Source organism: Agrobacterium sp. SORGH_AS_0745 (genome assembly GCF_030818995.1).
Taxonomy (GTDB): Bacteria; Pseudomonadota; Alphaproteobacteria; order Rhizobiales; family Rhizobiaceae; genus Agrobacterium; species Agrobacterium tumefaciens.
Genome location: NZ_JAUTBI010000003.1, coordinates 675,395 through 732,868 on the forward strand (window position 1 = coordinate 675,395; position 57,474 = coordinate 732,868).

Genomic DNA, 57,474 nt, shown 5'->3' on the forward strand with positions numbered 1-57,474 from the left:
TCGTCCGCAAATCCAGATCGCGGCCACGGGCAAGCGGTCCTTTGCCGGCCAGATGGACGAGCAGCAACAGGACCACATCGGCTGCCTTGTCGGCCTCAACAAATCCCGCGCGCAACGCCTTGCTCTCCGGACCTCCGACAAGCAATTGCCAGAAAACTCGATGATCGAGCCGCACCGCCTTCAGACGGATATCGGCCAGCAAATCGCACATGGAAAGACGGCCGCCCCCATCGATGATGACGGACATTTTGGCGGCGAGCTTTTCATGCAGCGCCAGCGCAGCAGCCTCTCTGCGAATCTCATCCGCAATGGCACTGCCATCGGCGATTTCCCGATCGTCCCGACCGGCAAGAGGTGAGGTCTCGACTGCCAGCCCGTCGCGAAGCGGCAAACCGAGCGCCAGAACATCATTCTCCAGGTCGCAGGCGCTTTCCCGCGTCAGGCCGCGAAATTGCAGGCTGCCGCGTGCCGTGATGTCTATCAGACCGTTGCCGTGCTGCTCGGCAAGTTCGCAAAGTGCTATCATATCATGGGGCGCAATATCCGCCTCGAATGCGATGCGCGACAGGTATCCGTCACCGGTCAGCATCGGGGTCGATAAGGCCGGACACGTCCCACGGCGGCCAAACGGCTGGACCGGATCGGAAGGGGCCGTCCTCATGCGCCGACCCTTTCAGAACGGGGCAGGATCAGCATTTCAAGTTCCGCATCCACCGCATTGCGGCGGCTGTGCCACAACCCGCGACGACGGGCGGATAAAAAGCGCGTCGCCATGACCTCCGCCGCCTTCGGATTTTCCCGCAGGATGAAATCGCGCACGTCCTCATTGCCGAAATAGGCGTCGTAAAGCGCCTCGATCAGCGAGGAAGATACCGCATGGGTGGTTTCCGCAAAACCGATCAGCCGGTCAACCGTCTCGGCAAATTCCGCCGCCCCGCGCGGGCCGTGCCGCATCTGGCCGGCAATGAAGCGCGGATTGACGGCGCGGGCCCGAACAACGCGCGTCAGCGCCTGCGAAATGGATCGCGCGCGCGGACGCGCGGGATCGGTCGTATCCAGCGCCACGATATCGGCAACGCCGCCAAGGAGTGCTTTTGCGGCGGAAAACCCACCGATGAAGGCGACATCGGAAGAGCCGTCGAGAAGATCGCGGCCCGGATCGTCACCGGTGTGAACGAGAAGATCGGCACGGCGCACCAGCTCGACAAAACCGGCATCCTCGAAAATCTCAAGCCCATCCGCACCACCAAAGGCATGGCTTGCCGCATCCAGATACGCCTGGCCCAGTTCCTCGCGTTCTTCCCATTTTCCGCTGGCGAGTTTCTCCTCAGTGCCCGCACCATAGGTGCCGGGTGCCGAACCGAAGATGCGTGCGGGTATATGCCCGAGTGCCACCGCCTCTTCCGCCAGCGGATTGTCACCCGGCGCTTCATCCCGCCGCGCGACGGCCTTGGCGGCGGCGTCTAGAAGAGCGATCAACGCCGGAAACATGTCGCGGAACAGGCCGGAAATCCGGAATGTGACGTCGACACGCGGCCGCCCGATACTGGCCGGCGGCAGAACCTCGATGCCTGTGACGCGACCCGTCGCCAGGTCATGGATCGGTCTCGCCCCCATCAGATGCAGCGCCTGCGCCACATCCTCGCCGCCATTGCGCAGGCTGGCGCTGCCCCAGAGATCAAAAACCAGATGTTTCGGCCAGTCGCCATGGGATTGCAGATGGTGCCGAAGCACTTCTTCGCCCGCCATGCGGCCCAGCTCGAAAGCCGTCGGCGTCGGCATGGTGCGCGGATCGGCAGCATAAAGATTGCGGCCCGTCGGCAGGACATCGAGACGCCCGCGCGCGGGTGCGCCGGAAGGACCGGGGACAATATGGCGGCCATCGAGCGCGGCAAGCAGCGCCGTTTTTTCCGCCGCAGCACTTTCAAGCCTCAGAAGATCGGTCTCGCCTTCGGGGCTGCAGCCAAAAACATGCTGGCCATCCTTGATGGCGAAGTCCTTCAGGTCGCAGAGGAAGGCGTCGATGCGCGACAGCGCCGCATCGGCATCGTCCTTTGCACCGACACCGGCATCCGCCGCAAGACCGGTTTCCAGTGCCTTCTCTACGATCAGTTTCGCCAGCCGGTCACGGCGGCGGCGGTCAAGCCCGTCCGCCTGCGCATATTCGTCGACGAGCTGTTCCAGAGCCGATTGTTCCGGCGAAAGCCCGGCATCTACCAGCACAGGCGGAACATGGCCGATCGTGACGGCAGCGATCCGCCGTTTGGCAACCGCCGCTTCGCCCGGATTGGAAACGATGAACGGATAGACCACCGGCAAAGACCCGGTGACGATTTCAGGAAAACAATCGCGGGAAAGCGCAACTGTCTTGCCGGGCAGCCATTCCAGTGTGCCATGCGCACCGACATGCACAATGGCATGCGCCCCTGCGACACGCTGCATCCAGGCGCCGAAAGCGACCAACGCATGACGTGGCGGCAGGGCAGGGTCATGGTAATCCACCCGCCGATCCTCATTTCGCCCACGATCCGGTGCCAGGGCCACGAATATCTGGCCGAAACGGGCGACGCGAAAACGGAATGCGCCGTCGGCTAGTGCGTCGTCCTGTTCGGCCGAACCCCACGTGCTATCCGCGGAGGCGGCAACCCCTTCAGGCAAACCCAAAAGAAAATCACGATAGTCTGAAAGTCCGACAGCCGCTTCCTGCTGCTCGACACAATCCAGCAAAGCCCGCGCCGTTTCGGGAATATCCGAAACCACATATCCTGCCGCGGCCAGATCGCGCAGCATTTCAAGCACGCTTTGCGGCACATCGAGACCAACGGCATAACCCGTGCGCCCCGGCGCAGCACCGGGATAATCCGGCATCAGAATGACGATCCGCCGTTCCTGTGGCGTGGACTGTTTTAATTGCAGAAAGGCAGCGATTCGGTTTGCCACCTGTTCGACGCGATCAGCCTCCGGTACATTGATGAGGCTGATGCCGCCATCAGTCCGCATCTGCTTGAATGAGATTGCGCCAGCAAGAATCCGGCCATCGAGTTCCGGCAGAACCACATGCATGGCAAGATCGGAAGGGTTGAGACCGCGCGCATTTTCCGCCCAGCCGTCCCGTCGCGTCGTCGCCATAACCACCTGAAACACCGGCACGCCGAGGCGGTCAAACAAGGTTTTACCGCTGTCGTCCATCTGACTGGCAAAAGCCGTGGCGGCAACGATGGCGGCGGGCTGGAGTTCGGGCAGTGCGGTTTCGAGAAAGCGGATCGCCTCCCCATCCTTGAGGCCGCTGACGAAAATCGGCAATGGCGCAAAACCGCGCTGAGAGAGCGCGTTAAAAAGCGCATCCACGGGCGCCGCATCGGCCGCAAGAAGCATGGAGCGGTAAAAGAGAATGGGAAGGACAGCTGCACCGGCGGGAAAACCGGCGCAGGCTTCCGCCTGATCCACGACGCCTTTACTCGGTCGGTAAAAGCCGGCTTTCGGCAGCGGTTGAGCCTCGATATCTGGCCATGCGCCACCACTTACAAGGGCAGCAAGACCAATGGCAAGCCGGTCCATATTTTCCCGCCCACCCTCGCGGAAGAAGGCGAGGACGGACGCCAACGTCTGGCGATCAACAGTCGAGGCCGCTTCGAGCTTTTCGTCTCTCTCACTGCATTCACCCGGCAGGAGCATAAGTTTTATGCCACGCCGCCGCGCCATCGTGCTGAGCTGATCGACGCCATAGCGCCAGCGCTCTGCGCCGCCGAGAATCCGGATAAGGATGACACGGGCATGTTCGGCCGTCTTTTCGATCCACAGATCGACCGACATCGGATGCCGAAGCTCGGAGAGGTTGGCGGCAGACAGGGACGGAAGCGCGCCCTCTGCCTGCCGCCATGCCTGTTCCAGCCCGGCAAGATCGCTTGCCGAAAAAGACAGCATCACCACATCTGATCGCGGCTGGTTGAGATCAACCGGCTCGATCAGGTCGTCCAGAGACGAAGATGTGGTGGCGAGAATGTGCATTTCTATCAGGCGGCCAGCATCTGTTCGATCTTTTCGCGGTTGAGGCCCTTTTCGCCTATGACGACGAGGCGGCTGCGGCGCTCTTCACCGGCCGCCCAGGGACGGTCGTAATAATGGTTGACGCGGCTACCGACTGCCTGCACCTGCAGGCGCATCGGCTTGGTGGATACTTCAACGAAACCTTTGATGCGCAAAACATTTTCCGCAGCCGCTGTCTCAGCGATACGAGCCGCCAGCGCTTCCGGATCGGTCACGGCCGGCAGGTCGATGACGAAGCTGTCGAAATCGTCATGTTCGTGGTCGAGTTCACCATCGTGATGGGTGCGGCGGTTTTCGATATCCTCTTCAACCGCAAGACCGAGGCCGATAAGCACGGCCGGATCGATGACGCCATTCGAGGCGACGACGATCTTTGCGGCCCGCGGCAAATGCTCGAGAATATGAGCCTTCGCCTTTTCCAGACCGGCGCTATCGAGCAGATCCGCCTTGGTCAGCACGATAAGATCGGCACAGGCGATCTGGTCCTCAAAAACCTCTTCGACCGGATCGTCGTGATCGAGGGCATCGTCATTTGCGCGCTGGGCGGCAAGGGCTTCCATGTCATGCGCCACCTGACCCTCGGCAAGGGCAGCGCCATCCACCACGGCAACCACAGCGTCAACCGTCACGCGGCTCTTGATGGCCGGCCATTGAAATGCCTGCACCAGCGGCTTGGGCAGGGCAAGGCCGGAGGTCTCGATGAGGATATGCTCCACCTTCGGCTGCCGGCTTAGAATCTGTTCGATGGCCGGCTGGAAATCATCCGCCACCGTGCAGCAGATGCAGCCATTGGCCAGCTCAACGATGTTTTCCTCCGGGCAGCTCTCAATGCCGCATCCCTTGAGGATATCCCCATCGATGCCGATATCACCGAATTCGTTGACGATGATGGCAAGTCGCTTGCCATCAAGCTTTTCGAGGAGACCGCGCAGCAGCGTGGTTTTTCCAGCCCCCAGAAAGCCAGTGACGATGGTGCAGGGAACGCGGTCCAGAAGGGTGCTCATGATCTCTCCTCGGTAAAATCGAATGGGGGAATGCGCGCCACCATGCCGCGCTTCAATGTGTCGGGGCGGCCGCGCCAGGGCATCAGGCCATCTGCGGAGGCGGCCAGCATTTGCGCGCCCGTGAGCAGGTCTTCCGCATCGTTGGGCGTCAGCCCGCCGAATACATAGGACCAGCCATCGGCACCGCGCAGCACGGCACTGAGGCCGCGTTTGCAATTGGCAAGGCAATTGACGGAGCGAACATCGATGCCGGAGTCACGCGCTTTTGCGATGGCAGCTTCCGCAAGGATGGTGCCGGGGCGCGGCTCCGCATTGGGATCGGTGTCGTCGCGACAGCTTCGGCAGACAAAAACGACCACGCCGGAAGCTGTGTTGACTTCCATTGTCCCGTCCGCACAAGAAGATGTTGTGGTAATATCCAAACCGTTTCGCTTTCCGCGCCTTTAAACTCATCGGGGGTGCGGATGTCGAAAACAGCGCACTGAAAAGCGCGGCTGCAATTCAATTCGACCGGCTGACCGGAGCACCCCGCCCGGGAGACGTTTTTTCCTGAAACGGCAGGTCTCCTGGCTTGCGGCTTTAAAGCACCCTGCACCACCTTCCCGGGCCAATTTTATGGTCCAGTGGCTTCATAGTGCGGGCTTACCGCTTACAGTTGCGGGGGCAGCCACGGAATGACCCGATATGGGGTGGAACCGTGTTCCCTCTTAGCTTTTCCCGTTGCCGGGAAAAGACCGTCAGTGCCTTACCCTTAGGCTGAACGGGCGTGACGGTCAATGCTGCCGGCTTGTCGATTGCCGGGTGCGGCAAATTGAGTATAGTCGCCGCTCCGAATGGCCGGGGCATACGGTCCCGCGCCTCTGGACGAGAAGGAAAACGCGATGACACGCGATATCAGCGACAGCGAAGCCGAACGCCACCGGCAGAAAATGGTCAACCGCAAGACGGTTCAGGATGCCGAAGTCGCGGAAAAGACCATCGAAAAAGGTCTGCTGATGATCAATACCGGCCCTGGTAAAGGCAAATCCACGGCCGCTTTCGGCCTTGCCCTGCGCATGCTCGGCACAGGGCGGCGGGTCGGCGTCGTCCAATTCATCAAGGGCGCTTGGTCGACGGGTGAACAGCAGGCCCTGACTTTGTTCGGCGACAGGGTGGAATGGCGCACCATGGGCGAGGGGTTTACCTGGGACACGCAGGACCTCAAGCGCGATGTCGCGGCGGCTACAAAGGCCTGGGAGGAAGCGAAAGCACTGATGGCTGACGAGACGATCGGATTGCTGGTTCTCGACGAACTGAACATTGCGCTCCGCTATGATTACCTGCCGCTGGAAGAGGTCGTCGAAACGCTTTCCAACCGTAGATCCGATCTGCATGTCATCGTTACCGGCCGCAACGCCAAACAACCGTTGATCGACGCTGCCGACATGGTGACGGAAATGACCCTCGTCAAACATCACTTCAAGGCGGGCGTAAAGGCGCAGGCCGGGATAGAATACTGACATGACTGCACGTGTGCTGATGTTTCAGGGAACCGGCTCGGATGTCGGCAAATCGCTGATGGTGGCTGGCCTTGCCCGCGCCTTCGTCAGGCGTGGCCTGTCCGTCATGCCGTTCAAGCCGCAGAACATGTCGAACAATGCGGCGGTCACTGCCGATGGCGGCGAGATCGGTCGCGCGCAGGCGCTGCAGGCGCGGGCAGCAGGCGTTCCGCTGTCGGTTCACATGAACCCGGTGCTTTTAAAGCCGCAGAGCGAAACCGGCGCACAGGTCGTCGTACAGGGTAAAATTGTCGGCAATGCCAAAGCTGCCGATTATCAGCACATGAAAGCCGGGCTGATGCCGCGTGTGCTGGAGAGCTTCGAGCACCTGAAACAACAGGCCGATCTGGTGCTGGTGGAAGGGGCGGGAAGTGCTTCCGAAATCAACCTCCGCGCCAACGACATCGCCAATATGGGTTTTGCCCGCGCCGCAGATGCTCCCGTGATTCTGATCGGCGATATCGACCGGGGCGGGGTCATCGCCAGCCTCGTGGGCACAAAAACCGTTCTCGAACGCGATGATGCCGCGATGATAGAGGGCTTCATCGTGAACCGCTTTCGCGGTGACCCTACGCTGTTTTCAGACGGCATGCGGATGATCGCGGAAAAGACCGGCTGGGCGTCCATCGGGCTATTGCCGCATTTTTCCGATGCTGCGAAATTGCCGGCGGAGGACGCCCTTGGGCTTACCGGCCCGGCGCAACAAAAGCCCGGCGCGAAAATCCGCATTGCGGTGCCGATCCTGCCGCATATCTCCAATTTCGACGATCTGGATCCGCTCGACATGGAGCCGGATGTGGAGCTGATCCGAGTGCGGCAGGGCGAGACCATTCCCGCCGATTGCCGGCTGGTTCTGCTCTGCGGTTCGAAATCCACCATAGCTGATCTCGCCGTGCTGAAAAATGCAGGCCTCGACATCGACATCAAGGCACATGTGCGCCGCGGCGGTTATGTTCTCGGTCTCTGCGGCGGATACCAGATGCTTGGAAAAACCGTTGCCGACCCTGACGGCATCGAAGGACCACCAATGACGGTCGATGGGTTGGGCCTGCTGGATGTGACGACGGTTTTGACCGGTGACAAGAGGCTCGTTTCCGTCCAGGGACAGAGTTTCGACGGAATTCCCTTATCCGGCTATGAAATGCATGTTGGCGAAACAACGGGTGCCGCGGGCAACCTGCCATTTTCGACCATTGACGGACATGCCGATGGCGCAATTTCGCCCGATGGCCGCATCCTAGGCACCTATATCCACGGCCTGTTTGCGGATGACCGCCAACGCGGGGCGTGGCTTGAGCGCCTTGGTGGGCAGGGCACGCAACTGAACTATGATGCGCAGGTAGATGCCGTTCTTGATCGCCTGGCGGCCCATATGGAGAACCACCTCGATCTCGACAGACTGCTTTCTATAGCGCGATAAGGATTGCCAGCAATCCGAACAGCGCGATCAGCAGGAAGTCTGCGATCCTCGCCAGCCTGAGCGCTGTGCGAATATCGCCAGCAACCAGTGTCGCTCTTCCGCCTTCGCCCATGAAACGAGCCTCGATCATCTGCCCGCCATAGGAGCGCGGCCCAGCCAGCGCAAAGCCCAGTGCCCCGGCCAGTGCCGCCTCCGGCCAGCCGGCATTGGGAGAGCGGTGATGCCGCGCATCGCGGCGTATCGCGGCAATTGCCCCTTTCGGTGATGCACCCTTCACGAAAAACGCGGCGACCACGAAAAGACCGCCGCTCAGTCTCGATGCCGGCAAATTGACCAGATCGTCCAGCCGGGCCGACGCCCAACCAAAGGCCTCATGGCGTGGCGAGCGATGACCGATCATGCTGTCGGCCGTGTTGATTGCCTTATAACCCGCACCGCCTGGCAGCCCCAGAATACCAAGCCAGAGGGAAGGGGCGACAATGCCGTCAGAGAAATTTTCAGCCAGGCTTTCAATCGCCGCCCGGCAGATTGCCGCCTCATCCAGCGCCTGCGGATCGCGCCCGACGATCATGGAGACAGCTTTGCGCCCACCGTCAATCCCCTCGCGTTCCAGCGCAATGGCGACGGCCTCCACATGCTGTTCCAGACTTTTTTGGGCCGGAAGTGACGCCCCAAGCACCGCAACAAGCAACAGACCAAGGGGCAATAAAAGCAGAACCGATTGCACTAACCATGCAACAAGCACCGTCAGCGCCAGAAAAACGGAAAGCGCCACGACGCCTGCCGCCTTGCGCTGCGAAAATGAAGCACTCTCCCGGTTCCATTTTTTGTCCAGCAGCGCGATAAGCGAACCGATCCAGGTGACGGGATGACCGATGCGTTTGAACAGCCAGTCCGGATATCCAGTCAGGCGTTCGATCAAGAGCGACAGAAAAGCGAGAGCGAAGAACATGGGCGATAAGGTACCGGAAAAAGCGCAGGCTGCGATCCGTCACGGCGGCAATCTCGGCAAGGCGCGCCTGATGTTTCCTGAAGCGCCGGAACCGTGGATCGACCTGTCGACCGGGATCAATCCGCACTCCTACCCGCATTCTCCCGTTCCCGCCAGCGCATTTGCCCGCCTGCCGGAGCCTGACGCGGCCGAAGAATTGAAAAGGCTGGCTGGCGCCTCTTTCGGCGCACCATCCACGGGGCATGTGGCACTGTCCCCCGGCACCCAGATGCTGATGCCATTGCTGGCTCACCTGGCACTCGAACGCGGAGCGAAAAGCGGAGCCGTGCTCTCCCCCGCTTATGCCGAACATGCCCGAACCGCGCGCATGGCCGGACTGACCGTGACCGAGGTAGACCATATCAGTGATCTGTCAGCGTACGACTATGCGGTGGTGGTCAATCCCAACAACCCCGATGGTCGCATCACGGATCGAGAAGCTTTGTTGTCGCTGGCCGAGGCGATGCGCCGCAAAGGCGGCCTGCTCGTCGTAGACGAGGCCTTTATCGAGACAGGACATACGGAAAGTCTTGCAAATGTCGCAGGGCGCGACGCGCTGGTGGTACTGCGATCCTTCGGCAAGTTCTATGGCATGGCAGGGGTCCGGCTCGGTTTTGCGCTTGCGCATCCCGACATCGCTGCGGAACTGGAGGCAAGGCTTGGCCCCTGGGCAGTATCCGGGCCGGCGCTCAACATCGCGACGCAGGCTTTGGCGGACAGGGAATGGCAATCATCCATGCGCCTCCGGCTTGCGGCAGAAGCACAGCGTATGAGTGAATTGCTGGAAAAAGCGGGCCTGAAGATTGCCGGCTGTACGTCCCTGTTTACCCTGGTGCGGGACCACCGGGCCAAAGAACTGTTCGATCACCTTGGCCTGCACGGCATTCTGGTGCGCATTTTTGATGAAAGGCCGAACGACATGCGTTTCGGCCTTCCCGGCAGCGAAGCGGAGTGGCAGCGCCTCACGGAAGCGCTGTTATCCTTCAATCATCCCTTGAACGTGTAGGTTGCAATAGAATCCGGCTTCATTTCAATGGAAAAACCGGGCAGCTTCGGCGGCATGTACGCGGCATTGCGAATATCGCAGGGTTCGATGAAATGCTCGTGCAGATGGTCGACATATTCGATCACGCGGCCTTCCTTGGTGCCGGAAACCACGAGATAGTCGATCATCGACAGATGCTGCACATATTCGCAAAGGCCGACGCCACCGGCATGCGGCCAGACCGGCAAATTGTATTTGGCAGCAATCAACAAAACCGCCAGCACCTCGTTGAGACCACCCATGCGGCAGCTGTCGATCTGCACGACGTCGATTGCACCTTCGGCGATGAACTGCTTGAACATGATACGGTTCTGGCACATTTCGCCGGTTGCCACCTTCACGGAGCCGATGGCTGCACGGATCTTGCGATGGCCGGCGACATCGTCCGGGCTGGTCGGCTCTTCAATGAAGAAGGGCTTGGCGAAGGCAAGTTGCTTGACCCATTCAATCGCCTGATCCACTTCCCACACCTGGTTGGCGTCGATCATCAGATAACGGTCGGGGCCGATCACCTCGCGGGCGATGGTGAGGCGGCGGATATCGTCTTCGAGATCACGGCCAACCTTCATCTTTACATGGTTGAAACCGGCATCTATCGCTTCCTGGCAAAGACGGCGCAGCTTGGCGTCGTCATAACCGAGCCAGCCGGCTGATGTGGTGTAGCAGGCGTAGCCTTCGTTCTTCAGCGTCTCGATACGTTCCTTTTTGCCGCTTTCGGCTTTTTTGAGGATCGCAAGCGCATCGTCCTTCGTCAGCACGTCAGTTAGATAACGGTAATCGACGATATCGGCGATTTCTTCAGGGCTCATATCGGCAACAAGCTGCCAGACCGGCTTACCCGCCTTTTTGGCCAGCAAATCCCAGACAGCATTGACGACAGCGCCGGTGGCGAGATGCATCGCGCCCTTGTCCGGGCCGATCCAGCGAAGCTGGCTATCACCAGTTAGGTGGCGCCAGTATTTGCCGGGGTTCTCGGTCACCGTCGCCAGATCGGTTCCCACCACCAGATGGCGCATCGCCTTGATGGCCATGCAGCAAATCTCATTGCCGCGGCCAATGGTGAAGGTCAGCCCGTGACCTTTCAGTTCCGGTTCGTCGGTGTCGAGAATGACGTAAGCCGCCGAATAATCCGGGTCGGGGTTCATCGCATCCGAACCATCAAGGCTCTGGGAGGTCGGAAAACGCAGGTCGAAAACTCGCAGATCAGTAATTTTGGTCATGGCCGTTCACTCGCGGTCAGTGTCAAAGGAAATCGTTCAGTCGTGATGGAAGGTTTCTTCCATCATTGCCCACCACTCGCCTTCCTTGCGGCTTTCGAGTGGTTGCTGGCAGGGAATGGTGAAAGACCACCATTCCTGGTTCTTTGGGCTTGCCGCCATCTTCGCCATATCGGCGCTGAAATCGGTGCCGTGATATTCCCAATATCCGAACAGCAGATTTTCCGGTTCGCGCAGGAAGATCGTGTAGTTGCGGATGTTGCAATCGCTGATGAGCGCCAGAATTTCGGGCCAGACGGCGGCGTGCAGTCTTCTATATTCCGCAATCATGTCCGGTTTGACGCCGATGACCATTCCCATGCGCTGCATACAAAACTCCGTTATTGCTTGATGGTGGCGAGCGCCGCACGCAGTTTCCGCTGCGGCACGTTTAACCCCAGACGTTCCGCCGCAGCGATGACCGGGACAAAACGACGGCGTTTTTTTTCATCGTGATTGCCTGAAATGTCCGCGAGCCGGTGGGCGAGAAAGGGGTTCAGGAAACGCTCCCGCACCGCACGGATATAGGCTTGCGCTTCTTCTCCCATGCCTTCTGCGGCAAAGACCGGCAGAACCTCGTCCCGCCAGAGCGTTTCCAGATCTCCCGAAAGCGCATCGTCGGCCATTGCCTGCCGCACCGTCTCGTCTTTCTCACGGGCATCCCGCAACCATCGCTCCGCCAGATAGGAATGGCCAAGATTGAGCAGGAACAGCTTCAGCTTTTCATAGCGGTCGAGATCATCAGTCAGCACCACCGCAGGGTGGGTGCAGGGCAGAACAAGGCCCTCCTGCTTCTCGATTGCCCAAAGCGCATAGGGCTCGGCAACTGCGCCAACCGGATCGATCGGCTCGGAAACGATGCGGTCTACAAGGCTGTTGGCAAAACGGCATTTCTCATTCAGGTAGAAGCCGAAACCCGCCGGCAGCTGCCATTCGTCGGCAAGCTGGCGAACAACCTCTTTCAACCGGTCGCCGTTGCGCGGAACAAGCTCGCAAGGAAAGATCGATACAGGGGCTTCCGGATTTGTCTGAAAACGTTCCAGCAGCAACAGGCAGAGCTTTGCAGGAAAACTCTTTGGTACAAGCGTGAAGTCGTCGGCAAGACCCGGCCCGTCGAACGAATCCAGCTCATAACCGCGGTCACCCGTATTGGACAGAATGACCCCTGCCCCGCAGGCGATGCGCCTCACCTCGGCCCAGTCGGCCGCCGCCGTCAGCGCGCGCGCGACAGCCTTACCTGGAATTTCCTCATCCACCTCTTGCCCGTCGCGAATGCCGCGAATGCGCACCGGATAGGGCGTGCCATCGTTCAATGCTGCCACACGCTTCAGGCTCTCAGCATTGCCGGTCGTCTGGACGATTGCGATGCGCCCGAGAGCCTCGCCTTTTTCCAGCGCCTGCGAAATGAACAAATCCGCATGGGCCAGAAGAAAGCGGCTGGTACCGAATTGCAGGATGGGTGTGTCGGTCGTCATGCGACCTCCACCATGCCCTTGATGACTCCGGCTTTCGGATCAGTCAGCCCGGCGAATTTGGAAGGCACATCGGCAAGTGTCATGCGGTGAGTGATGAGTGCCTCCGGTACCTTGCCTTCCCGCAGCGCCTGCAGCACCCGCTCGAAATCCTCCGGCGTGGCGTTGCGGCTGCCGAGCAGCGTGGTTTCGCGCTTGTGAAACTCCGGATCGTTGAAGGAGATGTCGCTGGCAACGATGGAAACCAGCACATAGGAACCGCCGTGGCCGACGAAGGAAAAGCCACGCTCCATGGCTTTAGGATTACCGGTCGCATCAAAAACGGCATCGAAGAAATCGCCGCCGGTGATATCCGACAGACGATCCTTGTCGCCCTCGCCAAGCGTCACCGTATGGGCAACGCCGAGATGGTCCTTGCAGAAATCCAGCCGGTCGGTGCGCCCGTCAATCATCGTCACCTCACCGCCATCGAGAACGGCGAAAACCGCAACCGCCATGCCGATCGGACCGGCACCGACGATCAGGACCTTCTGACCCTTTTCCACCGACCCACGACGCACGGCATGCGCGCCAATCGCCAGAAATTCGGTCATTGCCGCCTGATCGAGGCTCAATCCCTCCGCCTTCAGCACGAATTGCTGCGGAACGCTCAGATATTCGACCATGCCGCCATCACGATGAACGCCAAGCACACCGATGTTGCGGCAGCAATTGCTCTTTCCTTTGCGGCAGGCGCTGCACTCACCACAGGAAATATAGGGTATGACGGTAACCACATCGCCCGCCGAAAGACGGCTGCCTTCCGGCGCCTCTTCCACCGTGCCGGAAAGCTCGTGGCCCATGATGCGCGGATAAGAAAGATAAGGCTGATTACCGGTGAAAATATGCAGGTCCGTGCCGCAGACACCAATGCGACGAATACGCACCAGCACTTCACCTTCGCCACGGGCGGGCTTTGGTAGTTCCTTGGGGACAAGTTGACCGGGGGTCTCGCAGAAAATCGCCAGCATGCATCACCTGTTGGGAAGGGAATAAAAACGAACGGCGTTGCCGCCAAAGACGGCCGCATGGTCGTGCTCAGGCACGATTTCGCGGCAGAAGTCCAGCCATTCCTGATAGTCGCCAGCCAGCCGCAATACCGGCCAGTCACTGCCGAAGATCACGCGTTCGCCGCCGAACAGTTCCAGAATGGTTTCGGCATAGGGCCTGACGGCTTCCGGTCTCTGCTCGCCACGCTCGGTCAACAGGCCGGACAGCTTGCAATGGAGGTTGGGAAGGGTCGCCAAAGCTGCCATGTCCCTGCGCCAGTCGCCATATTGGCCCGTGGCGATAAGCGGCTTCGCGCCGTGATCGATGACAACAGGCAATTGCGGATAGCGGCGCGCGAAGGCGAGAAGATGCGACAGATGCGGCGGCAGGACCAGCGCATCGAACACCAGTGCATGTTTCACCAGCGCATCCACAGCGGCATCGAGCGCGGGATCGTCGATCCAGGTCACATCTTCCATGCCTTGCAGCATAGGCCGTACGCCCTTGAAGGCCGGATGTTTTGCCCGCCGGGAGATTTCCGCCGCAGCATCCACGGACTTCATGTCCACCCAGCCGACAACGCCCTTGATGAAATCGGTGCTGCCAGCCAGATCGAGCATGAAATCCGTATCGGCCGCACTTTCCATCGTCTGCACCAGCACCGTTCCGGAAACTCCGGCCTTTGCCAGCAGAGGAGACAGATCCTGCGGAAGAAAATCCCGGTAGATGGCAGCCAGAGACGGTGGCGGCCATTGCCCGGCACGATCCTTCATCAGCCAGAAATGCTGGTGGGCATCGATGATCATCGCTTCAGGCCTTTGTGCCGGGCACGGGTGCGCCTTCGGAAATCAGGCCACGCTTTTGCAGCTCCGACCAGAATTCGTCCGGAACAACCTGTTCGAACCATTCGATGTTTGCGGCAAGTTGCTGCGCATTGCGCGCGCCGGATACGACCGTGACCGAAGCCGGATGCCCGAGCGGAAACTGCAGCGCAGCCGCCTGCAACGAAACACCAACGTCGTCACAAACGCCCTGAAGCGCATCCACCCGCGTGATGATGTCGGCAGGCGCATCGGCATAGTTGAATTTGCGGTTGCCTGCCAGAATGCCTGAATTGAAAGCACCGGCGACCACGATCGCAACGCCGGTTTCCGCGCAACGGTTCATGAAGGCAAGGCTCTGCTGCTCCAGAAGCGTATAACGGCCGGCAAGCATGGCAACGTCGATGTCGAAAACATCCATGGCGTCGCCGACGATTTCCCACTCGTTGACGCCGAGGCCGATAGCACCCGTCGACCCTTCCTCGCGCAGCTTGCCGAGTGCCCGGAAGCCGCCGCCAGTGGTCAGCTGCTCCCAGTAGTGCTGGTGCTTTTCGCCATGCGTGAAAGAGCCGATATCGTGCACATAGAGAATATCCGGCTTCAGAACGCCGAGCCGCTGCTGGCTCGCTTCGAAGGAGCGCAGAATACCGTCATAGGAATAATCATAAACCGGGCGGAAAGGCAGCGGCGCAATATAGGCGTCCTCTTCCGGGCCCACAGTTTCATCGGGAACCATGACGCGACCGACCTTGGTGGAGAGGGTGTATTCGCTTCGGTCATGCTCCGTCACCATGGTTCCAAGACGACGCTCCGAACGCGTGTAACCGTAAAAAGGTGCGGTATCGAAATAGCGAATGCCGCTTTCCCATGCCTTGTCGAACGCACCTTTGGATTCCTCGTAGGGCGTAACGCGGTAGAGATTACCCATCTGCGCGCAACCAAGGCCCATGACCGTGACTTCAACGGCACGGCGCGGCAATTTACGTGTATCGGAGACTTTCATCGCAAGGGCTTCCTGATTTTTCGGTAGAGCGGATGTGAAAACCGTATGCGGTATTGACTGAAATCCCGCTTCTGAAATTTGTGATGCGCGCCGCTCAAAGAGCGGCGCGCCGTCATGCGTTAATAAAGAACGTTCTTGGCTTCCGGCTTCTCGATATTGTCCTTGGTGACAACAACAACGCCGGTGTCGACGAATTTTTCGACCTTTTCCTTGCTGATGAGCTTGGAAACGGTCTGGATGCCCTTTTCGCCCATCTGATACGAACCCTGAACGACGATGCCGGCCAGCGTGCCGTCCTTGACGAAGCCCTGAAGGTCCTGGTTACCGTCAAAGCCGATGCCGACAACCTTGCCTGCCTTACCGGCCTGGGCGAGCGCGCGGCCTACGCCGATTGCGGTGGGTTCGTTGGCGCCGAAGATGCCCTTGAGATCGGAATTGGCGGCCAGAACGTCGGTTGTCTGGTTCAGCGCCGTCGCCATCTGCGACTGCGAATAGAACGGACCTACGATCTTAAGGTTGGAATGCATCTGGATATAGTCGGTGAAACCGCCAACGCGTCCGATTTCCGAACCGGCACCGGCGACGTAGGACATCACGGCGATCTTGCCTTCCTTGCCAACCTTGTCGATCAGCGCCTGAGCAGCCAGTTCGCCGGCTTTCTTGTTATCGGTCGCCAGGAAGGACTGATAATATTGCTCGGAACCCTTGGCGAGCTGTGAGTCGATCAGAACCACGGGAATGCGGGCTTCCCAGGCTTTCTTGACAGCCGGAACCAGCGCATCAGGATCGGAAGGAGCAAGAACGATACCCGAAACCTTACGGTTTACAGCGTTTTCAACCATGTTGACCTGATCGGCGATGGCCGATTCAGAAGCCGGACCCTGGAAGGTCATGGTGTTGCCGGCAGAGTCCTTCATCGCCGCATCGGCGCCCTTCTGAACGTTCTGCCAGAAGGTGGAGTTGACGGTCTTGACGATGACGGCGATTTCGCCGGCCTGCACGGTGGAGACGCTCCACAGCGCGATTGCGGATGTCAGAAGGGCGGTCGTAAGCTTGTTCATTTCTTCCTCCGTGATGTCGGCATACCGGGCCTCCCGTGCCGATCTTGTTTGCGGATAGGGTCCGCAGCCCTGTATCAGCGACGGTTGCGCAGCTGGTCGATCCAGACGGTGACCAGAATGACAAGACCGATGATGATCTGTTGCGTGAAGGCGGACACGCCATTCATATTGAGACCGTTGCGCAGGATGCCTATGACGAAGGCACCGATTGCCGTGCCTGAAATCGTACCCACGCCGCCGATGAGCGATGTGCCGCCGATAACGGCGCTGGCAATGGCGTCCAGCTCATACATCACGCCCTCATTCGGCTGGGCTGTGACGAGGCGCGACATCAGCACGCAACCGGTCAACCCGGCGAGCGTACCGGACAGGATGTAGGTGAAATTGGTGACACGTGCGACGTTTACGCCAGGACAGACGCGCAGCATCCGCATTCGAACCGACGGCATAGATGTGACGGCCAAGGATGGAGCGGTTGAGCATGAAGGAAACAGCCAGCGCAATCACCACCATAAGGATGACGGGGTAGGGAATGCCCGGAAACACCACGTTCGGAAAACCGTCATCACCGATATTGACGATGCGGAAGAGGGCGCCGTTGCCGAGTTCACCGAAGGATTCGCCGAGGCCGGAAACCGCTCGCGCGCCGGTGATCTGCAGTGCCACGCCACGGGCGATCAACATCATGCCGAGCGTGGCGATAAACGGTGGCAGCTTGAAACGCGTGACCATGAGGCCATTGATGAGACCGCAAAGCGACCCCGTCAGAATGCCAAGCAGCATGCCGACCGGCACCGGCATACCCAACTCCTTCACCGCAAGCGCGGCAACGACGCCGGCCAGAGCAAGCACCGAACCAACGGAAAGATCGATGCCGCCGGTGATGATGACGCAGGTCGCACCAATGCCGAGAAGGGCGATGGAGGTCACCTGAAGCGCAATGGTCATGGCATTGTTGACGGAGAAGAAGGCGCTGCTGGTGGCGGAAAACACCATAACCAGCACAACGAGACTGCCAAGAGCCGCAAACTTCTGGATGATGTCCTTCTGGCGGTCGCTGAAAGCGAAGCTCTTCTTGGGTTCTGCAATATTAGCCATGTCGTTCCTCACTCCGCGGCCCGGCCGTAACCGGACGCGTACCGCATGATTTCTTCCTGATTGGTCTTGGCGGTCTCAAGCACGCCCGTGATCCGGCCCTGGTGGAAAACGGCGATACGATCCGTCAGTCCCAGAATTTCCGGCAGTTCCGAACTGATGAGAATGACGCCGATGCCCTGTGCAGCCAGCTCGTCCATGATCTTGTAGATCGCGAATTTTGCGCCGACATCGATGCCGCGCGTCGGCTCGTCGAAAAACAGCACGCGCGACTGCCGGAACAGCCATTTGCCAATGATGATTTTCTGCTGATTGCCACCTGAAAGCAGCCGCACCGTCTGTTCGATCGAAGGGGTACGAATGTTCAGGAGATCGACGTAACGTCTGGCGACATCGTCGTGCTTCTTGAAGTCGATCAGCCCGAAGCGGTTGGAGACCTCGCCGATATTGGCAAGCGTCGTATTGGCCGCAACCGACATCTTGATCGCAAGACCATCGCTTTTGCGGTCTTCGGACAGATAGGCGATACCCTCTTCGATGGCATCTCGCGGGGAACTGATGGAAAGCTCCCGCCCGTTGAAAACGACCTTGCCAGCATCCAGAGGATCGGCACCGAAGATAGCCCGTGCGACTTCCGTGCGACCAGCACCCATCAGTCCGGCAAAGCCGAGAATCTCACCGCGCCGCAGCGAGAAACCGACATCGTGGAACACACCCTTGCGCGTCAGCCCTTCCACAGAGAAAATAACATCATCCGTAGGGCGCGACGTGCGTTCCGGGAACTTCTCCTCCAGCGAACGCCCGACCATGCGCGTGACGATATCGTCAACGGTGATCGATGCAAAATCGTCGGTCGAAATATAACGCCCGTCCCGCAGAACCGTCACGCGGTCGACGATTTCGGCCATTTCATCGAGCCGGTGAGAAATATAGACGATGCCGACGCCAGAAGCCTTGAGATCGCGGATCACCTTGAACAATAGCCGCGTTTCCTGCTCGGTCAGCGATGAGGTCGGCTCATCCATGATGAGGACTTCAGCATCCAGGGAAAGCGCCTTGGCAATTTCCACCATCTGACATTGAGCGACCGAGAGGCCGCGGACAATCTGGTCAGGGTCGATATCGACGCCCAGCCGATCGAGACAGCGCTTTGCATCAAGCCGCAGCTTCTTGCGGTCGACGAGGAAACCACGGCGCGGCTCGCGGGCGAGATAGATGTTCTCGGCAACGGAAAGATGCGGAACGAGGTTGAGTTCCTGATGGATGATGGCGATGCCGGCGGCTTCGGATTCCAGCGGCGATGCATATTGCACTTTGACGCCCTTGTGCAGGATGGTTCCGTCGCTTGGCTGGTAAACGCCGCTGATGATTTTCATCAGGGTGGATTTTCCGGCACCGTTTTCGCCGCAAACAGCGTGAACCTCGCCGCTGCGCAAGTCGAAATGCACATTCGACAACGCTTTGACGCCCGGAAATTCCTTGCTGATGTTTTCGAGACGCAGGAGGCCTGAACCAAGGCCGCGCGCCGTCTCCTCAGGCGAAAAATCGCCTCGAATTGTCGATGCGCCCTGCGACATCAAGAAACCTCCACCCGCGCTCCCCGCTCCACCGGGGGCAATAATGAGCCAAATGGTTAGGCCGCTTTTTTAAAATGGTCAAGCCAATTAGCCCAAAATTTGAATCCCGCGTCCGGTACACGCAAAATCATCTCAAAAGACTTCTTGAAATAACATTGTAAATTCATGTATTTAAGTAATTTCTTGCGTATTGATGCGCTTGGCGCTACGGTAAGGCCAAATTCAGATAACAGACAAGGTTCGTCAGAAAACACATGAATGGTCAGGCCAAAATAGCGGAACCACGCAGGCTTTATCAGCAGATTGCGGACCAGATACGCGAGCTGATCGATCTGGGAGAGTTTCTGCCTGGAACACGACTTCCCGCCGAACGGGAACTGGCACAGAAGCTCGGGGTTTCGAGACCATCACTGCGCGAGGCACTGATTGCGCTTGAAATCGACAACACCGTCGAAATCCGCATGGGTTCCGGTGTCTATGTCTCCGCCGAGGCCCTTCAGACAACCCACAACACCAAATCCTTGGGCGACAGCCCCTCCGAACTGATGCAGGCGCGCGCAGCGCTGGAAGGCGCGACAATCGTCCTGGCAGCGAGCCGCATGACCGATGAAACGATTGCGAGCCTTCGCCAGATTCTCAACACGATGCAGCAGGAAATCGAGGCCGCGCGCAAACCTCTCGATCAGGACCGGCTTTTCCACGTCACCATTGCCGAACAATCCGGTAACAGCGTTCTGGCCCGGCTGGTGGCAAACCTCTTCGATGAGCGCCACAGCCCGATTTCGGCACAATTGCGTGTGAAATTTGAGGATCGCGATACCTGGACCCACGCCCTTCAGGAGCACGAGGCGATTCTGGCGGCCCTGGAGTTGAAAGATCCGCTGCTGGCGCAGGCGGCCATGCATACCCATCTGGAAGGTTCCAAGAGACGCTGGGTAGACGGCTGAATTCAAAACATAGCAGGCAATGTACCGGGGAGGAGAAAAACCCGTGAGTGAGAATTCCGAGGCAACCATTTTGCTGAACGCCAACGACAATGTCGCGGTGGCACGCCGGTCGATACCGGCCGGTGGTGCGACGGGCAGAGGCGATCTGACAGCCCGGGAGCTGATCGGACGCGGCCACAAGGTGGCCCTGACGTTTATCAGATCCGGAGACGAGGTCCTGAAATACGGACAGGTGATCGGCATCGCGACACAGGATATCGAGCCTGGCCGGCATGTGCATCTGCACAATCTCGCCATGGTGCCTTCCGAACACACGCATCAGTTCAGTGTCGATATCGAGGAAAAAGGCATGCTGCCCGAGGGCGAGCGCCGGACCTTCAAGGGTTTTGACCGGGGTCTCGGTGGCGTTGGCACACGCAACTACATCGGCGTCATCGCATCCGTGAACTGTTCCGCCACCGTGTCGCGTTACATCGCCGATTATTTTAACAAGCAGGGCGGCCTTGAAGGGTTCGACAATGTCGACGGCGTTGTGGCACTGACCCATGGCGGCGGCTGCGCGCTCAATACGAAATCGGAAGGTTATCGTCTTCTGATCCGCACCATTCAGGGTTATGCCCGCCACCCGAATTTCGGCGGTATTCTGCTGATCGGCCTCGGCTGTGAGACCAACCAGATCGCCCCCATCCTCGAACATTACAAGATGGAGGAGGGCGAACGGCTGCGCACCATGACGATCCAGCAGCACGGCGGCACACGAAAAACGATCGATGCCGCCATTGCCGAGATTAAGGCGATGCTGCCAATGGTCAATGCTGCCCAGCGCACTGAACAGCCGCTTTCGAAACTGAAGGTGGCGCTGGAATGTGGCGGTTCGGATGGTTACTCCGGAATATCGGCAAACCCGGCCCTGGGATATGCATCAGACCTCATCGTCCGCAACGGCGGTACAACGGTTCTTGCCGAAACGCCGGAGATTTACGGTGCTGAACACCTGCTGACGAAGCGTGCCGTCACGCCTGCTGTTGCCGAAAAGCTTTTGCAGCGCATCGACTGGTGGCGGGATTATACCGCTCGCAACGGCGATGAGCTGAACAACAACCCATCGCACGGCAACAAGCTTGGTGGACTGACCACCATTCTGGAAAAATCGCTGGGCGCAGTGGCCAAAGGTGGCTCCATGCCACTGAAAGCGGTCTACGAATTCGCGGAAACCGTTACTGAGCAGGGCTTCGTCTTCATGGATACGCCCGGTTACGATCCTGTTGCCGTCACCGGCCAGGTCGCCGGCGGCTGTAACGTCATCTGTTTCACCACCGGCCGCGGCTCCGTATCGGGATTCAAGCCGGCACCCTGCATCAAGATCGCCACCAATTCCGAAATGTATGAACACATGAAGGAAGACATGGACCTCAACTGCGGCGAGATCGTTACCGGCGCGGAAACCATCGAGGAATCCGGCAAACGAATTTTCGAGCACATTCTTGCAGTCGCTTCGGGAGACAAGACCGTCAGTGAGATTTACGACTACGGCGACAATGAATTTGTGCCGTGGCAGGTGGGCGCGGTTACCTGACCCGCTTCCAATATGTGCATCGGACTGTCCCACGTGAAACAAAAGGCCCGGAAATCACTTTCCGGGCCTTTTAAATTCTGTGCGCCGTTTCTGCTTAATGGCGGAAGTGACGCATGCCGGTAAAGACCATCGCCACATTGTGCTCATTGGCCGCATCGATCACGTCCTGGTCGCGCATGGAACCACCAGGCTGAATGACTGCGGTGGCACCTGCTGCAATAGCTGCAAGCAAACCATCGGCGAAGGGATAAAACGCTTCAGAAGCCACGGCTGAGCCGCGCGTCAGCGGCTCAGCAAGGCCGAGTGCCTTGGCCGCATCTTCCGCCTTCTGGGCGGCGATACGGGCGGAATCCACCCGGCTCATCTGTCCGGCGCCGATACCTGCCGTCTGGCCGTCCTTGGCATAGATCACCGCATTGGACTTCACGTGCTTGGCAATCTTGAAGGCGAACTTCATGTCTTCAAGTTCCTGAGGTGTCGGCACACGCTTGGTGACCACCTTCAGTTCCAGATCCTCCACCATGCCGTTGTCACGGCTCTGAACCAGAAGACCGCCGGAAACCGTCTTGGCCGTAATGCCGGCAGCGCGCGGATCTGGCAGGCCACCAGCTGCCAGCAGTCGCAGATTGGGCTTGCGGGCGATAATGGATTTTGCCTCTTCCGTCACATCGGGTGCAATGATGACTTCGGTAAAGAGCTTGACGATCTCTTCTGCCGTTTCCGCATCGAGCGTGCGGTTCAAGGCGATGACGCCGCCGAAGGCCGAAACGGAATCGCATGCCAGCGCGCGCCGGTAGGCTTCTGCAAGTGTTGGACCCGTCGCAACACCACAGGGGTTGGCGTGTTTGATGATCGCTACAGCCGGCGCATTCTCCGGCAGGAATTCTGCTACCAGCTCGTAGGCTGCATCCGTATCATTGATGTTGTTATAGGAAAGCTGCTTGCCTTGAAGAAGCGTCGCCGTGGAAACACCGGGGCGCTTTTCGCCGGTCAGGTAAAAACCGGCGCTCTGGTGCGGGTTCTCGCCGTAACGCATTTTTTCCTTCAGCGCACCGCCGATGGCACGGTAATCGGGCGTTTCGATAGCCAGCGCCTCAGCAAACCAGTTGGAAATCACCGCATCATAAGCCGCAGTGCGGGCATATGCCTTGGCGGCGAAGGTCTGGCGCAGCGCGTAGGAGGTTTGACCGTCATCGGCCTGCAGGGCTTCCACCAGCGCAGGATAGTCGGACGGATCGGTGACAACAGTGACATAGGCATGGTTCTTGGCCGAAGCGCGGATCATTGCCGGGCCGCCAATATCGATATTCTCGACCGTCGTGGGGTAGTCGCCACCCTTGGCGCGAACTTCCTCGAAGGGATAGAGATTGATGACGGAGAGATCGATCGCCTCAATACCGTGAGCCTTCATTGCCTCGACGTGATCAGCATCATCCCGGATAGCCAGAAGTCCACCATGCACGTTGGGATGCAGGGTCTTGACGCGACCATCCATGATTTCCGGAAAATTGGTCACATCGGAAACATCCGTTACCGGCAGTCCCGCGTCAGCGATGGCCTTTGCCGTGCCACCCGTCGACAGCAGCTTGACGCCAAGTTTGGACAGGACAGTCGCCAGCTCGATAATGTCCGTCTTGTCAGAAACGGAAAGAAGGGCTGTACGGATTTTGACTTTATCGGGAGCGGGGATTTTTTTGGAAACGACAGCCATCGGGCATACTCCGTTTAACGGGGAGGACAGGCTGGACTGGGATTGATCCAGCAATTGCCGCCGCGTTAACACAGCTTGCCATATTAATAAACAGCGGGGACGCGGAACGGCGAAAACTATGGCGGTTTTTGCCTGAAACTCGCCAGGAATCCTCTACGCCTTGCGTTCGATGATCCAGCGGATTTCCCGAGTATTCGCCAGATTGAACGGCAGCTCGATCTGCTGCGAAGGCCGCATGCCGGATGCATCCGCCATAAAAACATCCTCGGTCACGAAAAGCTCCAGTCCCGGCGCCGAAAACAGCCAGGTGGTTCCATCCGCTGCCTCAAGATAAACCGACTCCTCGTCCTGTTGGTATAGCTGGATGTGCGGGTGGATATGGAACCGCGATACCGCCGATATGGATTGCAATTGCGCCTTCACCACATTCTCGTCGGCCCGAAGCAGATCACGGCCCTTTATCTTCGTACCGACAACATTCAGCTCAATTTCCCGATCGTGATAGCAACCGAAATTCTGCAAATAACCGTCATGCGACGCCCACAGGACATCATTGCCATTTGCATCCGTTCCGCGGCGGCTCTCCACCTGACTGACACCGGAAACCATGATCGGCCCGAGCAGTCTCGAGCGGGATAGTCTGCAAGACGACGTGTCGGCCAGCGTGACCGTTGAATGGGCCGCCGTCGAGCGGCTCGCCCGCTGATATTCGGGTGCTGCGTTTTTCGGGAAGCCCGAATTGACGATGAACCGGCTCTTGCCACAGGACATCTCAAAGGACAGGCAGCCCGAATGGGCGTTACGCGAAAGCTCCGCCGAGCTTGGATGACCAGTATCCACGATGATGACCGTCTCATCGGTTGCAAGACGATGATAATTGACATCCGGCAGCATTTTGGACGGCCGGCCGGCTGTCTCATCATAACGAAGTACCGACACAAGTTCATTGGCAAGCGTGGCGGTGGCGCCATTGAACAGCGCCAGATCGCCGCCCTGATGGCGGAAAAACCGGATGGCCGGAAACATCCTGTCAATCGCCGGCACCAGCCCCGAGGGCAGATCGTGACCGAGATTGATGTAGCTTTGCCTAAGCGGCAAAAGATCGAGCAGCAAATCCAGCATGACACGCGGATTGCGGGAAACATGCCCGCCATCTGGAAGAATCTGGCGTTCCATTTCCTGCGCCAGCTTCATTCCGTGCCGAGTAATATGGGACAGGCGGGTCGGCATGGCTATGGACGCGACGGCCAGCGCAATCCTGATCCGCAGCCTCGCTTCGCCATCCGGCGCATGTTTGACGATCCTGTCGAGATAACGCACGTGAAACGCAAGACTTTTCAGGAAACGACGATAAAAACCCGCATCGGCCTCATGTAAAACAACGGGAGAATGGGACAGCCAGGCAATCAGCCTTTGTGCCGCGATCTCCGGAGACCAGGCGATCCCCGCAACCCGCTTGCCGTGAATAGTCATCCATTCGGCAACGATACGCCGCGCCCGCTTGCTGGCCTCACTCGATCTGTCGGAACGGATATGCCGCAGCCAGCCGAATGCATGCAGCCGCTCTTCAAAAACCAGCGAGGGATAGTCCACCTGAAATGGCGATAGACCGCCGGTTTCTACGACGCGGCCGGCGAGCGCAATCCGGCCCCGCAGCAATTCCTCGGCAAAATACGGATCGATTGCCCTCAGATCAGTCGGCGCCGCCACCAGACCATCGGGAACGCGATTGGCAAACCGGGATATGCGCAGGCGCAAAGGAGCGAGGCCCACACACAGATGACGATACGCCATCCGCGAGAGAAGACCGGCGGCATTGATGCTGCCTGCAAAGGACCCTGACAAGCTGTGTTTCCCGTTTCACATGTTTTGTTTTTATGAGTGAACCGTGATGATCGGAACGTATCGGCAATTATCCAATGATTCGCGGAAGCTTGGCTTTTTTCTACTTCTTACGCAAGACACTGCTAAAAAACCCGTCGATGCCGCCGAACATATCCGGCGTTGTACGAAGATCGCCTTCGGCAGTGACGGCGGCTTCCATTCCTGGCCAATCGTCCTTGCGAACGGCAACACGCTCGAAGTCCGGGTTTTCCGCCAGGACCTGTGCAATCATCGCTTCCCCTTCAGAGGGATCGAGCGAGCAATTGGAAAACACCACAATGCCGCCGGCTCCCACCAGCGTGAGCGCGTGTCGCAACATCTGGCCCTGAAGAGCGGCAAGCTTGGTAATATCATTCTCGTCCTTCGTCCAGCAGACATCGGGATGTTTACGCAACGTGCCGGTAGACGAGCAGGGGGCATCCAGAAGAACGGCGTCGAAAAGCTGTTCCGGCTGGTACTTCAGCATATTGGCTTCAACGGTTTCGGCGTGAAGACCAAGCCGGTCGAGATTTTCCCTGAGGCGGCGAAGACGATTGCCGGACTGGTCCAGGGCAGTCACCTTCGCGCCGGCAAGCGCGAGCTGGGCAGTCTTGCCGCCCGGAGCTGCACAGAGATCGGCAACACGTTTTCCGGAAATATCGCCCATCAGCTTCACAGGCATGCTGGCCGCGAGATCCTGAACCCACCAGGCACCCTCGGCAAAGCCTTCAAGCGAGGGAATCTGGCCTTCAAATTCACCGAGACGGACACTGCCATTCGGCAAAACCGTACCGCCCAGCTTTTCCGCCCAGACAGCCGGATCCTTCTTCACCGTGAGATCGATGGAAGAGGGCGTCAGCTGCGCTTCGGAAATCCGTTTGGCAACCTCATCTCCGTAAGCTGAAACAAGCCGAGCGTAGAACCAGTCCGGAAGCACGGGCACATCCGCGATCGCCTTTTCGATTTCTGCTTTTTCCCGGCCCAATCGCCTGAGGACGGCATTCACCAGCTTGGCAAAACGCCTGTTGCGCGGGTCGCGATGGGCCTGTTCCACGGCAAGATCGACCGCAGAATGATCGGGGACATCGAGATGAAGCACTTGCGCTGCGCCAACGACAAGGACGTGATGAAGCGACCGGGCGCCCTGCGGCAACGGTCCGTCAAGCAGCATCGACAAGGCGGCTTCGATACGCGGAAGGTGGCGAAGCGCGCTGTTGACGATCGCTCTCACCAGCGCCCGGTCCGCAAGGGATAGCGCGCGATAGACGGGATTGCCGTTTTCGCTGTCCAGCATACCGTCCAGCGAGGTTTTCTTTTCCAAAACGGCCGCCAGAATGCGGGTTGCGGCAACGCGTGCAGCAAGGCCGGGTTTATCTTGGAAAGACGAAGGGCCGTCTTCGCGGCCCCTTGCATGGTCCTGTCCCGGTTTTTTAGACCGCGATGGCTTATTTTGAGTATCGGATGTCAAGACCACGGTCCCTTGCGCTCGTTTTCTTTGCCGCGCCCCCAGCCGGTATTGGGAACGGAGCCTGATTTGCGCTGAGGTCTATCACCCGATGGCGTTCGCGTCGATCCTCGCGGGGAAAACTCCTGCGCCATGGCGTGAAGTGCCGCCACCCGGTTTTCCGTATTCGGATGCGTGGAAAACAGGTTGTCCATGCGCTCACCGGACAGGGGATTGATGATGAACATATGCGCCGTCGCCGGGTTACGCTCCGCATCCTCATTATGAATGCTTTGCGCCATGCCCGAAATTTTCTGCAGTGCCGAAGCGAGCCAGAGCGGATTGCCGCAAATTTCCGCGCCCCGTCGGTCGGCAGAATATTCCCGGGTACGGCTGATCGCCATCTGCACCAGCATCGCGGCAAGCGGCGCCACGATCATCGCAACCAGTACGCCGATAAACCCCAGCGGATTATTGTTGTTTTCACGATTGCCACCAAAGAAAAACGCGAAGTTGCCGAGCATGGAGATGGCGCCTGCCAGCGTCGCGGTCACAGTCATCGTCAGCGTATCTCGGTTCTGCACATGGGCCAGCTCATGCGCCATGACACCAGCCACTTCTTCAGGGGTGAGGCGCTCCAGCAGGCCCGTCGAGGCGGCGACAGCGGCATTCTGCGGGTTTCTTCCCGTCGCGAAGGCGTTCGGCTGCGGGCTATCATAAATATAAACCTTGGGCATCGGAAGATCGGCATTATGCGAGAGATCGCGGATCATGTGGAAAAATTCAGGCGCATTCGCCTCATCGATCTCGCGTGCACGATAGGCCGACAGGACCATCTTGTCCGAATTCCAGTAGGAGAAAAGATTCATACCAGCGGCAATAAGCAAGGCAATCATCATGCCGCCCTTACCGCCGATCAGAAAACCGACACCCATGAACAATGCCGTCATGAAGGCCAGAAGCATTGCCGTGCGCATCATGTTCATATGTTAAATTCTCCTTGTTCCCACTCAGGAAATATTCCGGGGTTTATAAAGCCCCCATCTGTTTATATAATCTGGTGAACGGCAAACATATTTCAATATCCCGTCATAGGGAGGATTACTCATGCAGGATGCGGATAATGACAACGGCGCGGAAATGCTCAAGCGGCTTTCGCCGGCGGCGGAACGTGCGTTGAAGGAAGCGGAAGAACGGCGCAAACAACAGGCGGATCTTCAATTGCCGCAGGAAACCGGCGGTCGCGGCGGCGCGGAACCTGTTCGTTTCGGTGACTACGAAATAAACGGCCGCGCTATCGACTTTTGAGCACCACAGCATAAAAATACCCGCTAAACGCGGGTATTTTATCAATTAAAACAAATACTTGCTTATTTTTGCTCCAGAAGCCGGCACACGGCTTCCAGCTGCTCTAGCGTGCGGTATCCGATGCGGATTTGTCCCGATCCGCCTTTGTGGCTAATCTTCACGTCCAGACCGAGAGCATCCGACAGGCTGCGTTCAAGCGCGACCGTATCGGAATCCTTCTCAGCCGAAGGCCGCTTCTCCAAGACGTCACCCTGCGACTTGATGTCGTTTTGCGCCAGGCGCTCGGCATCACGCACCGAAAGACCCTTGGAAACGATAGTCCGAGCCAGACCTGACGGATCGGAAGTGGAAACAAGCGCGCGCGCATGGCCAGCGGAAAGCGAACCGTCAGCCAACATGTCCCGAACCGGATCGGGAAGTTTCAAAAGACGAAGGCTGTTTGCAACATGGCTTCGGCTCTTGCCGATGATTTCACCGAGGTCGTTCTGAGTGTAGCCATGTTCGGCGATCAACTGCTCATAGCCCATCGCTTCTTCAAGCGGGTTGAGATCGGAACGCTGGACGTTTTCGACGATAGCCAGCTCCAGAGCCGTGCGGTCGTCTACATCCCGAACGATGACAGGAACGTCCGTAAAACCGGCCAGCTGTGCCGCGCGCCAGCGCCGTTCACCAGCGATTATCTCGTAACGGTTGACGCCAATCGTTCGCACGACCACAGGCTGAACAATCCCGTGCTGACGAATGGACGAAGCAAGATCCTGCAACTCATTTTCGTCAAAGTGACGACGTGGGTTTCTCTGGCTGCGAGCGATGAACTCGATCGGGATGGCGCGATCCGCACTAACGGCGCGCTGCGGTTCACCCACCGGCACAGGCTGATCCATTTCGCCGATCAACGCCGCGAGACCGCGTCCGAGTCGACGCTTGGAAAGATCATCACTCATAAGATATTACTCCATATACTCCGGCAAAACGTCAGGCCGCCTTGCGCAGACGCTCTCTCTGGATCACTTCGGACGCCAATTGCAAATAAGCCTGGCTGCCAGCGCATTTCAGATCATAAAGAATTGCCGGTTTACCATAAGACGGCGCTTCGGAAACCCGAACATTGCGCGGAATGAGAGTGTGGTAAACCTTTTCTCCCAAATGCATCCGCACATCGGAAACCACCTGCTGCGCAAGATTGTTGCGCGCATCGAACATCGTGAGAACGATACCCTGAATATCAAGCTGCGGATTGACGGAGCCGCGTATCTGGCTAACCGTATCCAGCAGCTGGCTGAGGCCTTCCAGCGCAAAGAACTCGCACTGCAACGGTACCAGCACCGAATGGGCGGCGGTCATGGCATTCATCGTCAAAAGATTAAAAGAGGGCGGGCAATCTACCAAAATATAGGAGTAGTCTCTGGCTTCCTGCGTCTCCATGGCGGTACGCAACAGAAAGACGCGGTTGGCAACATTCGCAACCTGCATCTCAAAGCCCAGAAGATCCATCGTTGACGGGACGATATCGAGGTTCGGAACTGCTGTCGGAACCGCAACTTCGGCAACGGTATGATCACCCACCAGAAGATCATAGGAAGAAAGCTTGCGCTCTTTGCGGTCGATGCCCAATCCTGTGCTAGCATTACCCTGCGGATCAAGATCAATGATCAGCACCCGCTCACCAATAGCCGCCAATGCAGTAGCCAGATTGATGGCCGTCGTTGTTTTGCCAACGCCACCCTTCTGGTTTGCGACTGCGATAATCCGGTTTTTTTCAGAAGTCATACCGCACCTGACCAGCTCGTCAGTGCCTCTTAGTGAGGTTACTGATTTCAAGAACAACAGAATCTGCCTCAATGGCACTCTGGTGTTTTATCAGATCAAACTGCCAGCGGCCATGCGCTTTCTGCAGTTCGGATTCATAATCCCTGCCTTTATTGAAATATGCCCTGAGATTTGGATTATTCTGCGCCCACGGGTGAATATATTCGAAAAGTAAATTCATCTCGGCGAGGGCTCTCGCCGAAACCGCATCGCAATTTTCAACGGTTTCAGGCGCTTTTTCAATTCTGACTGGATGAACCGCGCCTCTTGCGCCGGTTTCCTTTAGCGCAATTCGCAAAAACGCAGCCTTTTTATTGTTGCTCTCTACCAGATCGACCCAACCATCACCCAGTTCCGCGAGAAAAATCGCTGTAATGACGCCCGGAAAACCGCCGCCGCTTCCCAGATCAATCCATTTTTGCGGTTGAGGGGCGAGCTGAAATATCTGTGCACTGTCCGCGACATGCCGGCTCCAGAGCTCAGTGAGAGTCGAAGGCGCCACCAGATTTGTGGTTTTGTTCCACTTCTTGAAAAGCTCGACGAAATGCTCGAGCCTCTCCTGTGTTTCACGTGAAACACTCTGGCCGTTTATCTTCATGGTCCGACTCGCTATTGGTGCATGCGCAATTTTTCACTTCCTGATGCGGAGCCTTTCCGCAGAAGTGCGAGAAGCAGCGATATCGCAGCAGGTGTCATACCGTCAACACGCGCAGCCTGGGCAATGTTCTCTGGACGTGCCTTTTCCAGCTTTTGTTTCAGTTCGTTGGAGAGACCGGACAAAGACTGGAAATCGAAATCATTGGGGATTTTTCTGTCTTCGTCTCGCTTGATATCGACAATATCCGCGCTTTGACGCTGCATATAGACAGCGTAACTCGCTTCGATTTCCAAAACCTCAGCGACCTTGGTATTAAGCGCCCGTAGCTCCGGCCAATGAGTGGTAAGAGTTTCCATCGTAATATCGGGGTAGGCGAGCATTTCATAAACCGAACGACGTTGACCGTCCTGGTTGAGTTTCAATCCCTGTTTAGCAGCCTGAGAGGGACTGATGGAAATGCTCTTCATCAGCTCGCGACCCCGATCCAGATCTGAGATAAAATCTGCGAAGCGTTTTTGGCGGTCATGCCCGATAATGCCGGCCATCTGACCAATAGGTGTAAGTCGCAGATCAGCGTTGTCAACGCGAAGTGAAAGCCGATATTCCGCTCTCGACGTAAACATGCGATAGGGTTCGCTGACACCCTTGGAGGTGAGATCGTCGATCATCACACCGATATAGGATTCGGTACGACTGAAATGAATGGGGTCTGCATTGCCTGCATATAGCGACGCATTCAACCCGGCAACCAGACCCTGGGCGCCCGCCTCTTCATAACCCGTCGTGCCATTGATCTGCCCTGCCAGGAACAATCCCGGAATTTTCCGGCATTCCAGAGAAGGCTTGAGCTCACGCGGATCGACATAGTCATATTCAATCGCGTAGCCGGGCTGAATGATGTTGACTTGCTCAAGGCCGGGGATGGTGCGGATAAACTGCTCCTGAACTGAGGCCGGAAGCGACGTCGAAATTCCATTTGGATAAATTGTGTGGTCATCAAGGCCTTCTGGTTCCAGAAATATCTGATGACCGTCCCGTTCACCGAAGCGTGTAATCTTGTCTTCGATCGACGGACAATAGCGCGGACCAACACCCTCGATCTGTCCCGAATACATCGCTGACAGATGAATATTATCCTGAATGATCTTGTGTCCCGCCGGCGTCGTCCGGGTTACGCCGCATTCGATCTGTGGATTGACAATGCGATCCGTCATAAAGGAGAACGGAACGGGATCTTCATCGGCCGCTTGCCGATCCACAGCATTCCAATCGATCGTGCGACCATCAAGCCGGGCAGGGGTGCCGGTCTTCAGCCGGCCCATGGCGAGGCCCAGACGGCCAAGCGTTTCGGAAAGGCCAAGAGACGGTTTTTCACCAACCCGGCCTGCGGGAATCTTTTCGGAGCCGATATGAATAAGACCGCGTAGAAAAGTGCCGCTCGTCAACACAACAGCACCACAAGGAATCCGGCTACCGTTCGCCATTATAACGGCAGATACCCGATCATTGGTCATGTCAATATCGAATGCATCGCCTTCAATAATGCTAAGGTTTTCAATCGCATTGATTTCCCGCTGCATCGCCTCGCGATAAAGCCGCCGATCAGCCTGCGTGCGCGGCCCGCGGACGGCGGGGCCTTTTTTGCGATTGAGCATACGGAATTGAATTCCGGCTGCATCAGCAACCCGGCCCATCAAACCGTCCAGCGCATCAATTTCGCGGACAAGGTGTCCTTTACCGAGACCACCGATTGCCGGGTTACAGGACATCACCCCGATCGTCTCTCGCTTATGGGTAACGAGAGCGGTTCTAGCGCCATGTCGTGCAGCGGCCGCCGCAGCTTCGCTGCCGGCATGTCCACCACCGATAACAATGACATCAAATGACTGGTGCATATCCCTGCGCCTTATCCCAAATCATCGGCTTTGCCGTATTGGCCACCAATGTTTCACGTGAATCATTTTCCTATGCAGAATTCCGAGAAGATCACGCCCAGCAAATCTTCCACATCGACGCGACCCGTAATGCGTCCAAGCGATGTTGCTGCGAGTCTCAAATATTCCGACCTTATCGCAAGGTCCATGGTCTCGGAATTGAGCGCATCACTAACATAGTTCAGCGTCTCTTCAAGTCGTTTTTTGTGGCGGGCGCGGGCAGGGACCAATGTCTGTGCAACACCAACACTGCTTTCAATCTCTCGCTTGATCAATAAACGCAATTCGTCGAGACCGACGCCTTCCCTGGCGGAGATGGCGAGATCAAAAACAGCGTCAACTGTCGAAGAGGAAATCGCGGTTTTTGTCCGTAGATGCAAATGGCGAGCATTTTCCAGCGAAATGATGGATTGTTTCGGAGTCGAATCGTTATCTTGCAATATCAAAATAAGATCCGCGGTTTCCGCTGTCAGAACAGCTCGCCTTACACCTTCCTTTTCGACCACGTCCTGCGTCTCCCGAATTCCGGCCATATCGAATATGCGGACCAGGTAACCGTCGAGATTAATATCGACGCTCAGCACGTCTCTGGTCGTGCCAGCAATGTCAGTGACAATAGCAACGTCACGGCCGCTCAGAGCATTAAGAAGCGTGGACTTGCCAGCGTTAGGCTCTCCCACCAGCGCCACCTTGAACCCGTCACGAATAATCTCGCTGCTTCCGCCGTTCTGGAGATGGCTGGTGATTTCGCTATGAAGTTGCGTCATCGCGTCCCACACATGCGCGGCAACGGAATCCGGCACATCTTCCTCGTCGGCGAAATCCAGCTCCGCCTCGATCAGGGCGCGAGCACGCGTCAACCGGCCTGCCCAGCCATCGTAGAGCGCTGACAGCTTACCAGTGCTCTGCTCAACCGCCAGACGCCGCTGCATCTCCGTTTCAGCCTGCAGCAGATCCGCCAGACCTTCGATTTCGAGAAGATCCATCTTCCCGTTTTCAAACGCTCGGCGGGAGAACTCGCCGGCATCCGCCGGCCGAAATCCTTCGAGCAGTTCGAGCTCGGCAAAAATTGATGCGACAACCGCGCGGCTTCCGTGGCTGTGGATTTCGATGCAGTTCTCACCCGTGAAGGAACTTGGTGCAGGGAAAACGATCATCAGCGCCTGGTCGATGATCTCATTGTTTCGGTTTCGAATCGAACATAGAACCGCCTGCCGCGGTGCGGGAAGGTCACGACCGGTCAATGTCACAAAGGCTTCGAACGCTCCGGGCCCACTGATCCTGATAATAGCGACGCCGGCCGGCAATGCTCCACTGGAGAGCGCAAAAATGGTATCGGCGGAAGCTGGCATCATTCACCTCGGTTAAAACAGTCAAGCCGCATCCGAATGAACGGATGCGGCTTTAAAGCTTTGTCGATGGGACCGGTAAAACTCCGGATCAGGTATTCATCGATTCGAAGAAATCCGAATTGGTCTTGGTCTGCTTCAACTTGTCGATCAGGAACTCGATGGCATCCATCGTTCCCATCGGCGCGAGAATGCGGCGAAGCACGAAAATCTTCTGGAGATCCTGACGCGGCACGAGCAGGTCTTCCTTACGTGTACCGGACTTGAGAATATCGAGCGCCGGGAAGATACGCTTGTCAGCGACCTTACGGTCAAGCACGATTTCCGAGTTACCCGTACCCTTGAATTCTTCAAAGATGACTTCGTCCATGCGGCTGCCGGTGTCGATCAGCGCGGTCGCGATAATCGTCAGCGAACCACCTTCTTCGATGTTACGTGCGGCACCGAAGAAACGCTTCGGCCGCTGCAGCGCGTTGGCATCCACACCACCGGTCAGGACCTTGCCGGAAGACGGAACGACCGTGTTATAAGCTCGGCCGAGGCGGGTGATTGAATCGAGCAGGATAACGACGTCGCGGCCATGTTCGACAAGGCGCTTCGCCTTTTCGATGACCATTTCAGCCACCTGGACGTGGCGTACAGCCGGTTCGTCGAAGGTTGACGACACCACCTCACCCTTGACCGAGCGCTGCATGTCGGTGACTTCTTCCGGACGTTCGTCGATCAGAAGAACGATCAGGTAACATTCCGGATGGTTAGCCGTGATGGAATGCGCGATGTTCTGCAAGAGAACAGTTTTACCGGTACGCGGCGGCGCGACGATCAATCCACGCTGGCCCTTGCCAAGTGGCGCGACCAGATCGATCACACGCGACGACAGATCCTTCGATGTCGGAAGCTCCAGCTCCATCTTGAACCGCTCATTCGGATAAAGCGGCGTCAGGTTATCGAAGTGAACCTTGTGACGGATCTTTTCAGGATCGTCAAAATTGATCGTGTTGACCTTGAGAAGCGCGAAATAGCGTTCGCCTTCCTTGGGTCCACGGATCGGCCCCTCGACAGTATCGCCGGTCTTCAGAGAGAAACGGCGAATTTGCGAGGGCGAAATGTAGATATCGTCCGGACCCGGTAGATAATTTGCATTTGCGGACCGTAGAAAACCGAAACCGTCCTGCAGGACTTCAACGACGCCTTCGCCGATAATTTCGATGTCCTGGCTCGCGAGAACCTTGAGGATTGCGAACATAAGCTCCTGCTTGCGCATGGTGCTCGCATTTTCAACTTCCAGGGATTCAGCAAAAGTTAGCAAGTCGGTAGGCGATTTGCTCTTAAGTTCCTGAAGCTTCATTTCAGCCATGAAGGAAAGACCGTTTGATAATGTAATGTCGGGGGAGGGCGTGTTCGCGAATCAGATGCTGAGGGAGAAGCCGCAGATGACTGAATAATTCACATGCCACGAGATGAGTGGTCCGAAAATAGCGATTGAATAGGGCTACTGCAAGAGGAAAGCACGAATTCCGCGAAATTTATCGTTGCGACCTCTTAACCGAAGGGTTTCACAACCACAAGTATGACTATAAGGATCATCAGTACCGTCGGAACCTCGTTCATCAACCGCCAGTGACGGGCAGGCTTGATATTTTCATCCCGGGCGAACCGTTTGGCACTGCGGGTGAAATAGACATGGGCGATGGTTAGTAGCACCACCAGTGCGATTTTCGCATGTAGCCAGCCGCCGGAAAAACCATAAACCGACCATGCGAGATAAAGCCCCAATATCCAGCTGATCATCATCGCCGGGTTCATGATGACCTTGATCAACCGCTGTTCCATCACCTTGAAGGTTTCGGATTGCTGCGAACCGGTGGGTGCATCGGTGTGGTAAATGAACAGGCGCGGCAGGTAAAAAATCGCCGCCATCCAGGAAATCACTGCGATGATATGAAGCGCCTTGATCCAGAGATAGAGATCGGCCGGATCGGCGTAAAACAAAAGCGCGACAAAAGCGGCAAAGACACCGAGCGCCATACCTGCGCGAAGGGCAGCCCTGTTTCCTGAGCGGGCGGAGGTCTGCTTCTCGCCGCTCATGCCCCGGCTCCGCCGGCACGCACCCGCTGCACCAGCCTTGCAACGTTTTCCGGATCGGCCTGCGGCGTGATGCCATGGCCGAGATTGAAGATCAGCGGGCCCTGTCCCAGAGCCTGCAGCACAGCGTCGATACCGTCCTCCAGAGCCTTGCCACCCGCCACCATCAGCATGGGGTCCAGATTGCCCTGTACCGGGCCTTCCTTCTGCAAGTCCCTTGCGAAACCGAGTGGCACCGACCAGTCGAGGCCGATGGCGTCTGCGCCCGTTTTGCGGCGATAATCCTTCAAAAGATAACCGGCCCCTTTGGCAAAGGCGATGATCTTCGCGGAGGGGCGGCGAGCGCGCACCGAAGCGATGATACGGGCGACGGGTTTTACCGCATATTCCTCGAATTCCTTCTCGCCGAGCACCCCGGCCCAGGAGTCGAAAATCTGCACCGCATCGGCCCCGGCATCAATCTGTGCCACAAGGTAGTCGGCGGAAATCTCAGCCAGCAAGGCAAGAAGCTTTTCCATGGCTGCCGGCTCCCGATAACCGAACAACCGCGCCGGCGCCTGATCAGGCGTTCCGTGGCCGGCAATCATGTAAGTTGCAACCGTCCAAGGCGCACCGCAAAAACCGAGAAGCGTCGTCTCATCCGGTAAGGTCTGGCGCAAGCGTGAGACGGTTTCGAAAACGGGTGAAAGATGCGCAATCACATTGCTCGCATCCAGCCTGTCGATGCCATCCGCGTCGATCGGATCCATGGCCGGACCCTTTCCCTCGCTGAAGGAAACATTGCGATCAAACCCATCCGGTATCACCAGAATATCGGAAAAGAGGATAGCTGCATCAAGACCGAACCGGCGAATGGGCTGAAGGGTCACTTCGGTTGCCAGTTCGGGATTATAACAGAGATCGAGGAAACTGCCGGCGTTCTTTCGCGTTTCCCTGTACTCCGGAAGGTAACGCCCTGCCTGCCGCATCAGCCATATGGGCGGAGGTGTGACTGTCTGCCCGTTCAACACCTTTAAAACCTTACGCTCGCTCATGCCACCCAACTTCCAAAAAATAAAATCTAAGAGATTTAAAAGATTTTCTATTTCTTAGAGTCGGTGAGTAGCAAGGATTAAAATCTTTCCAGTCGATATGCCGCAGTCGGGTGTAAGCGCCAAGACCTGAACACGGCATTTCATCGCTTCATCGCAATAAATGGGATAATAGATATTTATATAATAGTTTCAGATATTTAAGTTATATCCTCTGAAGCCGTTGCCTGTGGATCATCTGTGGACAGTTTTGAACAAGTTCAGAGTTTCCAGACAATTCACAGGCATGCCTGATAGCAAGGACGCCACTTGCGGATTGTGGAAAAAACCCACTTTATCCACGAGGCGGCTCGGCCCGCGGAACAATTCGGAAGTTTGTCCCGGTTTATCAACAGCGAGAGAAAAACAGCGTGGAGAACAAAAAAAGTTTCTTCCATTTGCACCTGATTTCGGACTCAACCGGAGAGACTCTCATGTCGGCCGGTCGTGCCGTCTCGGCGCAGTTCCACGCTTCGATGCCGGTGGAACATGTTTATCCGATGATCAGGAACCAGAAGCAGCTCGCCCAGGTGGTGGATCTGATCGACAAGGAACCGGGCATCGTTCTTTATACGATCGTGGATCAGCAGCTGGCCGAGTTCCTGGATTTGCGCTGTCACGCGATCGGGGTGCCCTGCGTCAACGTCCTCGAGCCGATCATAGGCATTTTCCAGACCTATCTAGGCGCACCTTCGAGACGGCGGGTCGGGGCGCAGCACGCGCTGAACGCGGATTATTTCGCGCGGATCGAAGCGCTCAATTTTGCGATGGACCATGATGACGGGCAAATGCCGGAAAGCTATGACGAAGCCGATATCGTCATCATTGGGATCAGTCGAACGTCGAAAACACCGACAAGCATCTATCTCGCCAACAGAGGCATAAAGACCGCCAATATACCGGTCGTTCCAAACGTGCCGTTGCCGGAAAGCCTTTATGCCGCCACCCGTCCCTTGATCGTTGGTCTCGTCGCGACATCGGATCGCATATCGCAGGTACGTGAAAACCGGGAACTCGGCACGACCGGTGGATTTGACAGCGGCCGCTACACGGATCGCGCCACCATCATGGAAGAGCTGAAATATGCGCGTGCGCTCTGTGCCCGTAACAATTGGCCGTTGATCGATGTTACACGCCGCTCCATAGAGGAAACGGCCGCGGCAATCCTTGCCCTTCGCCCGAGGACACGATAATCCGGATCGCAACATTCGGAGCAGACAGTCGATGAAACAAGAGTTGATCCTCGCCTCGTCCAGCGCATCCCGTCAGATGTTGATGCGCAATGCGGGGCTGACATTTTCGGCGATCCCGGCGGATATTGACGAGCGCGCGCTCGACGAGCAGCTGGAAAAAAATGGCGCAAAGCCGGAAGAGGTTGCGTTGGAACTGGCGAGGGCGAAGGCGCTTGCGGTAAGTGCCCTGCATCCGCAAGCACTCGTTCTTGGATGCGACCAGACGATGGCGCTCGGTGCCCGGGTGTACCACAAGCCAAAAACCATGGCCGAAGCCGAAGCACATCTGCTCTCATTATCCGGCAAGGTTCATCGCCTGAACAGTGCAGCCGTTCTTGCCCGCGACGGTGATGTCGTATGGCAGACGATCTCCAGTGCCGAGCTTTCGGTGCGAAATTTGAGCGCCGAATTCGTCTCCCGACACCTGCAACGCGTGGGTGAAAAGGCCTTGAGCAGTGTCGGTGCCTATCAGCTCGAGGGCGAAGGAATCCAGCTATTTACTTCGATAGAGGGGGATTATTTCACCATTCTTGGCCTGCCGCTTCTGCCTCTCTTAATGAAACTGCGCGACATGGATGTCATCGATGGCTGATTCACGTGAAACATTAACTATAAATGCCTTCGTTGTCGGTTATCCGATCAAGCACTCCCGCTCGCCGATCATCCATTCCTACTGGCTGAAGAAATTCGGGATACCCGGCTCCTATAAGGCCATTGAGGTTGCCCCCGATGACTTCGCCGATTTCATCACGGCACTAAAGGAACAGGGACCTGGTGCAGCGGTGGGTGGCAATGTCACCATTCCGCACAAGGAAGCGGCCTTTAAGTTGGCTGATAGTCCCGACGAGCTGGCGGAGGAACTGGGTGCAGCCAATACCGTCTGGATGGAAGAGGGCAGGCTGCATGCCACCAACACGGATGGCTATGGCTTCGTTTCCAATCTCGATGAGCGCCATCCCGGATGGGAGAAAACCGACCGGGCGGTGGTGTTCGGAGCCGGCGGTGCAAGCAGGGCCGTCGTTCAGTCGCTGCGTGACCGCGGCATTGCCGAAATCCATGTCCTGAACCGCACGGTCGAACGTGCCCGTGAAATGGCCGACCGTTTCGGTGCACGGGTTTTTTCTCATCCTCAGGGCGCTCTTCATGAAGTCATGCAGGACGCCGGGTTGTTTGTGAACACGACATCGCTGGGTATGGACGGAACGGAAGCGCCCGAGATTGATTTTTCGCCGCTCGCTGCAAGTGCTGTTGTAACCGATATCGTCTATGTGCCGTTGAGAACCCCCATCCTCCAGATGGCGCAGACACAGGGGTATTGCGACGGTCGATGGGCTTGGCATGCTCCTTCATCAGGCAAAACCCGGCTTTAAAAAATGGTTCGGCAAAACGCCGGAAGTTGATGACACTCTTCGTTGCCTCATAATTGAGGATATGGAGAAACATTGATGATCGTCATCGGTCTCACCGGCTCGATCGGAATGGGAAAAACGACCACGGCGAAACTGTTTGCCGCGGAAGGGATACCGGTTCTCGATTCTGATGCGGTCGTGCACGACCTCTATTCAGCAGAAGCCGTGCCGATGATCGAAGCCGCCTTTCCGGGCACGACCATTTCCGGCACGGTCGACCGTCTTGAACTCGCTAACATCCTCAGGGAGAATCCGGCTAATTTTAGCAAGCTGGAAGCAATCGTCCATCCGCTTGTTCGTGAAAGACAGGAAGCTTTTCTCCGTAAGGCGAGAGAGGAAAATCAAAATTTCGCCGTTCTCGATATCCCGCTGCTGTTTGAAACCGGCGCGGAAACGAGGGTCGATAAAGTAGTCGTTGTTAGTTGCGCGCCGGAAATACAGCGCCAGCGGGTTTTGTCCCGTCCCGGCATGACGGAAGAGAAATTCGAAATGATATTGGCCCGGCAGATGCCCGATGCCGAAAAGCGCCGGCGCGCCGATTTTATCATCGATAGCGGAAATGGTGTCGAAGCGGCACGGGATCAGGTAAGAGAAATTCTTCAGAGACTAAGTGCCGGTTCGGGCAACGGAGAGAAAAATGCGTGAGATCATTTTCGATACGGAAACCACAGGCCTTGAATCGAAACTGGACCGCGTGATCGAAATCGGCGGAATCGAGCTCAACAACCATTTTCCGACCGGCCGCACATTGCATATTTATATCAACCCGGAAGATCGCAAGGTTCACCCGGACGCGCTTGCGGTGCATGGCATCACCGACGACTTCCTGAAAGACAAGCCGAAATTCGCCGAAGTCGTCGACGAAATCCGCGAATTTTTTGAAGGTGCCCGCTGGGTGGCGCATAATGCGACATTCGACATGGGTTTTATCAATGCGGAATTTGCCCGCCTCGGCATTGCGCCGGTCTCATCTGAATTGGTGACGGATACGCTTTCGCTTGCACGCCGCAAGCACCCGATGGGTCCGAATTCCCTCGACGCACTTTGCCGGCGTTACGGGATCGACAACTCCCACCGCACCAAACACGGCGCGCTTCTCGACTCCGAACTGCTCGCCGAAGTCTACATAGAAATGATCGGTGGGCGCCAGACAGCGCTCGGTTTCGGTTCCGGCTCCAAACAGCAAGCGGTCACTATTGAGGATGATGATGTCCCGAATGAGCCGTTGCAAAGGCCGCATCCTCTACCATCAAGACTGGATGCGGAGACCATCGCGGCGCACGGCAAGCTCGTTCTCGGCATGGGCGACAAGGCGATCTGGAACCGTTACCAGAATTAAGTGCGCCTGGCGCTTAGATGCGCCGTTGAAAAATGACGAGAAGCGTCAAATAAAAAACCCGGGCGATGAACCCGGGTTTTGTTTTGTGTGAACTCTAAAAAGAGCGGCGTCACGTACAATTCAGTTCGGTACGGCCTGAACCTTGGCTCTGGCCTGTTCCTCGGCAACGCGCTGCGAAAACATCTGCGCGAAATCGATCGGATCGATCATCAGCGGCGGGAAGCCACCATTGCGGGTGACATCGGCGATGATCTGGCGTGCGAAGGGGAACAGCAGGCGCGGGCACTCGATAAACAGCACCGGCAGCATATGTTCCTGCGGGAAACCGGCAATGCGGAACACGCCGCCATAAACCAGCTCGGCAGCAAACAGAACCTTGTCGCCATCCTTGGCTTCGGCATTCAGCGTCAGCACAACGTCGAAATCCGAACCAGAAATCGGGTTTGCGTTGACATTGACATTGATGTTGATCGACGGCGCATTGTCACGAGCCTGAAGCGAACGAGGAGCACCCGGATTTTCGAAAGAAAGATCCTTGATGTACTGGGTAAGAATGTTGAGGGAAGGACTAACTGCGCCCTGTGCGCCATTTTCAGCGGTCATTACGTTTCCTCGCGGCGTGATTTCGTGGAAGGCGGTCTATCATTTCGACTTGAGCCTTACAACCCTCGTGCTCTCGGCTCTCTAACCCTTTGCCGTGCTTCAGGGTTTGGGCAGGTTGCGATCATCCGGCTTTTGGGACCAGGGAGAATCCTTGGGCCCTTCGCGGTGAAACTCCTCTTCGTCGAGGTCCACGACCTTGGAGCTACCCTTATTTCCCTGACCATTGCTGAACCCGGAAAAGTCACCGGGTTGCGGCCCGGTCTGGCCGCCGGGTTGACCCGACTGGCGAAAAGAACCAGCCACGACGACGCGGGGTCCGAGGATCTTCCAGAAAAAACGTCTCACCGTTTTCGACAGAAGCAGGAGACCGAGTATATCGGTGATGAAACCCGGGATGAACAGCAGGATGCCCGCCACGACGCGCATGGCGCCATTGACCAGCTCATCGGCAGGCTGGGCGCCGGTGCGCCCTGCGGCCTGGAGATTTCTCACCATGCCGATGCCGCCGAGCCGCAGGATCAGCAACCCCAGAAACGACGTGAACAGGACGAGCGCCAATGTCAGCCACAGACCGATTGTCTTGCCGACGATGATGAAACCGGCAATTTCCAGGATTGGCATCATCAGGATGACGATGGGAAGAAAGGAAAAACGCATCTTCTAGCCTTGCGTGTGCATCTCTGGCAGATTGCCGGTTCCCGAGAACACCGATGATTGAATCTGCACATTTGAATGATGATAAGATGCAGACTATATGATGTTCAGGTTTTTGAATTTAAATGGCGGTTTTGGTAAAAGATGGGCTTTAGCGACTTTATCACATTGTTTTTTCTCGTTGCAGCGGTGCTGATCTTTCTTCAGCTGCGCAGCGTTCTTGGTCGCCGAACCGGCAATGAGAAGCCGCCATTCGACCCTTACACGCCGCGCGATGTCGCGAAAGGCCCCGTCACGGACGATAACAAGGTCGTGACCCTGCCCAAACGCTCTGAGGCGGAGGACGAAAACCGCTTTGCCGAGGCGGATGCTCTGGCGCCCGTCGATACTGCCTTGAATACATCCCTGCGCGAGCTGATGACCAAGGACCCGACCTTCCGCCCCAAGGAATTCCTGAACGGCGCCCGCATGGCCTATGAGATGATCGTCATGGGTTTTGCCGATGGTGACCGCAAGACGTTGAAGAACCTTCTGTCGAAGGAAGTTTTCGACGGGTTCGAGGCGGCCATTTCCGAGCGGGAAAGTCGCGGCGAGGTGGTCAAGTCCACTTTCGTGGGAATAGAGAAGGCCGATATCACCCAGGCCGGTATCCGCGATTCCGAAGAGCAGATCACGCTCAGAATAGTCAGCCAGCTGATTTCGGCCACCTATGACAAGGATGGCAAGCTGGTGGACGGCGATCCCGATGCGGTTGCGGAAGTGGACGACATCTGGACCTTCTCGCGTGATGTCCGCTCGCGCGATCCCAACTGGAAGCTGATCGCCACTGAATCCGAGCAATGAATACGCCCTTTTCGTTCGAAGAAGTTTCTTTCGGTGATCTGCCGGGATGGCAGGAGGATGATCCGCGTAAGCTGTTTCCGGCGATGCGGACGATCCTGTCACATCTTCGGAATTCAAAACCCTACAGGACCGGCGCGCTGGGTCTCACCGCCGGCGAACTGGCCTCGCTTCTGGAACTGGCCGATGAGGAACAAGCGGATAGTTCCCAGCAGGCCCGCCGGTTTTTCGAGACGAATTGTGTACCTTTCAAAATTTCACCACCTGGCGGAAAACGCGGTTTTGTAACTGCCTTTTATGAACCGGAGCTTGAGGTATCGTCCGTCCGCGACGATGTCTGGAAGTATCCCGTCTACCGCCGCCCACCGGAGCTGGTGGATATCGATGACGAAAATCGCCCGAGCGGTTTTGATCCGTCCTATGCTTTTGGCAGAGAGGGCGAGGACGGCATTTCCTATTTTCCCGATCGCCGCGCGATCGACGAAGGATATCTGCAGGGCAGGGGGCTTGAGATTGCCTGGGCGAGATCGAAGGTCGATCTGTTTTTCGTCCACGTTCAGGGTGCTGCCCGTCTTCTGTTTCCTGATGGAGAGGTGAAACGCGTCACCTATGCCGCCAAGGCCGGGCATCCGTTCTCGCCGATCGGCCGGTTGCTTCTGGATCGTGGGGAACTGGATCCGAAAACGATCTCGATGCAGACGATTCACAAATGGCTCGCCCACCATCCGGATGAGGTGGATGGGGTGCTATGGCATAATCGCTCCTATATTTTTTTCCGGGAGGCTGATGTTGCCGGCCTGGATATGGGACCGATCGCCGCCGCCAAGGTGCCGCTGGTCGCCGGGCGGGCGCTTGCGGTGGACAGGCTCATCCACACCTTCGGTTTTCCCTTCTTTATCCATGCGCCGTCATTGACCCACCTGGATAATGGCAAGCCCTTCGCGCGGTTGATGCTGGCGCTCGATACCGGCTCGGCCATCGTTGGCCCGGCACGCGGCGACATTTTCACCGGCTCGGGTTTCGAAGCTGGAGAACTTGCAGGCACAGTGCGCAACGACGCCGATTTCTATATGCTGTTGCCGCATGTTGCTGCGAAAAGGTATCGGCGATGAAGGGCAGTCGAAAGCTTGGCAAGGAAGAACGCATTCTGTGGGGTAAGGTCGCAAGAACAGCCCGACCCATCTCCGGCAGGCTGGAGGATTTGCTGGCTTTCGACGATATCGAGGAAGCCGCGGCGGAACCTGTGGTCCCGCAAACGGCAAACGCCGTCTTCCCTAGGATGCTCGCGGAGCCGGTGGACGTTTCGCCCTTTACGCCGGACAAGAAGCCAAAAATTCATCAACCGATGGAAAAGCCGGTTAAGCGCAAGTTGACGCGCGGGCGGTTGCCGCTGGAAGGCCGTATCGATCTGCACGGCATGTTTCAGAGCGAAGCCCATGCGGTTCTGCTCGATTTTCTATTGCGGGCGCACGAACGGGGCCTTCGGCACGTGCTCGTCATCACCGGCAAGGGTCGCTCCATCGGCAGCGATGGTGCGCTGAAAAGGGCCGTGCCCATGTGGTTCGCCAAACCGGAATATCGTTATTTGATTTCATCCTATGAGGACGCATCCGCCAATCACGGCGGCGATGGCGCTCTCTATGTCCGGTTGGCGCGCCGCAAGGGTGAAAAATCATGACGCCCTTTGCAGAAGCCGTGCGGCTGCTTCGTGAGCGCAAGGGCGTGACACAGAAGGAGATGGCGGCGGCAATCGGCGTTTCCCCCGCTTATCTCTCGGCACTGGAGCACGGCAAACGCGGCAAACCGAGCTTCGATCTCCTCCAGCGCATCGCCGGATATTTCAACATCATCTGGGATGAGGCGGAGGAATTGTTCTTTCTCGCCGGCTCCTCCGACCCCAAGGTGGCGATCGACACGGTCGGTCTGCCGCCGCAATATACGGCTTTTGCCAATCGGCTGGCGCGGGATATTCGCAAGCTGCCGCTGAGTGTGATAGAGGAACTGTCAGCGGTGCTACAAAAAAGCCGTTCTTGCGATTGAAACCCCTCTATCCCCTGCTTTATGCAGCGTTCTGAGGCATGTGGCCTTTGGGATTGAGTGTAGAATTTCTATAGTCGTATGTCGGATTTGAGTGATTCGCGGGCTTCAGGCCTTCTCACTGAAAACTTGGCCAGGAAATTTTGGAAAGAGTACTTATGACCGAAACATCGTCAAGCGAAGTCGGCGCCAACACTGAATACGGAGCCGATTCGATCAAGGTCCTGAAGGGTCTTGATGCTGTGCGCAAACGGCCCGGCATGTATATCGGCGATACCGATGACGGCTCCGGTCTGCATCACATGGTCTACGAGGTGGTCGACAACGCCATCGACGAGGCGCTTGCGGGTCATGCCGATCTGGTGACGGTGACGCTCAACGCCGACGGTTCGGTGACGGTAACGGACAACGGACGCGGCATTCCGACTGATATCCATTCTTCCGAAGGCGTTTCCGCCGCGGAAGTCATCATGACGCAGCTTCATGCGGGCGGAAAATTCGACCAGAACTCCTACAAGGTTTCCGGCGGTCTGCATGGCGTGGGCGTTTCGGTCGTAAATGCGCTTTCGGTTTGGCTGAAGCTCAGAATCCGCCGCAATGGCAAGCTGCACGAAATCGGCTTCACCCATGGGGTTGCCGATGCTCCGCTCTCGGTCATTGGCGAATATGAAGGCCGCTCCGGCACGGAAGTCACCTTCCTGGCGAGCCCCGACACCTTCACCATGACGGATTATGATTTTGGTACGCTGGAGCATCGCCTGCGCGAACTGGCGTTTTTGAATTCCGGTGTTCGTATCGTGCTCACCGACAAGCGTCATTCTGATATCAAGCAGGAAGAGTTGCTCTACGATGGCGGTCTTGAAGCCTTCGTGCGTTATCTCGACCGGGCCAAGAAACCGCTGGTAGACAAGCCGGTGGCCATTCATGGCGAAAAGGACGGCATCACGGTTGAGGTCGCGCTCTGGTGGAACGACAGCTACCACGAAAATGTGCTCTGCTTCACCAACAACATTCCGCAGCGCGACGGCGGCACCCATATGGCCGGCTTCCGCGCGGCGCTCACGCGTCAGATGACATCCTATGCCGAGACTTCCGGCATCATGAAAAGGGAAAAGGTCAGCTTGCAGGGTGAGGACTGCCGCGAAGGACTGACGGCAATTCTTTCCGTCAAGGTTCCCGACCCCAAGTTTTCTTCGCAGACGAAGGACAAGCTCGTTTCGTCCGAAGTGCGCCCTGTCGTGGAAAGTCTCGTCAATGAGGCCCTGTCCACCTGGCTCGAGGAACATCCGTCCGACGCCAAGATCCTTGTCGGCAAGGTGGTGGAAGCGGCCATTGCCCGTGAAGCCGCCCGCAAGGCGCGCGAACTGACGCGCCGCAAGGGTGCGCTCGATATCGCCTCTCTGCCCGGCAAGCTCGCCGATTGTTCCGAACGCGATCCGGCGAAATCCGAACTCTTCCTCGTCGAGGGTGACTCCGCAGGCGGTTCGGCCAAGCAGGGCCGCTCGCGTGAAACGCAGGCCATCCTGCCACTACGCGGTAAGATCCTGAACGTTGAGCGCGCCCGTTTCGACAAGATGCTGTCCAGCCAGGAAATCGGCACGCTGATCACCGCGCTCGGCACGTCGATCGGCAAGGACGAATTCAACGCAGACAAGCTGCGCTACCACAAGATCATCATCATGACGGATGCTGACGTCGACGGCGCCCACATTCGTACCCTGCTGTTGACCTTCTTCTTCCGCCAGATGCCGGAACTGATCGAGCGTGGCCATCTCTATATCGCCCAGCCGCCGCTTTATAAGGTGACGCGCGGCAAATCCGTGCAGTACCTCAAGGATGAGAAGGCGCTGGAAGAATATCTGATCTCGATGGGCATCGAGGATACGTCGCTGACGCTCGGCTCCGGCGAAGTACGCATCGGCGCTGACCTTCGTGAGGTCATTCTCGATGCGGTGCGCATGCGCACGCTGATCGACGGTCTGCATTCCCGCTACAGTCGCTCCATCGTGGAACAGGCCGCCATTGCCGGCGCCCTGAACCCCGAGCTTTCGGCCGATGCTGCCCGTGCCCAGGAAACCGTTGCCGAAGTGGCCCGGCGTCTGGACATGATCGCGGAAGAAACCGAACGCGGCTGGTCCGGCATGGTGCTGGAAGATGGCGGCTTGCGCTTCGAGCGCATGGTACGCGGTGTCAAGGAAATCTCGACGCTCGATATGGGCCTGATCGGTTCGGTCGATGCCCGTCATATCGATCAGCTCGCGGCCCGCACGCGCGATATTTACGTCACTCCGCCGGTTCTGCAACGCAAGGACGGCACTATGGAACTGGCCGGACCGCGTGCGCTTCTGGATGCTATTTTCGCCGCCGGCCGCAAGGGTCTTTCCATGCAGCGTTACAAGGGTCTCGGTGAAATGAACGCCGAGCAGCTGTGGGAAACCACACTCGACGCCAATGTACGTTCGCTGCTGCAGGTCAAGGTCAACGATGCGACGGATGCCGACGGCCTGTTTTCGCGCCTGATGGGTGATGAGGTGGAACCGCGCCGCGACTTCATTCAGGAAAATGCGCTCAGCGTTGCCAATCTCGACATTTAATCCTGTGGGACGTCTCGCGTGACGATTCACGTGAAACGAAACTTTAACGAAAGGCCCGGCGGTCAATTTCCGCCGGGCCTTTTGTCATCTGTGTTGTCGGATATCAATCGGCCTTGCCGGTGAACCGCCCCTTGAAAGCTACGTCCGAAAGGGGGAGGCGCTTGCTGGGCACTTCCCGTTCTGCCAGATCGTCAGGAAGAACAGCCTTATCGGTCAATGTGCCGATGGCAACTGCTGCCTCCACCTTATATCCATCCGGAACATCAAGCTTTTCCACGATCTGGTCTTTAAATATGCCTGCCATGCCATGGGCGTGGTAACCGAGCAGATGCGCCTGCATGGCGAGTGAAAACCATGCCGCACCGGCATCGAATGAATGGGTCGCTGAAGGCTTTTTCTCACCCTCTCGTGAAATATTGTGGTCGCGGGAAAGGATGAAGAGTAGCACCGAGGCATTTTTTGCCCAGCGCTGGTTTCCTTCCATCAGCAGTTCCACGAAGAGCGGCCAATCCTCGCTATCCTTGTGCGCGTAGACAAACCGCCACGGTTGCTGGTTGGATGCCGATGGCGCCCAATGCGCGGCATCGAGAATGGTCAGCAAATGCTCGTTTGGCATCGCATCTCCATCGAATGCGCGCGGAGACCAGCGATCGAGGAAGAGTGGATCGACGGGATATTCGGATTGCCGGGAATTGCTGTTTGTCACGGGCGTGTCCTTTTGATTGTCGGGAGGGAAAAGGTATTTTTCGAAAGTCGAAGCAGTCAAGGGGTGACAAGTATGAATGTATCGTTCATATATGCATCACCTTGTCTGACAACCGGGAGAGAGTTCCATGAAATTGATGCGCGTTGGCCAGCCTGGCCAGGAAAAACCTGCGATCCTCGACGCGGAAGGAAAAGTCCGCGATCTGTCTGCTCATGTCAAAGACATCGGCGGTGAAGCCATTTCTCCGGAAGGCCTGAAGAAGATTGCCGCCATCGACCTCGGCACTCTTCCCGTAATCTCCGAAGAGCGCATTGGCGCTTGCGTTGCCGGAACCGGAAAATTCATCTGTATCGGCCTCAATTTCTCTGACCACGCCGCTGAAACCGGTGCGACCGTACCGCCGGAACCGGTCATTTTCATGAAGGCGACCTCGGCAATCGTCGGTCCGAACGATAACGTTGTTATTCCGCGCGGTTCTGAGAAGACCGACTGGGAAGTCGAACTCGGCGTCGTCATCGGCAAGACCGCGAAATATGTATCTGAGGCCGATGCTCTCGACTACGTCGCCGGTTATTGCGTTTCGCACGATGTTTCCGAGCGGGCGTTCCAGACGGAGCGTGCCGGACAGTGGACCAAGGGTAAATCCTGCGACACCTTCGGTCCGATCGGCCCCTGGCTGGTCACGAAGGACGAAATCACCGATCCGCAGAACCTCGGAATGTGGCTGAAGGTCAACGGCCAGACAATGCAGGACGGCTCCAGCAAGACCATGGTTTACGGCGTCGCGCATGTCGTTTCCTATCTCAGCCAGTTCATGTCTTTGCATCCCGGCGACGTCATTTCCACCGGCACGCCTCCGGGCGTCGGCATGGGCCAGAAGCCCCCGCGTTACCTCAAGACCGGCGATGTCGTTGAACTCGGCATTGAAGGCCTCGGTTCCCAGAAACAGACCTTCGTTGCCGACATCTGATTATCAACAAACGTTCAACTGAAATTGAGGCGCCGGAGGGAAACCACCGGCGCCTTCGATTTTGTGCAGTTGCGAAAAGCTGCTATGGTCAAAAAAAGAGCTTGATCCGCGAGGAGGCGTAATCAGTGTTCTACCACCTCTATGAAATGAACCATGCGGCGATGGCGCCACTGCGCGCCGGTGCCGATATGATGCGCCAGGCATGCAACAATCCTTTGAACCCGCTTTCCAGCACCGCCTTCGGGCGAAGCCTCGATGCAGGCTTTGAGGTATTCGAGCGCCTGACGCGCCGTTACATCAAGCCGGAGTTCGGTTTGGCGACTACCACCGTCGATGACCGGACCGTTGCCGTCACTGAAGAGATCATCTGGTCGCGTCCCTTCTGTAATCTCGTTCATTTCAAAAAAGAACTCGATGCGGCCCGCAAACCAGATCCGAAGGTGCTGCTGGTGGCGCCTATGTCAGGCCACTACGCCACATTGCTGCGGGGAACGGTCGAGGCGCTGCTGCCATCGGCGGATATCTATATCACCGATTGGATCGATGCCCGCATGGTGCCAGTCACCGAAGGGACATTCGATCTCGACGATTACATCAGCTACGTCATCGATATGCTGCGCGAGATCGGGCCCGGCGCCCATGTGGTCGCCGTTTGTCAGCCCTCGGTTCCGGTTCTGGCCGCAGTGTCCCTGATGGAAGCCGATGGTGACGGTTTCGCGCCTGCATCCATGACGCTGATGGGCGGTCCGATCGATACGCGCATCAATCCCACAGCTGTCAACGGTCTGGCCACGGCCAAGCCAATCGAATGGTTCCGCGACAATGTCGTCATGCAGGTACCGTGGCCGCAGCCGGCTTTTGGCCGGAATGTCTATCCCGGCTTCCTGCAATTATCCGGCTTCATGTCCATGAACCTCGACAAGCACATGACGGCACACAAGGATTTCTACCTGAACCTCGTCAAGAACGACGGCGATTCCGCTGAGAAGCATCGCGATTTTTACGATGAATATCTGGCCGTGATGGATTTGACGGCGGAGTTCTACCTGCAGACGGTGGAAACCGTCTTCATCGAACACGCGCTTCCCAAGGGAAACATGCAGCATAGGGGCAGGGCCGTCGATCCCGCTGCCATTCGTAACGTCGCGCTGTTCACCGTGGAAGGCGAAAACGACGATATTTCCGGTGTGGGCCAGACCAAAGCCGCGCACGATCTTTGCCGGAACATCCCCGATGAAAAGCGTGCGCATTACATGCAGCCCGACGTCGGTCACTACGGCGTTTTCAACGGGTCGCGTTTCCGCAAGGAGATTGTGCCGCGCATGGTGGAATTCATCCGCAAGAACCAGACTGTCTAGCGCTGGAAGCCAGGCGATGCCGCGCATTTGCGTGGCCAAGCCGGTGTCGAATCGGCTATGAACAGTCCATGTTTTCGTTCCTCAGAAAATCCGTGAATTCGCCGGCGCAGAAAAAGGTAGCGCCCAGCCAGCGCACCGTCGAGGTGGCTGGCCGTCATGTGCCCATTACGGTGAAGGAAAATCCGCGCGCCACGCGCATCACCTTGCGCATCGAACCCGGCGGCCGGGCTCTGAAGCTGACGATCCCGATGGGGCTTCACCATGGCCAGGTGGATGATTTTCTCGAAAGGCATCAGGGCTGGATTGAAGGCAAGCTTTCGAAAATCAGCCCAGATGACGGTTTGCGTCATGGTGCGTCGGTTGATATTCGCGGCGTATCCCATCGCATCCATCACACTGGCAGCCTGCGTGGCCTGACTCATATCTCCAAAGACGAGGACGGCACGACGGTATTGAAAGTCAGCGGAGCGCCCGAACACCTGCGCAGACGGGTGGCCATTTTTTTGAAAAAGGAAGCGAAGGCTGATCTGGAGAGGCTTGTTGCGGTTCACGCGAGCGCGGCCGGAAAGCCCGTGCGATCCATCAGCATGAAGGACACCCGCAGCCGCTGGGGTTCGTGTTCCCATGATGGAAATCTGAGTTTCTCGTGGCGTATCGTCATGGCTCCGGAAAAGGTCATCGATTATCTCGCAGCCCACGAGGTTGCGCATCTGCGAGAAATGAACCACGGCCCGAAATTCTGGGCCCTGTGCGAAAAACTCTGCCCGCATACGCAGGAAGCTAAGGAATGGCTGAAACGTCACGGCTCTAAACTCCACGCCATCGATTTTGATTGAAAGTGGAGGCGTGCATCGCCATCTGGATTCACGTGAAACATTCCATGGAAAACGGGTGCGATTTGGCTCGACTCTTGTCGCATTTCGTGTCAGGTCGCGGATATGAAACCGGATATCAAGATTTGCGGATTGAAGACACCGGAAGCGCTGGAGCGTGCCGTCAGGCGCGGCGCCTCCCATGTCGGCTTTATTTTCTTTGAAAAGAGCCCCCGCAACATCGAGCCCGATATCGCCGGCAGGCTGGCGGAAGCCGCCCGTGGCGCCGCAAAGGTGGTCGCCGTTACCGTCAATGCCGACAATGATGATCTGGACGAGATCGTCGATCTGCTGAGACCGGATATTCTGCAATTGCACGGTAGTGAAAGCCCGGAGAGGGTGCTGAACATCAAAGCACTCTACGGCCTTCCGGTAATGAAGGCGCTTTCCGTTCGCGACGCCGCTGATCTTGCCAAGATTGATCCCTATATAGGCATAGCCGACCGTTTCCTGCTGGATGCCAAGGCGCCTGCGGGTTCCGATTTGCCGGGCGGCAACGGAGTAACCTTCGACTGGACCATCCTGCGCTCTCTTGACGGAAGTATCGATTACATGCTTTCCGGGGGATTGAACAAGGACAATGTCGCGGAGGCTCTGGCCGAAACCGGAGCTGGCGGACTGGATTTGTCGTCCGGTGTGGAGAGCGCGCCGGGCGTCAAGGATCTTGCGATGATTGATGCATTCTTCGATGTGGTGAATGATTGGTCGAAAGGCCCAAAGGGAGCTTGAAGTGAACGACGCGCCAACACCCAATTCTTTCCGCGCCGGTCCCGATGAGGACGGCCGTTTTGGCATTTACGGAGGCCGCTTCGTTGCCGAAACGCTGATGCCGCTTATTCTGGATTTGCAGGCGGAGTGGGAGAAGGCAAAGACCGATCCCGAATTTCAGGCAGAACTCAAATATCTCGGCGCTCATTACACTGGCCGCCCGAGCCCGCTTTATTTCGCGGAACGCCTGACGGCCGAACTGGGCGGCGCCAAGATCTATTTCAAGCGCGAAGAGCTGAATCACACCGGCTCGCACAAGATCAACAATTGCCTTGGCCAGATCCTGCTTGCCAAGCGTATGGGCAAGACCCGTATCATTGCCGAAACCGGTGCCGGCCAGCACGGTGTTGCCTCGGCGACCGTCGCCGCACGCTTCGGCCTGCCCTGCGTCGTTTATATGGGCGCGACGGATGTTGCCCGTCAGGCGCCGAATGTTTTCCGCATGAAGCTTCTGGGCGCTGAGGTAAAGCCGGTAACGGCCGGCCACGGCACTCTGAAAGATGCCATGAACGAGGCGCTGCGCGACTGGGTCACCAATGTCGACGACACCTATTACCTGATCGGCACAGCTGCCGGCCCGCATCCCTATCCGGAAATGGTTCGCGATTTCCAGGCCGTCATCGGTGAGGAAGCAAAGGCACAGATGCTGGAGGCGGAGGGCCGTCTTCCGGATATGGTCATTGCGGCTGTTGGCGGTGGCTCGAATGCCATCGGCATCTTCCATCCTTTCCTTGATGACAAGAGTGTCCGTATCGTCGGCGTCGAGGCTGGCGGCAGGGGTCTTTCGGGTGAGGAGCATTGCGCTTCGATCACGGCCGGTTCGCCGGGCGTTCTGCACGGAAACCGCACCTACCTTCTTCAGGATGCGGATGGCCAGATCAAGGAAGGCCATTCCATCTCCGCAGGTCTCGATTATCCCGGCATCGGCCCTGAGCATTCCTGGCTGAACGATATCGGCCGCGTGGAATATGTACCGATCATGGACCACGAGGCGCTGGACGCCTTCCAGATGCTCACCCGCCTCGAAGGCATCATTCCCGCTCTGGAGCCAAGCCACGCGCTGGCGGAAGTCATCAAGCGCGCACCGAAGATGGGCAAGGATGAGATCATCCTGATGAATCTCTCGGGTCGTGGGGACAAGGATGTCCACACCGTCAGCAAGTTCCTCGGAATGGAAATGTAAGACCATGACTGCACGTATGGACAAGCGCTTTGCCGATCTGCGCGCTGAAAACCGCCCGGCTCTGATTACCTATTTCATGGGCGGCGACCCGGATTTCGAAACCTCGCTCGGCATCATGAAGGCCCTGCCGGAAGCAGGCGCCGACGTTATCGAGCTCGGCATGCCGTTTTCCGACCCGATGGCGGATGGCCCGGCGATCCAGCTGGCAGGACAGCGCGCGCTGAAAGGCGGCCAGACGCTGAAAACCACGCTCGATCTCGCCCGCGAGTTCCGCAAGGAAGACGACGCGACCCCGATCGTGATGATGGGATATTACAATCCGATCTACATCTACGGCGTCGACAAATTTCTGGACGATGCGTTGGCGGCTGGCGTCGATGGTCTGATCGTGGTCGATCTGCCGCCTGAAATGGATGATGAGCTCTGCGTGCCCGCCTTGGCGCGCGGCGTGAATTTCATCCGTCTCGCCACGCCGACGACGGATGGCAAGCGCTTGCCGACCGTTCTTAAAAATACCTCAGGTTTCGTCTATTACGTATCGATGAACGGTATTACCGGTTCCGCACTGCCCGATCCCTCGTTGATCTCAGGCGCGGTCGGTCGTATCAAGGCGCATACGGAACTGCCGGTTTGCGTCGGTTTTGGTGTCAAGACGGCCGATCATGCCAAAGCGATCGGTGCCGTGGCGGATGGCGTGGTGGTCGGTTCGGCCATCGTCAACCAGATTGCCGGCAGTCTGACGAAGGACGGGCAGGCAACCGCCGATACCGTGCCATCCGTCACGACGCTGGTAAAAGGACTTTCAACGGGCGTGCGTGCGTCGCGCCTTGCCGCTGCGGAATAAGCGCGCGGCCCAGTCAGGAGTAGTCAGTTGAACTGGATCACCAATTACGTACGGCCCCGGATCAATTCCATGCTTGGCCGCCGCCCGGAGGTTCCTGAGAACCTGTGGATCAAGTGCCCGGAAACGGGCGAGATGGTCTTCCACAAGGATCTGGAAGATAACAAGTGGGTCATTCCCGCTTCCGGTTACCACATGAAGATGCCGGCAAAGGCGCGTCTCGTCGATCTTTTCGATGGTGGCGTCTATGAGGCCTTGCCGCAGCCGAAGGTAGCGCAGGATCCGCTGAAGTTCCGCGATTCCAAGAAATACACCGACCGTCTGCGCGACAGCCGCACGAAGACCGAGCAGGAAGATACTATCCTTGCCGGCGTTGGCCTCCTGAAAGGCCTGAAGATCGTTGCCGTTGTGCATGAATTCCAGTTCATGGGCGGTTCTCTCGGCATCGCGGCCGGCGAAGCCATCGTTAAGGCGTTCGAGCGCGCCATTTCCGAGCGTTGCCCGCTGGTCATGTTCCCGGCCTCCGGTGGGGCCCGCATGCAGGAAGGCATTCTGTCACTGATGCAGCTGCCGCGCACCACGGTTGCTGTCAATATGCTGAAAGAAGCAGGCATGCCCTACATCGTGGTTCTGACGAACCCGACGACGGGTGGTGTCACTGCTTCCTACGCCATGCTGGGCGACGTGCATATTGCCGAGCCGGGCGCCGAAATCTGCTTTGCGGGCAAGCGCGTGATCGAACAGACCATTCGCGAAAAGCTGCCTGAAGGCTTCCAGACATCGGAATACCTGCTGGAGCACGGCATGGTGGATATGGTGATCGATCGCCGCGAAATTCCCGATACGCTGGCAAGCCTTCTCAAGATCATGACGAAGGCTCCGGCAGAAGCAAACGCGGTCATTCCGCTTGCGGCTTCGGCCTGACGGAAAAATATGTCGCCCGGAGGCGGGAAGCGCCTTCGGGATGACGTTATACGTTGCATGATTTCATCTCGGGTGCGGCGGACAAATGGCCAAGACAACGCCTGAAAGGCGAACAGAAGATATGACGAAGCCCGCAATCGGCGAGGCCGAACAGATCATCGAAAAGCTGATGCAGCTTCACCCCAAGGGTTTTGATCTTTCACTGGACAGAATTTTCCCGTCTTCTGGAAAAACTAGGCAGCCCTCAGAAAAGGTTGCCGCCGGTTATTCATGTCGCAGGCACCAACGGCAAGGGTTCGGTTACGGCCTTTTGCCGCGCATTACTGGAGGCGGCAGGACTTTCCGTGCACGTTCACACCTCTCCGCATCTCGTGAACTGGCATGAACGTTATCGCATCGGCGTTTCCGGCGAAAAAGGCCGTTATGTCGATGATGCCGTCTTTGCGGATGCGCTGCGCCGCATCGAAGCTGCCAACGGCGGCCAGATGATAACGGTTTTCGAAATTCTGACCGCCGCGATGTTTCTGCTCTTCGCGGAGCATCCGGCAGATGCTGCCGTGGTCGAGGTTGGACTCGGTGGGCGCTTCGATGCGACCAATGTGATCAACAACCCGGCCGTTTCCGTTATCATGCCGATATCGCTCGATCATCAGGCCTATCTCGGCGACCGGGTGGAATTGATTGCCGCTGAAAAGGCCGGCATCATGAAGTCGGGTTCCCCTGTCGTCATTGGTCATCAGCAGTATGATGCGGCGCTGGATACCCTCGTTTCCACGGCTGAGCGTCTTGGTTGCCCGGCATCAGTCTATGGGCAGGATTTTTCCGCCCATGAAGAATTCGGCCGTATGGTCTACCAGGATGAATTCGGCCTGACCGATGCGCCGCTGCCACGTCTTCCCGGTCGCCACCAGCTTGCCAATGCCGCTGCCGCGATCCGGGCCGTCAAGGCTGCCGGTTTTGAGGTGACGGAGCGGATGATCGAAAAGGCCATGACAACAGTGGAATGGCCCGGCCGTCTTCAGCGTGTCCTAACCGGAAAAATCGCTGAAATCGCTCCGAAGGATGCGGAAATCTGGATCGATGGTGGTCACAACCCAGGCGCGGGCGAAGTCATTGCCGAGGCAATGGCGGGGTTTGAAGAAAAGACACCGCGCCCGCTGTTCATCATTGCCGGCATGATCAACACCAAGGATCCGGTGGGTTATTTCAAGGCTTTCGCCGATATCGCGGAGTATGTCTTCACGGTTCCAATCGGCGGCACTGATGCCGCGATCGATCCCGTCGTGCTTGCCCATGCGGCCTTTGATGCCGGTCTGGTTGCGGCACCTACATCTTCGCTGACCGAGGCGCTGGACGAACTATCGCGTCGCTTCGATCCCGAAGGGCCGCCGCCGCGCATCCTGATCGGCGGTTCGCTTTATCTTGCCGGAAACGCGCTTGCATTGAACGGTACGGCTCCCGAATAAAAAAGCCCGGCATCGCTGCCGGGCTTTTCTTTATTCCATGGAAAGTCGCTTACGCGGCGCCGGAAATCCAGGCCGAAAGCGCTGTCTTGGGCGCAGCGCCGACCTTGATGTCAGCCACTTCGCCGCTCTTGAAGATGGCAAGAGTCGGGATGGAGCGAACGCCGAACTGGGCAGCCAGTTCCGGGTTTTCGTCGATGTTGAGCTTCGCGACCTTGACCTTGCCGGCAAGCTCGGACGAAATTTCTTCGAGGCTCGGCGCGATCATCTTGCACGGGCCGCACCATTCGGCCCAGAAATCCACTACGACTGGTTCGGAGGATTCGAGGACTTCGGACTGGAAGTTGGCGGCGTCGACTTTTACGGTAGCCATATCTGGCTCTCCTTTCAGTGAATCTTTTCCACTATCGATGTGATGCGGGCGCGTCGAAATTTCAATGCCCCGGTATCTCACTTTGTCTTTATTGCGGCAAGGGCTTGCATCATGGCATCGTCACCAACCGTCATAAAAGCGGCATTTTCCGTATAAATCAGCGCGCAGACAAATTCCTTGCCGGGATAAAGCGGTGACAGAATTTCGCGATAGATGGCAAGCTGTGCCGTGTGGGAGAAGGGTATCTCGTGCGCG

General features: G+C 57.5%; 52 protein-coding genes, 3 pseudogenes and 1 riboswitch (2 of these 56 only partly in view). Of the genes and pseudogenes, 24 read left to right on the plus strand and 31 right to left on the minus strand.

The window, feature by feature from the left end; all coding sequences use genetic code 11:
* The 4 genes in view from cobG to QE432_RS13040 are tightly spaced (at most 5 nt apart) and all read right to left on the minus strand, a layout consistent with a single transcriptional unit that may run on beyond the window.
* On the minus strand, window positions 1-661 hold the beginning of the coding sequence (gene cobG / locus QE432_RS13025) for a precorrin-3B synthase (protein ID WP_112153925.1). It extends 698 nt beyond the left edge of the window; 661 of the gene's 1,359 nt are visible here — the first part of the coding sequence; the start codon lies at window positions 659-661; its stop codon lies off the left edge, out of view.
* A complete protein-coding gene (gene cobN, locus QE432_RS13030) occupies window positions 658-4,008 on the minus strand; it encodes a cobaltochelatase subunit CobN (protein WP_306624546.1) in 3,351 nt (1,116 codons plus the stop codon). The genes cobG and cobN overlap by 4 nt, the downstream gene beginning before the upstream one ends.
* A 5-nt stretch (window positions 4,009-4,013) precedes the next feature.
* Entirely contained in the window at window positions 4,014-5,051 is a 1,038-nt protein-coding gene (gene cobW, locus QE432_RS13035; RefSeq protein ID WP_306624548.1) for a cobalamin biosynthesis protein CobW, read from the minus strand.
* The gene (locus QE432_RS13040; RefSeq protein ID WP_065688719.1) at window positions 5,048-5,434 is read right to left on the minus strand and encodes a DUF1636 family protein; all 387 of its coding nucleotides are present in this window, start codon (window positions 5,432-5,434) and stop codon (window positions 5,048-5,050) included. The genes cobW and QE432_RS13040 overlap by 4 nt, the downstream gene beginning before the upstream one ends.
* A 156-nt stretch (window positions 5,435-5,590) precedes the next feature.
* Window positions 5,591-5,805: riboswitch (cobalamin riboswitch) on the minus strand.
* Window positions 5,806-5,932: 127 nt separating this feature from the next.
* On the opposite strand from QE432_RS13040, the gene cobO reads away from it, so the two are divergent.
* Together cobO and QE432_RS13050 are read left to right on the plus strand one after the other, a co-directional pair.
* Window positions 5,933-6,550, plus strand: a complete 618-nt coding sequence (gene cobO / locus QE432_RS13045; protein WP_035252400.1) for a cob(I)yrinic acid a,c-diamide adenosyltransferase — start codon at window positions 5,933-5,935, stop codon at window positions 6,548-6,550.
* 1 nt (window position 6,551) lies between these two features.
* The gene (locus QE432_RS13050) at window positions 6,552-8,009 is read left to right on the plus strand and encodes a cobyric acid synthase (RefSeq protein ID WP_113048301.1); all 1,458 of its coding nucleotides are present in this window, start codon (window positions 6,552-6,554) and stop codon (window positions 8,007-8,009) included.
* On the opposite strand, the gene cbiB is transcribed toward QE432_RS13050, so the two are convergent.
* Window positions 7,996-8,961, minus strand: coding sequence for an adenosylcobinamide-phosphate synthase CbiB (gene cbiB / locus QE432_RS13055; protein WP_306624551.1), 966 nt, complete (start codon window positions 8,959-8,961; stop codon window positions 7,996-7,998). The genes QE432_RS13050 and cbiB overlap by 14 nt on opposite strands.
* On the opposite strand from cbiB, the gene cobD reads away from it, so the two are divergent.
* Window positions 8,960-10,006 carry a threonine-phosphate decarboxylase CobD gene (cobD, locus tag QE432_RS13060; protein WP_306624553.1) on the plus strand — a complete coding sequence of 349 codons (1,047 nt, stop codon included), beginning with the start codon at window positions 8,960-8,962 and terminating at the stop codon, window positions 10,004-10,006. The genes cbiB and cobD overlap by 2 nt on opposite strands.
* On the opposite strand, the gene QE432_RS13065 is transcribed toward cobD, so the two are convergent.
* The 9 genes and pseudogenes from QE432_RS13065 to QE432_RS13105 all read right to left on the minus strand — a co-directional run bounded on the left by QE432_RS13065 (window position 9,988) and on the right by QE432_RS13105 (window position 19,359).
* Window positions 9,988-11,265 (minus strand): L-fuconate dehydratase, encoded by a 1,278-nt coding sequence (locus QE432_RS13065; RefSeq protein WP_003516405.1) that lies wholly within the window; start codon window positions 11,263-11,265, stop codon window positions 9,988-9,990. The genes cobD and QE432_RS13065 overlap by 19 nt on opposite strands.
* 36 nt (window positions 11,266-11,301) lie before the next feature.
* Window positions 11,302-11,631 carry an L-rhamnose mutarotase gene (locus QE432_RS13070; RefSeq protein ID WP_003516404.1) on the minus strand — a complete coding sequence of 110 codons (330 nt, stop codon included), beginning with the start codon at window positions 11,629-11,631 and terminating at the stop codon, window positions 11,302-11,304.
* Window positions 11,632-11,642: 11 nt separating this feature from the next.
* Window positions 11,643-12,776, minus strand: coding sequence for a mannitol dehydrogenase family protein (locus QE432_RS13075; RefSeq protein ID WP_111782525.1), 1,134 nt, complete (start codon window positions 12,774-12,776; stop codon window positions 11,643-11,645).
* Complete coding sequence (locus QE432_RS13080; RefSeq protein WP_306624555.1) at window positions 12,773-13,783, minus strand: zinc-binding alcohol dehydrogenase family protein; 1,011 nt, start codon at window positions 13,781-13,783, stop codon at window positions 12,773-12,775. Before QE432_RS13080 ends, QE432_RS13075 begins: the two co-directional genes overlap by 4 nt.
* Before the next feature lie 3 nt (window positions 13,784-13,786).
* Window positions 13,787-14,608, minus strand: a complete 822-nt coding sequence (locus QE432_RS13085) for an amidohydrolase family protein (protein WP_306624557.1) — start codon at window positions 14,606-14,608, stop codon at window positions 13,787-13,789.
* Between the two features lie 4 nt (window positions 14,609-14,612).
* Complete coding sequence (locus QE432_RS13090) at window positions 14,613-15,626, minus strand: aldo/keto reductase (protein ID WP_038492598.1); 1,014 nt, start codon at window positions 15,624-15,626, stop codon at window positions 14,613-14,615.
* A 119-nt stretch (window positions 15,627-15,745) separates the two neighbouring features.
* Window positions 15,746-16,687 carry an ABC transporter substrate-binding protein gene (locus QE432_RS13095; protein WP_003516397.1) on the minus strand — a complete coding sequence of 314 codons (942 nt, stop codon included), beginning with the start codon at window positions 16,685-16,687 and terminating at the stop codon, window positions 15,746-15,748.
* 74 nt (window positions 16,688-16,761) lie between these two features.
* A pseudogene (locus QE432_RS13100) lies at window positions 16,762-17,785 on the minus strand (ABC transporter permease).
* An 8-nt stretch (window positions 17,786-17,793) separates the two neighbouring features.
* A complete protein-coding gene (locus QE432_RS13105) occupies window positions 17,794-19,359 on the minus strand; it encodes a sugar ABC transporter ATP-binding protein (protein WP_306624559.1) in 1,566 nt (521 codons plus the stop codon).
* A 254-nt stretch (window positions 19,360-19,613) separates the two neighbouring features.
* Here QE432_RS13105 and QE432_RS13110 point away from each other — a divergent pair, with 254 nt between their 5' ends.
* Complete coding sequence (locus QE432_RS13110; protein ID WP_097101027.1) at window positions 19,614-20,306, plus strand: FadR/GntR family transcriptional regulator; 693 nt, start codon at window positions 19,614-19,616, stop codon at window positions 20,304-20,306.
* A 43-nt stretch (window positions 20,307-20,349) separates the two neighbouring features.
* Window positions 20,350-21,882 (plus strand): UxaA family hydrolase, encoded by a 1,533-nt coding sequence (locus QE432_RS13115; protein WP_025594703.1) that lies wholly within the window; start codon window positions 20,350-20,352, stop codon window positions 21,880-21,882.
* 94 nt (window positions 21,883-21,976) lie between these two features.
* Here QE432_RS13115 and purH read toward each other — a convergent pair whose 3' ends face one another.
* The 4 genes from purH to htpX form a co-directional block, all read right to left on the minus strand.
* Complete coding sequence (gene purH / locus QE432_RS13120) at window positions 21,977-23,593, minus strand: bifunctional phosphoribosylaminoimidazolecarboxamide formyltransferase/IMP cyclohydrolase (protein ID WP_013637005.1); 1,617 nt, start codon at window positions 23,591-23,593, stop codon at window positions 21,977-21,979.
* A 153-nt stretch (window positions 23,594-23,746) separates the two neighbouring features.
* Window positions 23,747-25,387, minus strand: a complete 1,641-nt coding sequence (locus tag QE432_RS13125; protein WP_373465228.1) for a heparinase II/III family protein — start codon at window positions 25,385-25,387, stop codon at window positions 23,747-23,749.
* 151 nt (window positions 25,388-25,538) lie between these two features.
* Entirely contained in the window at window positions 25,539-26,924 is a 1,386-nt protein-coding gene (locus tag QE432_RS13130; RefSeq protein WP_306624561.1) for an RsmB/NOP family class I SAM-dependent RNA methyltransferase, read from the minus strand.
* Window positions 26,921-27,886 carry a zinc metalloprotease HtpX gene (htpX, locus tag QE432_RS13135; protein WP_065662925.1) on the minus strand — a complete coding sequence of 322 codons (966 nt, stop codon included), beginning with the start codon at window positions 27,884-27,886 and terminating at the stop codon, window positions 26,921-26,923. Before htpX ends, QE432_RS13130 begins: the two co-directional genes overlap by 4 nt.
* Window positions 27,887-28,007: 121 nt before the next feature.
* Here htpX and QE432_RS13140 point away from each other — a divergent pair, with 121 nt between their 5' ends.
* Window positions 28,008-28,208: a DUF1674 domain-containing protein gene (locus QE432_RS13140; protein ID WP_003516384.1), complete on the plus strand. Its 201-nt coding sequence runs from the start codon at window positions 28,008-28,010 to the stop codon at window positions 28,206-28,208.
* Window positions 28,209-28,270: 62 nt separating this feature from the next.
* Here QE432_RS13140 and QE432_RS13145 read toward each other — a convergent pair whose 3' ends face one another.
* The 8 genes from QE432_RS13145 to hemE form a co-directional block, all read right to left on the minus strand.
* Window positions 28,271-29,152 (minus strand): ParB/RepB/Spo0J family partition protein, encoded by an 882-nt coding sequence (locus QE432_RS13145; RefSeq protein ID WP_013637009.1) that lies wholly within the window; start codon window positions 29,150-29,152, stop codon window positions 28,271-28,273.
* Between the two features lie 31 nt (window positions 29,153-29,183).
* Window positions 29,184-29,978, minus strand: a complete 795-nt coding sequence (locus tag QE432_RS13150) for a ParA family protein (RefSeq protein ID WP_013637010.1) — start codon at window positions 29,976-29,978, stop codon at window positions 29,184-29,186.
* Between the two features lie 19 nt (window positions 29,979-29,997).
* Window positions 29,998-30,615 (minus strand): 16S rRNA (guanine(527)-N(7))-methyltransferase RsmG, encoded by a 618-nt coding sequence (gene rsmG / locus QE432_RS13155; RefSeq protein WP_038492606.1) that lies wholly within the window; start codon window positions 30,613-30,615, stop codon window positions 29,998-30,000.
* 11 nt (window positions 30,616-30,626) lie between these two features.
* A complete protein-coding gene (gene mnmG, locus QE432_RS13160) occupies window positions 30,627-32,510 on the minus strand; it encodes a tRNA uridine-5-carboxymethylaminomethyl(34) synthesis enzyme MnmG (RefSeq protein ID WP_306624563.1) in 1,884 nt (627 codons plus the stop codon).
* 62 nt (window positions 32,511-32,572) lie between these two features.
* Complete coding sequence (mnmE, locus tag QE432_RS13165) at window positions 32,573-33,904, minus strand: tRNA uridine-5-carboxymethylaminomethyl(34) synthesis GTPase MnmE (RefSeq protein WP_306624565.1); 1,332 nt, start codon at window positions 33,902-33,904, stop codon at window positions 32,573-32,575.
* A gap of 85 nt (window positions 33,905-33,989) precedes the next feature.
* Entirely contained in the window at window positions 33,990-35,255 is a 1,266-nt protein-coding gene (rho, locus tag QE432_RS13170; protein WP_013637014.1) for a transcription termination factor Rho, read from the minus strand.
* Between the two features lie 185 nt (window positions 35,256-35,440).
* Window positions 35,441-35,986 (minus strand): protoporphyrinogen oxidase HemJ, encoded by a 546-nt coding sequence (gene hemJ / locus QE432_RS13175; RefSeq protein ID WP_111803846.1) that lies wholly within the window; start codon window positions 35,984-35,986, stop codon window positions 35,441-35,443.
* Complete coding sequence (hemE, locus tag QE432_RS13180) at window positions 35,983-37,017, minus strand: uroporphyrinogen decarboxylase (protein WP_306624567.1); 1,035 nt, start codon at window positions 37,015-37,017, stop codon at window positions 35,983-35,985. Before hemE ends, hemJ begins: the two co-directional genes overlap by 4 nt.
* A 407-nt stretch (window positions 37,018-37,424) precedes the next feature.
* Here hemE and QE432_RS13185 point away from each other — a divergent pair, with 407 nt between their 5' ends.
* The 5 genes and pseudogenes from QE432_RS13185 to dnaQ all read left to right on the plus strand — a co-directional run bounded on the left by QE432_RS13185 (window position 37,425) and on the right by dnaQ (window position 41,033).
* A complete protein-coding gene (locus tag QE432_RS13185; RefSeq protein ID WP_003516369.1) occupies window positions 37,425-38,246 on the plus strand; it encodes a pyruvate, water dikinase regulatory protein in 822 nt (273 codons plus the stop codon).
* Window positions 38,247-38,277: 31 nt separating this feature from the next.
* On the plus strand, window positions 38,278-38,877 hold the full coding sequence (locus QE432_RS13190; protein ID WP_306624569.1) for a Maf-like protein: 600 nt from the start codon (window positions 38,278-38,280) through the stop codon (window positions 38,875-38,877).
* Window positions 38,870-39,731 (plus strand): annotated as a pseudogene (locus QE432_RS13195) (shikimate dehydrogenase). Before QE432_RS13190 ends, QE432_RS13195 begins: the two are co-directional and overlap by 8 nt.
* Window positions 39,731-40,339: a dephospho-CoA kinase gene (gene coaE / locus QE432_RS13200; protein WP_173993443.1), complete on the plus strand. Its 609-nt coding sequence runs from the start codon at window positions 39,731-39,733 to the stop codon at window positions 40,337-40,339. The pseudogene QE432_RS13195 and the gene coaE overlap by 1 nt, the downstream one beginning before the upstream one ends.
* The gene (gene dnaQ, locus QE432_RS13205) at window positions 40,332-41,033 is read left to right on the plus strand and encodes a DNA polymerase III subunit epsilon (RefSeq protein WP_003516361.1); all 702 of its coding nucleotides are present in this window, start codon (window positions 40,332-40,334) and stop codon (window positions 41,031-41,033) included. Before coaE ends, dnaQ begins: the two co-directional genes overlap by 8 nt.
* Window positions 41,034-41,153: 120 nt before the next feature.
* Here dnaQ and secB read toward each other — a convergent pair whose 3' ends face one another.
* Window positions 41,154-41,636 (minus strand): protein-export chaperone SecB, encoded by a 483-nt coding sequence (gene secB / locus QE432_RS13210; protein WP_003516359.1) that lies wholly within the window; start codon window positions 41,634-41,636, stop codon window positions 41,154-41,156.
* A gap of 99 nt (window positions 41,637-41,735) precedes the next feature.
* Window positions 41,736-42,293 carry an FxsA family protein gene (locus QE432_RS13215; RefSeq protein WP_306624570.1) on the minus strand — a complete coding sequence of 186 codons (558 nt, stop codon included), beginning with the start codon at window positions 42,291-42,293 and terminating at the stop codon, window positions 41,736-41,738.
* 141 nt (window positions 42,294-42,434) lie between these two features.
* On the opposite strand from QE432_RS13215, the gene QE432_RS13220 reads away from it, so the two are divergent.
* The 5 genes from QE432_RS13220 (at window position 42,435) to gyrB (ending at window position 47,761) form a co-directional block, all read left to right on the plus strand.
* Window positions 42,435-43,133, plus strand: coding sequence for a Tim44/TimA family putative adaptor protein (locus QE432_RS13220; protein ID WP_003516349.1), 699 nt, complete (start codon window positions 42,435-42,437; stop codon window positions 43,131-43,133).
* Window positions 43,130-44,242, plus strand: a complete 1,113-nt coding sequence (gene mltA, locus QE432_RS13225) for a murein transglycosylase A (RefSeq protein WP_306624571.1) — start codon at window positions 43,130-43,132, stop codon at window positions 44,240-44,242. Before QE432_RS13220 ends, mltA begins: the two co-directional genes overlap by 4 nt.
* Complete coding sequence (locus QE432_RS13230) at window positions 44,239-44,808, plus strand: Smr/MutS family protein (RefSeq protein ID WP_013635178.1); 570 nt, start codon at window positions 44,239-44,241, stop codon at window positions 44,806-44,808. Before mltA ends, QE432_RS13230 begins: the two co-directional genes overlap by 4 nt.
* Window positions 44,805-45,170: a helix-turn-helix domain-containing protein gene (locus QE432_RS13235; RefSeq protein ID WP_003516346.1), complete on the plus strand. Its 366-nt coding sequence runs from the start codon at window positions 44,805-44,807 to the stop codon at window positions 45,168-45,170. Before QE432_RS13230 ends, QE432_RS13235 begins: the two co-directional genes overlap by 4 nt.
* A gap of 155 nt (window positions 45,171-45,325) precedes the next feature.
* Entirely contained in the window at window positions 45,326-47,761 is a 2,436-nt protein-coding gene (gene gyrB, locus QE432_RS13240; RefSeq protein ID WP_003516345.1) for a DNA topoisomerase (ATP-hydrolyzing) subunit B, read from the plus strand.
* A gap of 103 nt (window positions 47,762-47,864) precedes the next feature.
* Here gyrB and QE432_RS13245 read toward each other — a convergent pair whose 3' ends face one another.
* The gene (locus QE432_RS13245; RefSeq protein ID WP_025594729.1) at window positions 47,865-48,467 is read right to left on the minus strand and encodes a nitroreductase family protein; all 603 of its coding nucleotides are present in this window, start codon (window positions 48,465-48,467) and stop codon (window positions 47,865-47,867) included.
* Between the two features lie 127 nt (window positions 48,468-48,594).
* Here QE432_RS13245 and QE432_RS13250 point away from each other — a divergent pair, with 127 nt between their 5' ends.
* From QE432_RS13250 to QE432_RS13285, 8 genes and pseudogenes are all read left to right on the plus strand, one after another.
* A complete protein-coding gene (locus QE432_RS13250; protein ID WP_019565943.1) occupies window positions 48,595-49,437 on the plus strand; it encodes a fumarylacetoacetate hydrolase family protein in 843 nt (280 codons plus the stop codon).
* 125 nt (window positions 49,438-49,562) lie between these two features.
* Window positions 49,563-50,795, plus strand: coding sequence for a polyhydroxyalkanoate depolymerase (locus QE432_RS13255; RefSeq protein WP_306624572.1), 1,233 nt, complete (start codon window positions 49,563-49,565; stop codon window positions 50,793-50,795).
* A 68-nt stretch (window positions 50,796-50,863) separates the two neighbouring features.
* Window positions 50,864-51,631: a M48 family metallopeptidase gene (locus QE432_RS13260; RefSeq protein ID WP_306624574.1), complete on the plus strand. Its 768-nt coding sequence runs from the start codon at window positions 50,864-50,866 to the stop codon at window positions 51,629-51,631.
* 102 nt (window positions 51,632-51,733) lie between these two features.
* Window positions 51,734-52,396, plus strand: coding sequence for a phosphoribosylanthranilate isomerase (locus tag QE432_RS13265; RefSeq protein ID WP_003516340.1), 663 nt, complete (start codon window positions 51,734-51,736; stop codon window positions 52,394-52,396).
* A gap of 1 nt (window position 52,397) precedes the next feature.
* Window positions 52,398-53,618, plus strand: a complete 1,221-nt coding sequence (gene trpB / locus QE432_RS13270; protein WP_019565940.1) for a tryptophan synthase subunit beta — start codon at window positions 52,398-52,400, stop codon at window positions 53,616-53,618.
* Window positions 53,619-53,622: 4 nt separating this feature from the next.
* Complete coding sequence (gene trpA, locus QE432_RS13275) at window positions 53,623-54,462, plus strand: tryptophan synthase subunit alpha (protein WP_003516338.1); 840 nt, start codon at window positions 53,623-53,625, stop codon at window positions 54,460-54,462.
* 27 nt (window positions 54,463-54,489) lie between these two features.
* The gene (gene accD, locus QE432_RS13280; RefSeq protein ID WP_013635186.1) at window positions 54,490-55,383 is read left to right on the plus strand and encodes an acetyl-CoA carboxylase, carboxyltransferase subunit beta; all 894 of its coding nucleotides are present in this window, start codon (window positions 54,490-54,492) and stop codon (window positions 55,381-55,383) included.
* An 85-nt stretch (window positions 55,384-55,468) separates the two neighbouring features.
* Window positions 55,469-56,849 (plus strand): annotated as a pseudogene (locus QE432_RS13285) (bifunctional folylpolyglutamate synthase/dihydrofolate synthase).
* 49 nt (window positions 56,850-56,898) lie between these two features.
* Here the strand turns inward: QE432_RS13285 and trxA are convergent.
* The gene (trxA, locus tag QE432_RS13290) at window positions 56,899-57,219 is read right to left on the minus strand and encodes a thioredoxin (protein WP_003516334.1); all 321 of its coding nucleotides are present in this window, start codon (window positions 57,217-57,219) and stop codon (window positions 56,899-56,901) included.
* A gap of 77 nt (window positions 57,220-57,296) precedes the next feature.
* A protein-coding gene (addA, locus tag QE432_RS13295; protein WP_173993412.1) for a double-strand break repair helicase AddA crosses the window boundary here: on the minus strand, window positions 57,297-57,474 show its 3' end. It continues 3,380 nt past the right edge of the window; only the last 178 of its 3,558 coding nucleotides appear in the window; its start codon lies beyond the right edge, outside the window — the gene reads right to left on this strand; the stop codon is at window positions 57,297-57,299.

What these genes read in the sequence shown, in the direction of transcription:
- cobO (WP_035252400.1), top strand. Translation starts at nt 5,933, where the DNA reads ATGACACGCGATATCAGCGACAGCGAAGCCGAACGCCACCGGCAGAAA.
- QE432_RS13220 (WP_003516349.1), top strand. Translation starts at nt 42,435, where the DNA reads ATGGGCTTTAGCGACTTTATCACATTGTTTTTTCTCGTTGCAGCGGTG.
- cobN (WP_306624546.1), bottom strand. Translation starts at nt 4,008, where the DNA reads ATGCACATTCTCGCCACCACATCTTCGTCTCTGGACGACCTGATCGAG.
- purH (WP_013637005.1), bottom strand. Translation starts at nt 23,593, where the DNA reads ATGGCTGTCGTTTCCAAAAAAATCCCCGCTCCCGATAAAGTCAAAATC.
- mnmE (WP_306624565.1), bottom strand. Translation starts at nt 33,904, where the DNA reads ATGATGCCAGCTTCCGCCGATACCATTTTTGCGCTCTCCAGTGGAGCA.
- mnmG (WP_306624563.1), bottom strand. Translation starts at nt 32,510, where the DNA reads ATGCACCAGTCATTTGATGTCATTGTTATCGGTGGTGGACATGCCGGC.
- mltA (WP_306624571.1), top strand. Translation starts at nt 43,130, where the DNA reads ATGAATACGCCCTTTTCGTTCGAAGAAGTTTCTTTCGGTGATCTGCCG.
- trpA (WP_003516338.1), top strand. Translation starts at nt 53,623, where the DNA reads ATGACTGCACGTATGGACAAGCGCTTTGCCGATCTGCGCGCTGAAAAC.
- htpX (WP_065662925.1), bottom strand. Translation starts at nt 27,886, where the DNA reads ATGAACATGATGCGCACGGCAATGCTTCTGGCCTTCATGACGGCATTG.
- cobD (WP_306624553.1), top strand. Translation starts at nt 8,960, where the DNA reads ATGGGCGATAAGGTACCGGAAAAAGCGCAGGCTGCGATCCGTCACGGC.
- trxA (WP_003516334.1), bottom strand. Translation starts at nt 57,219, where the DNA reads ATGGCTACCGTAAAAGTCGACGCCGCCAACTTCCAGTCCGAAGTCCTC.
- QE432_RS13110 (WP_097101027.1), top strand. Translation starts at nt 19,614, where the DNA reads ATGAATGGTCAGGCCAAAATAGCGGAACCACGCAGGCTTTATCAGCAG.
- cbiB (WP_306624551.1), bottom strand. Translation starts at nt 8,961, where the DNA reads ATGTTCTTCGCTCTCGCTTTTCTGTCGCTCTTGATCGAACGCCTGACT.
- QE432_RS13250 (WP_019565943.1), top strand. Translation starts at nt 48,595, where the DNA reads ATGAAATTGATGCGCGTTGGCCAGCCTGGCCAGGAAAAACCTGCGATC.
- cobW (WP_306624548.1), bottom strand. Translation starts at nt 5,051, where the DNA reads ATGAGCACCCTTCTGGACCGCGTTCCCTGCACCATCGTCACTGGCTTT.
- dnaQ (WP_003516361.1), top strand. Translation starts at nt 40,332, where the DNA reads ATGCGTGAGATCATTTTCGATACGGAAACCACAGGCCTTGAATCGAAA.
- QE432_RS13090 (WP_038492598.1), bottom strand. Translation starts at nt 15,626, where the DNA reads ATGAAAGTCTCCGATACACGTAAATTGCCGCGCCGTGCCGTTGAAGTC.
- QE432_RS13215 (WP_306624570.1), bottom strand. Translation starts at nt 42,293, where the DNA reads ATGCGTTTTTCCTTTCTTCCCATCGTCATCCTGATGATGCCAATCCTG.
- QE432_RS13190 (WP_306624569.1), top strand. Translation starts at nt 38,278, where the DNA reads ATGAAACAAGAGTTGATCCTCGCCTCGTCCAGCGCATCCCGTCAGATG.
- QE432_RS13050 (WP_113048301.1), top strand. Translation starts at nt 6,552, where the DNA reads ATGACTGCACGTGTGCTGATGTTTCAGGGAACCGGCTCGGATGTCGGC.
- QE432_RS13075 (WP_111782525.1), bottom strand. Translation starts at nt 12,776, where the DNA reads ATGACGACCGACACACCCATCCTGCAATTCGGTACCAGCCGCTTTCTT.
- QE432_RS13085 (WP_306624557.1), bottom strand. Translation starts at nt 14,608, where the DNA reads ATGATCATCGATGCCCACCAGCATTTCTGGCTGATGAAGGATCGTGCC.
- QE432_RS13105 (WP_306624559.1), bottom strand. Translation starts at nt 19,359, where the DNA reads ATGTCGCAGGGCGCATCGACAATTCGAGGCGATTTTTCGCCTGAGGAG.
- QE432_RS13140 (WP_003516384.1), top strand. Translation starts at nt 28,008, where the DNA reads ATGCAGGATGCGGATAATGACAACGGCGCGGAAATGCTCAAGCGGCTT.
- QE432_RS13125 (WP_373465228.1), bottom strand. Translation starts at nt 25,387, where the DNA reads ATGGCGTATCGTCATCTGTGTGTGGGCCTCGCTCCTTTGCGCCTGCGC.
- QE432_RS13070 (WP_003516404.1), bottom strand. Translation starts at nt 11,631, where the DNA reads ATGCAGCGCATGGGAATGGTCATCGGCGTCAAACCGGACATGATTGCG.
- rsmG (WP_038492606.1), bottom strand. Translation starts at nt 30,615, where the DNA reads ATGAAGATAAACGGCCAGAGTGTTTCACGTGAAACACAGGAGAGGCTC.
- coaE (WP_173993443.1), top strand. Translation starts at nt 39,731, where the DNA reads ATGATCGTCATCGGTCTCACCGGCTCGATCGGAATGGGAAAAACGACC.
- gyrB (WP_003516345.1), top strand. Translation starts at nt 45,326, where the DNA reads ATGACCGAAACATCGTCAAGCGAAGTCGGCGCCAACACTGAATACGGA.
- QE432_RS13235 (WP_003516346.1), top strand. Translation starts at nt 44,805, where the DNA reads ATGACGCCCTTTGCAGAAGCCGTGCGGCTGCTTCGTGAGCGCAAGGGC.
- secB (WP_003516359.1), bottom strand. Translation starts at nt 41,636, where the DNA reads ATGACCGCTGAAAATGGCGCACAGGGCGCAGTTAGTCCTTCCCTCAAC.
- QE432_RS13145 (WP_013637009.1), bottom strand. Translation starts at nt 29,152, where the DNA reads ATGAGTGATGATCTTTCCAAGCGTCGACTCGGACGCGGTCTCGCGGCG.
- hemE (WP_306624567.1), bottom strand. Translation starts at nt 37,017, where the DNA reads ATGAGCGAGCGTAAGGTTTTAAAGGTGTTGAACGGGCAGACAGTCACA.
- QE432_RS13040 (WP_065688719.1), bottom strand. Translation starts at nt 5,434, where the DNA reads ATGGAAGTCAACACAGCTTCCGGCGTGGTCGTTTTTGTCTGCCGAAGC.
- hemJ (WP_111803846.1), bottom strand. Translation starts at nt 35,986, where the DNA reads ATGAGCGGCGAGAAGCAGACCTCCGCCCGCTCAGGAAACAGGGCTGCC.
- QE432_RS13150 (WP_013637010.1), bottom strand. Translation starts at nt 29,978, where the DNA reads ATGACTTCTGAAAAAAACCGGATTATCGCAGTCGCAAACCAGAAGGGT.
- QE432_RS13065 (WP_003516405.1), bottom strand. Translation starts at nt 11,265, where the DNA reads ATGACCAAAATTACTGATCTGCGAGTTTTCGACCTGCGTTTTCCGACC.
- QE432_RS13260 (WP_306624574.1), top strand. Translation starts at nt 50,864, where the DNA reads ATGTTTTCGTTCCTCAGAAAATCCGTGAATTCGCCGGCGCAGAAAAAG.
- QE432_RS13230 (WP_013635178.1), top strand. Translation starts at nt 44,239, where the DNA reads ATGAAGGGCAGTCGAAAGCTTGGCAAGGAAGAACGCATTCTGTGGGGT.
- QE432_RS13080 (WP_306624555.1), bottom strand. Translation starts at nt 13,783, where the DNA reads ATGCTGGCGATTTTCTGCGAGACCCCCGGTCAACTTGTCCCCAAGGAA.
- rho (WP_013637014.1), bottom strand. Translation starts at nt 35,255, where the DNA reads ATGGCTGAAATGAAGCTTCAGGAACTTAAGAGCAAATCGCCTACCGAC.
- QE432_RS13265 (WP_003516340.1), top strand. Translation starts at nt 51,734, where the DNA reads ATGAAACCGGATATCAAGATTTGCGGATTGAAGACACCGGAAGCGCTG.
- QE432_RS13095 (WP_003516397.1), bottom strand. Translation starts at nt 16,687, where the DNA reads ATGAACAAGCTTACGACCGCCCTTCTGACATCCGCAATCGCGCTGTGG.